We start from the raw sequence: 53,166 nt of genomic DNA, 5'->3' as shown, positions 1-53,166 counted from the left end.
CTCTGGCGGCCGGGCTGAAGCGGCTGGGGCTGCCCGACGACGTGCTCGCCCGGTGGTTGCTGACACCTGTCTCCGGTGGGGACGGCGTCGTCGGCGAGGTGCGTCCCGCAGCCGGCATCCTGTCCTGACCTGCCGGTTCACTGTGACTGGCTTCACGCCCGTCTGCTAGCAGCTCCGCTTGCAACAGCTAGCACCCCGGCCTAGGGTCGTAGCTGTGCAGAAGCCCGGTGACTTCGTCCGTGAGCAGGTGACCACGGTCCGCTCAAGAGTGGACCGGGTGGCCGGCAGCGTGGCGGACTCGGTCGCGGGGTCGGTCGGCGAGGCGCCCAGCGTCGCTGCCGTCAGCTCGCAGGTGGGCGACTTCATCCGTGAGCAGCGCAGTGCTGCCCGGGTGTCGCTGCGCGAGCTGGCTCGCACCGCGGGGGTCAGCAACCCGTACCTGTCCCAGGTGGAGCGGGGGCTCCGCAAGCCGTCAGCGGAGATCCTCGCGTCGATCGCCCGGGGCCTGAAGATCTCGGCCGAGACGCTCTACGAGCAGGCCGGGATCCTGGACCGACGCTCCGGCAGCCCGGACACGGTGGCGGCGATCCGGTCGGACGAGGCGCTGTCCGAGCGGCACAAGGCGGTTCTGCTCGAGCTGTACGAGACGTACGTGCGCGAGCACCGGGCCGCAGTCCAGACCCCGGCACCCCAGACCTCTTCCCAGCCCGCAGCAGTGACCCGAACCTCCAAGGAGTCAGCATGACCACCCAGCAGACCGTGAAGCAGTACGGCGAGTTCGCCGTGACCGCCGCCAAGCCCGCCGTCCTGGCCGCCATCGGCGCCGGTGACCTGGCCGTCGAGCGCGCCAAGACCGTGCTCGACCAGTTCCGCTCGAAGGCGGAAGCCCTGCCGGGCGAGGCGCAGGTCCAGGCCGACCTGGCCGTCAAGGAGGCCCGCACCCGGGCCACCGAGGCTGCCGGCAACGCCCGCACCACCGCTCAGCAGCTCGCCGTCGCCACCCGCCCGGAGGCGCTGCGCAGCACCGTCGCCGGCCTGGTCGAGACCGCCCGCACCCAGGCCCTCGCCACCGTCGAGAGCCTGGCCGAGCGGGGCGCCGAGGTCGTCGAGGAACTGCGTCAGCAGCCCGGCTTCCGTCGCGTCGTCCGTCGGGCCGAGCGCGCCGTCGACACCGTCGAGGACGCCCTCGAGGACGTCCTCGAGGACACCGCCGAGGCCGTGGTCGAGGCCTCCAACGAGGTGACCTCGGTGGCGCAGAAGACTGCCGCCAAGGCGACCAAGGTGGCCACCAAGGCCGAGGACAAGGTCGAGGACGCCGCCGAGAGCACCAAGGCGAGCGCCGAGAAGGCCGTCGAGGCCCCCGGCTCGGGTGCCGAGCCGGTCACGGCCAAGTCCACGACCGTGAAGGCCGCCCCGGCCAAGAAGAGCACCCCCGCGGCCCGCAAGGCCCCCGCCAAGGGGACCTCGGCGCGCGTGACCCGTGCCCGCACCGCCAAGCCGGCCGACCCGACCGCGGTGCCCGCCAAGAAGAGCTGACGTCCCCGACGTCGGACCACCGACCAGGGCCCCGGAGCTGCGACCGCGCTCCGGGGCCCTGTCGCGTCCGGGCCGAGTCGAGGCTGGAGCCCTTCGGGGTGACCCGGCCGCCGCTCGTGGCGGGATACCGGGCTTCCGGCGGGTACGCTCACCGGCATGGTGATGGTCCAGGGGCTGCTCCTGCTCGTGCTCTACCTGGGCGCGCAAGGCCTCACTCTGTGGGCGTTCGTCGATGCGCTGATCCGCCCCGCGGCCGGCTTCGTGGCGACCGGCAAGCTGACGAAGCCCGCCTGGGCCGCGATCACCGGTGTGTCGGCGCTGGTCATCTTCTGGTTGCAGAATCCGATGACGCTGTTCGGTCTGCCGGCCGTCATCGCTGCGATCGTCTACCTCGTCGACGTCCGCCCGGCCGTGCGCGGACTGCCGCGGGGAACACCTGGTGATCCGCTCCTCCTGAGCGCGTCCGTCCGTCAGTCGGCGGGGATGAACAGCCACAGCAGCAGGTAGGCGATGAACTGCGGGCCGGGGAGCACGCGGACAGCACGAACGCCAGGCGGAGGCCGTTGCGGGAGAGTCCGTAGCGGCGGGCGATGCCGGCGCACACGCCGCCGATCACCTTGTTGCGGCTGTCCCTGCGGAGGGCGTACGGGGTCGGCGCGGTCATGCCAGGAGACCCTACGGTCGTGCCCATGGATCTGCGGGCGGTGCGCGGTGACATCACCCGTGTCGATGTGGATGTGATCGTCAACGCGGCCAATCCCGGGCTGCTCGGCGGGGGCGGAGTGGACGGCGCCATCCACGCGGCCGGGGGCCGTCGATCCTCGCCGAGTGCCGCGCGATCGCCGCCCGGCTGCCCGGCGGTCGGTTGCCCCGTGGTCAGGCGGTGGCGACGACGGCCGGCCGGTTGCCGGCCCGGTGGGTCGTGCACACGGCGGGCCCGATCTGGTCCGCGACCCGGGACCACTCGGCGGTCCTCCGGTCCTGCTACGTGGAGAGCCTCCGGGTGGCCGACGGGCTGGGTGCGCGGACGGTCGCGTTCCCGGCGATCTCCGCGGGGATCTACGGATGGCCGACGGACGACGCGGCGCGGCAGGCGGTCGCGGGGGTGCGGTCGGCGGTGGTCGAGCACGTGCAGGAGGTGTGCTTCGTCCTGTTCGGGGACGAGGCCCTGGCGGCCTTCGAGGCCGCGCTGGCCGGCTGACGTCAGCGGCCGAAGACTCCGTCGGGAGGCTCGGGGAGGCGACGGCGGCCGCGTCGAGCACCGGGCGCGCGCTGCCGGCGAACCGGTGCAGGTCGTCGTCGTGGACGACGCGGGACGGCATGGGGTCGCGGGCGCAGCGGCGGGCGTAGTCCGCGATCGGTAGTTCGGCGTCGGAGGCGACCGCCACGAGGTTGCCGAACCGTCGGCCGCGCAGGATGCCCGGCTCGGCGAGGAGGCAGACGTTCCGGAAGACGGAGCGCAGCGTGGCGACCTGGGCGCGCGCGAACGCGAGCGGCGGACCGTCGGCCACGTTGGCGACGTGGATGCCTCCCGGGCGCAGGACCCGGGAGGCCTCGGCGGCGAACTCGGCGCTGGTGAGGTGGGCGGGGGTGCGCGCGCCGGCGAAGACGTCGCAGATGACGACGTCGGTGCTGGCGGTGTGCAAGGCGGCGAGACCGACGCGGGCGTCGTCCGCGCGGACCCGGATGCGGGCGCCGCGGGGAGCGGCAGGTGCTCGCGGACGAGGTCGGTGAGCGGCTGGTCCACCTCGACGACCCGCTGGCGTGAGCCCGGGCGGGTGACCGCGACGTATCGGGGAGGGTGAGTGCGCCGCCCCCGAGGTGGACGACGTCGAGCGGTGTTCCAGGTTCCGCCGCGAGGTCGAGGACGTGGCCCATCCGGCGGACGTACTCGAACTCGAGGTGCATCGGGTCGTCGAGGTCGACGTGGGACTGGGGGTGCCGTCCACCAGCAGCATCCAGGAGCCGTCGCGGTCGGCGTCGGCGAGGAGCTCGGCAGTGCCGCCTGCGACAGCGGTCGGCCCGGGTGGCGTGCGCATCGGCGGCGCGGGCATCCGGCGCTCGGGTGTCCTCATCGGCCGCGGAGGAGCGCTGCGGCGGCCGGATCGCCGTCCAAGGAGACGTTCGCGGGGCGGCCCCAGAGATGCAGCAGCAGCGCGTGTACGGGGGCTCGGAGGTGGGCGTCCTCGGCGCCGGTCAGGTCGGGCTCGACGGTGATGACGCCGCGGAGGACGCGGACCGACCAGGTGCGACCGGTGTCGGAGCCGGTGACGGCGACCGACGCCTCCGCGGTCGACAGCGGCTCGGTGTGCGCCCACCGGGGGACGACGACGGTGAGCAGCTCGTCGACGCCGTCCTCCGCCAGCGCGGTGTCGACGGTCGCGTGCGCGACGCCGGCGGCCGCCTCGAGGTCGCAGCGGTGGACGAGCAGTTCGTGCGCCTGCCGCCTCGCCCAGGCGGCGGCGACCTTCTCCGCGGCCGGGCTCATGTGCCAGGCGGGGGCGTCCGGCGGTGTGCTGCGCAGCGTCGTCACGAGGGCGGTCAGGCCGGCGGCGTACCACTCGAGGAGTCCCTCCGCCGGTGGCGGCGTGGCCGCGTCCGGCGACGGGCGTTCGGTGTGCCCGGCCTGCAGGATCGCGGTCGCCCAGCGGTGCACGGTGCCGAGGTGGCCGATCAGGTCGGCCGCCGTCCACGCGGGGATCCACGGCACGGGGACGTCCAGACCGCCGCGCGCCGGGGTCAGCCCGGCGGCGAGGTCGTGTGCCAGGACCCCGACCCGCTTCCCTCCTCGACGACGGCCTCGATGCATCGCAGCCGCAGCGCGTCGCCACCGAGCCCGGTCATGCCGTCATCGTGCCCGACGCCTCGACCAGCCCACGGACGGGCGGCCGCCTCAGTTCGGGGCCACCGCCGACCATCGCACCGTGACCTCGCCGTGCCGCCAACGCCGTGACGACCCGACCATCGGCCAGCCCTGCGCCGCCAGAGCCTCCACCGCAGCCACCCAGCGCTGGCGCGGACCGAAGGTCGTCAGCCCTGCGGCTGCGGCCCACGTCGCATCGAAGGCCCGGAGGAATTCGTGCACCGGCTGGCCGGGGACGTTGTGGTGGATCAGAGCCTTCGGCAGTCGTTCGGCCAGATCCGACGGCGTCGAGATGTCGGCGACTCGGGTGGAGAGCGTGAACGTGAGCGGGCCGTCGGCGTCCAGCGCCACCCATGCCGAGCGCCGTCCCCACTCGTCGCAGGTCCCCTCGACCAGCAGGCCACCGGGCCCGAGCGCGCCGCACATGGTCGTCCAGGCGCGCGCCGCGGACTCCTCGTCGTACTGCCGGAGAACGTTGAACGCCCGCACGAGCACCGGCTGCAATCCGGCGAGCTCGAAGCCGCCGACCCGGAAGTCCACGCGCGGTGGGTCCCGGTCGGCCGCCACGGCGGCGACGCGTGCCGGGTCGATCTCCAGGCCCACGACCTCCAGCCGATCCACCTCGGGGCTCAGCCGGTCGACCAGCTCCAACGTGGTGACCGCGGACGAGCCGTATCCGAGGTCGACCACCAGCGGCCGGGCGGAGTCGCGGATCCGGGGCAACTGGGTGGCGAGCAGCCAACGGTCCACTCTGCGCAGGCGGTTGGCGTTGGTGGTGCCGCGGGTCGGCAGGCCGAGTGCACGAGCTCGACCGGCAGCCAACCGGGGCGCCTTGCGCCGCGGCGACGGGGACAGCGATGCCCGCCGCTTGTGATCGCTCCCTGCCTCGCTCACCGGTCCGGAGGGTAGTCCCGGCTAGCGTGGTGTCGTGCAGGTTCGACGCGACGCCCGGCTCTCGGACCTCACCACCCTCGCCGTCGGCGGTCCGATCGATCGACTCGTCGAGGTCGGTACGTCCGCCGAACTGGTCGCGGCGGTCCAGGAGGCGGACGAGGCCGGCCGGCCGATGCTCGTGCTCGGTGGCGGCTCGAACGTCGTCGCGCCCGACGAGGGATGGCCCGGAGACGTCGTCCTGGTCCGCTCCCAGGGCATCGAACGCTCGGGGAGCGCGCTGACCGTCCAGGCCGGGCACGACTGGGACGAGCTGGTCGCCTTCACCGTCGAGAACCAGCTGGCCGGCGCCGAGGCGCTGTCCGGGATCCCAGGCTCGACCGGCGCCACGCCCATCCAGAACGTCGGCGCGTACGGCCAGGAGGTCGCGCAGACGATCACCGCCGTCCGTGTCTGGGACCGCGCGGAGAAGTCCGAACGGACGCTCGCGCCCGCCGACTGCGGCTTCGCCTACCGCGACAGCCGGCTCAAGCGGGAGCCCGGTCGCTTCGTCGTGCTCGAGGTGACCTTCGAGCTGCATCCGGGTGCCGAGTCCCGGCCGGTCACCTACGCCGAGCTCGCCCGCACGCTCGGCGTGGAGATCGGGGCGACGGCTCCGCTGTCGGACGTCCGCCGGGTGGTCCTGGAGCTGCGCCGCGGGAAGGGGATGGTCTGGGACCCGGCCGACCCCGACAGCCGCAGCGCCGGGTCGTTCTTCACCAATCCCATCGTCGCCGCCGACCGCGCCGTGGACGGCTGCCCGAACTGGCCGGCCGGCGACGGCCTGGTCAAGCTCAGCGCCGCCTGGCTCGTCCAGCACGCCGGCTTCGGCCGGGGGACCCGCGACGGCAACGTGGGTACGTCCTCGCGGCACAGCCTCGCCCTCACCACCGAGGACGGCGCCACGGCCGCGGAGCTGCTCGCGTTCGCCGACCGGATCGTCGCCACCGCGCGCGAGCAGTTCGGCGTCACCCTCGAGCGCGAACCCACCGCCGTCCGCCCGTAGCTCGGCCCCTCCCGGGTACCGCCCCGAGCGTGCGAGGGGTGGGGAGGAGAGGGTTCTTCTACTCCCGAGCGACCTTGTGGGCGGCGGCCTGGGCCAGCGGCCGCACGACCATCAGGTCGATGTTCACGTGGTGCGGCCGGGTGACCGCCCAGGTGATGCAGTCGGCGACGTCGTCGGCCACCAACGGTTCGCGCACCCCGCGGTAGACGGCGGCCGCCTGGTCCGTCGACCCCAGCCGGTTCAGCGAGAACTCCTCCGTGCGCACCATCCCCGGCGCGATCTCCAGCACCCGGACCGGCTCTCCGTTCAGCTCCAGCCGCAGCGTCTCGGCCAGGGTGTGCACCCCGTGCTTCGCCGCCGTGTACGACGCCCCGCCCTCGTAGGAGACGAGCGCCGCCGTCGAGCTCACGAACACGACGTCGCCGGCCCCCGAGGCGCGCAGCGCCGGCAGCAGCGCCTTGGTCAGCCGAACGGTCCCGAGCACGTTCACCTCGTACGTCCGCGCCCAGGAGTCCAGGTCGGCCTCGGCCACCGGGTTGGCGTCGAACGCGCCGCCGGCGTTGTTCACCAGCACGTCCACGCGGTCCAGCGCCCCCGCGAAGGCCTCGACCGACGAGGGATCGGTCACGTCCAGCGCCCGTGCGCGCCCGCCGATCGACGCGGCGAGCGGCTCGAGCCGGTCCAGTCGGCGAGCTCCCAGGACCACGTCGAAGCCTTCTGCGGCGAGCCGGGACGCGGTGGCCGCGCCGATCCCGCTCGACGCTCCCGTGACGACGGCGGTCCGGCCGGACCCGCGCAGGCGAGGGGCGGAGCGGACATCGGCGGAGTGGGACGACTCGGTACCGGGCATGAACACCATCCTGACGCTGTTGCAGGATGAACAGTCGACAGGGGGCGCCCGGAGCCTCCGCGAGGGACCGAGAGCGGGGAGGAACGTCCGTGCCCGCTCGCCGCTTCCCACGCTCCACCATGCCCCGGCGCGTGGCCACCCTGTCGGTCCACACGAGCCCGCTCGACCAGCCGGGCGCCGGCGACGCGGGCGGCATGAACGTCTACATCGTCGAGGCGTCCCGACGGCTGGCCGCCCGGGGCATCGAGGTGGACATCTTCACCCGCGCGACGTCGAGCGACCTCCCGCCCGTGGTCGAGATGAGCCCGGGCGTGACCGTCCGTCACGTCAGCGCCGGCCCGTTCGAGGGCCTGGGCAAGGAGGAGCTCCCCGGGCAGCTCTGCGCCTTCACCGCTGCCGTCCTGCGCGAGGAGGCCCAGCACGAGCCGGGCTACTACGACGTCGTCCACTCCCACTACTGGCTCTCGGGCCAGGTCGGCTGGCTCGCCCGCGACCGCTGGAGCGTGCCGCTGATCCACACCGCGCACACGCTCGCGAAGGTGAAGAACGAGGCGCTGGCCGACGGTGACCGCCCCGAGCCGCGCGCCCGCGTGATCGGCGAGGAGCAGGTGGTCGCCGAGGCCGACCGGCTGATCGCCAACACCGAGGAGGAGGCCCGGCAACTGGTCCGCCTGTACGGCGCCGACCCGGCCCGGACCCTCGTCGTCCCCCGGGCGTCGACCTCGAGCGCTTCTCCCCGGGTGACCGGACCTCGGCCCGCCGGGCGGTGGGCGCCCCGCGGACGCCGTGGTGCTCCTCTTCGTCGGACGCATCCAGCCGCTCAAGGCTCCTGACGTCCTCCTGCACGCGGCCGCCCGCCTGCTCGCCGACGAGCCGTCGCTCCGCAGCCGGCTCCGGGTCCACGTGGTCGGCGCCCCCAGCGGCTCCGGCCTGGAGGCCCCCGAGCAGCTGCACAAGCTGGTCGCAGCCCTCGGCATCGCCGACGTCGTCACCTTCTTCCTCCCGCAGCCGCCCGACCGCCTCGCCGAGCACTACCGGGCCGCCGACGTCACCGTGGTCCCGAGCCACAACGAGTCGTTCGGCCTCGTCGCGCTCGAGGCGCAGGCCTGCGGGACCCCGTCGTGGCCGCCGCCGTCGGCGGGCTGCGCACCGCCGTCCGGGACGGCGTCTCCGGTGTGCTGGTCGACGGGCACGACCCCGGGACTACGCCTCCGCCGTCCGGGCCGTCCTCGCCCGCCACGAGCTGCTGTCGGCCGGTGCGCGCAGGCATGCCGGGTTGTTCTCGTGGGACCGGACGGCCGACGCCCTGATCGAGGCCTACGCCGCCGCCGCAGAGGAGATGGGGCGGGCGCCGCAGCGGGTGCGGCCCGCCGTCGGACCACTCCGGGCGCTGCCCGGGGTGCAGGTGGCCCGATGACGCAGCAGAGCATCGCCGAGCTCGACGCCGTCATCGAGCAGACCCTGCGCGAGAGCGACCTGGTCCACGAGCACCCGGCGCCCGGGACGTGGCTGGTCGATCTGCCCGGCACCAAGAAGCTCAAGACCGTCTGCGGCCTCGTCGTCGGCGAGCACGCCCTCCGGGTGGAGGCCTTCGTCTGCCGCCAGCCCGACGAGAACCGTGAGCAGCTCTGGACCTACCTGCTGCAGCACAACGCCCGGATGTACGGCGTCAGCTACTCCATCGACGGCGTCGGTGACGTCTACCTGACCGGCCGCCTGCCGCACGCCGCCGTCACGTCCGAGGAACTCGACCGGATCCTCGGATCGGTGCTGAGCTACGCGGACGACCACTTCAACGCGATGCTCGAGATCGGCTTCGGCACCTCGATCCGCCGCGAGTGGGAGTGGCGCGTCAAGCGCGGGGAGTCCCTGCGGAACCTGGAGGCCTTCGCCGCGTTCGCGGACCCCACCCGCCGGTCTTGAGTTCTCCGGAGGAGCCGTCGCCCGGGTACGCCCGGCGCTGGTGGGTCCTGGCGACCATGACGGTCTGCCTCCTCGTGGTCATCATGGGGAACACCATCCTCAACGTCGCCCTGCCCACGCTGCAGCGGGACCTGGGCGCCACCCAGGCCGAGCTCCAGTGGGCCATCGACGGCTACATCCTGGTGTTCGCCGGCCTGCTGTTCACGTGGGGCGTCGTCGGCGACCGGATCGGCCGCCGCACGGTCCTGCTGATCGGACTCACGATCTTCGCCGTCGGGTCGGTCTTCGCCGCCTTCAGCAGCAGCCCGATCGAGCTGATCGCCTGGCGCGCGGTCATGGGCGTCGGCGGGGCCGCCGTCCAGCCGACGACGCTCGCCGTCCTCACCAACGTCTTCCCGCCGCAGGAGCGCGGCCGGGCCATCGGCATCTGGGCCGGCACCGCCGGCATCGCTGTCGCCGGCGGGCCGCTGGCCGGTGGCGCGGTCCTGCAGCACTTCTGGTGGGGCTCGGTGTTCCTCGTCGGCGTCCCGGTCGCACTGCTCGGCATCGTCGGCGTGCTCGCCGTCGTGCCCGAGTCGAAGGACCCGTCCCCGGACGCCTCGACGTGCCCGGCGTCCTGCTGTCGATCGCCGCCCTGGCCGGCCTCGTCTACGGGATCATCCACGGCGGCTCTGGGGCCGGATGGACGACGCCGGGTGTGCTCGTCCCGCTGCTCGGCGGGGTGGTTCTCCTGGCCCTGTTCGTGTGGCTGCAGCGGCGTTCGGCACACCCGGCGCTCGACGTCTCGCTGTTCCGCAACCCGGCCTTCTCCGCCGCGGCCGGCGCACTGGCGCTGAACTTCTTCGCCCTGCTCGGCGCGACCTTCTACCTCGTCTACTACCTGCAGGGCGTCCGCGACTACAGCCCGCTGCAGAGCGGCGCGGCGCTGATCCCCGTCGCCCTGGGCATGGCGCTCATGGCGCCGCGCAGCTCCGGGCTGGCCGAGCGGCACGGGGCCAAGGCGGTGTGCGCGACCGGCTTCCTGCTGATCGCGCTGTCCTTCCTCGGCATCCAGCTGCTCGACCTCACCTCTCCGGCGTGGCTGCTGGTCGTCGTCCTCTCCGTGCAGGGCCTCGGGATGGGCGCGGTCATGGCTCCGGCCACCGAGTCGATCATGTCGGTCGTGCCGCGGGAGAAGGCGGGCGCGGGGGCGGCGGTCAACAACTCCGTGCGCCAGATCGGCGGCGCCCTCGGGGTCGCCATCCTCGGCTCGGTCCTCGCCGCCTCGTACTCCGCCCACCTCGGCAGCACCGTCGACGCGCTGCCGGCCGGCGCCCGCGCCGAGGCAAGCCAGTCGATCGTCGCCACCCTGGAGGCGGTCCGGGACGTCCAGAGCGCCGACGACGCCGACGCCGCATCGGCCGTCGGCGACGTCATCGGCCCGGCCCGTGAGGCCTTCGTGTCGGCGATGCACGTCACGGCCGTGTTCACCGCCGTCGCCGCTCTCGTCGCGGCGGCCGTCGTCCTGCGCTGGCTGCCGGGCCGACGCGGCGGGATGACGTCGCCCACGGACTGAGCCGGATCCGGTCACGAAGTGACCCCAAGGTTGGACCCTCGGTTGACGACACGCCGTGCCGCCCCAGACGCTGGGAGCTGAGCAGCCGGGTCTCCCCGCGCGGTCAGGAGGGAGCCCGAGTGTCGGTGAGCAGCCACGCCCAGGGACGGCGCGACCCCTTCGCGCCGCTGCTGGAGAACCCGCTGGCCGCGATGCTGCGCGACCCCGACGGTCCCGGTCACGCCGCGCTCGCGGTGCCGACCGGTGGCGCCCCGCTGCCCGTCACCCGGTACGCCGACGGCCGCGAGCGGATCAACCTGGGCACCGGCAACTACCTGGGCCTGGCCGGGGACCCGCGGGTGATCGAGGCGGCCGCCGCGGCGCTGGCCCGGTACGGCACCAGCACGGCGGGCAGCCGGGTGCTCAACGGCACCACGGCCCTGCACCTGGCGCTCGAGGAGGAGCTGGCCGACCACTACGGCACCGAGGCGGCAGTGCTCACCTCGTCGGGCGTCAACGCCAACGTCGCCCTGCTGTCGACCATCTGCGGCCCCGACGACGTCCTGCTCGTCGACGGGCACGTCCACGCCAGCCTGCACGCCGCAGCCGCAGCCAGCCGCGGCACCGCCCTGCGCTGGCGGCACAACGACCTCGACAGCCTGGTGGAGCGGCTGGAGGCGATCGATCCGCGCGCCGGTGCCGTGGTCGTCGTCGACGGTGTCTACTCGATGACCGGCGAGGTCGCGCCGCTCGCCGAGATCACCGACCTCTGCGCCCGGTACGGGGCGCGACTGGTGGTCGACGAGGCGCACGGGCTCGGCGTCCTGGGCAAGGGCGGCCGTGGCGCGGCGGAGCAGCTCGGGGTGCTGTCCCGCGTCGACGCCGTGACCGTGGCCCTGAGCAAGGCCCTGGCGAGCATCGGCGGCGCGATCATGACCTCGCGGGCCGCCGCCGAGGGCATCCGGGCCTCGGCGATGCCGTACGTGTTCAGCGCCGGCAACGACCCGGCCTCCGTCGCCGCCGCGCTCGCCGCGCTGCGCATCCTGCGCAGCGAACCCGAGCGGGTGCTCCGCCTGCAGGACAACTGCGAGCTGCTGCGCCAGGTGCTCGCCGCCCACGGGGCGGCGCCCATCACCGGTGAGGGCGCGGTCATCGCCGTCCCCACCGGGCAGGACGAGGTCACCGGGCTCGCCTGGCGGTCGGCCTTCGAGGCCGGCGTCTACACCAACGCCGTCACCTACCCCGCCGTGCCCCGTGGCCGTGGCGTGCTCCGGCTGACGCTCATGGCCACCCACACCGAGGAGCAGCTCGTCCGCGCCGGCGAGATCATCGCCGAGGCGGTGCAGACCGCCCGGACCCAGGCGTCCGTCCACGCCTGACCGCCCCGACTCGCGCCCTGGCGACGGTCCGGCAGGATGGCGGGGTGACTTCTTCGGGAACGCTCGTGCTGCTCCGCCACGGTGAGAGCGAGTGGAACAAGGCCAACCTCTTCACCGGCTGGGTCGACGTCCCGCTGTCGGACAAGGGCCGGGAGGAGGCGGCCCGCGGAGGTCGGCTGCTCACCGAGCACGGCCTGCTCCCCGACGTCTCGCACACCTCGCTGCTCCGGCGCGCGATCATGACCGCCGAGCTGGCGCTGCACGAGGCCGACCGGCAGTGGATCCCCGTCAAGCGGTCCTGGCGACTCAACGAGCGCCACTACGGCGCGCTGCAGGGCAAGGACAAGGCCGCCACCCTCGCCGAGTTCGGCGAGGAACAGTTCATGACCTGGCGCCGGTCCTACGACACCCCGCCGCCGCCGATCGACCCCAGCAGCGAGTTCAGCCAGGACGGCGACGCGCGCTACTCGTTCCTGCCGCCGGAGGCGCGACCGACGACCGAGTGCCTGAAGGACGTCGTCGTCCGGATGCTGCCCTACTGGTACGACGCGATCGTCCCCGACCTGCGGCTCGGCCACACGGTGCTGGTCGCCGCGCACGGCAACAGCCTCCGGGCGCTGGTGAAGCACCTCGACGACATGGGCGACGACGAGGTCGTCGGGCTGAACATCCCGACCGGCGTCCCGCTGCGCTACGACCTCGACGACGACCTGCGGCCGACGAAGCCCGGGGGAGTACCTCGACCCCGACGCCGCGGCCGCCGCCATCGAGGCCGTCAAGAACCAAGGCAAGAAGTAGCCGAACGGCTCGTCCTGGCCGAATGCGACGAAGTGGTGGCCATCAGGCTGCGATGACCACCACTTCGTCGCATTCGATCGACGCGCGCCATTCACGTCAGGGCTGGCTGACCTCGGGCACGTGGCGCTCGCCGGTCACGAGGTAGACGACCCGGCGGGCGACGCCGACGGCGTGGTCGCCGAAGCGCTCGTAGTAGCGGCCGAGCAGCGTGATGTCGATAGCGGTCTCGACGCCGTAGGGCCACTTCTCCGACAGCAGCTCCCGGAACAGCTCGCGGTGGATGAGGTCCATCGCGTCGTCGTCGGTCTCCAGCTCGCGGGCGGCGTCGACGTCGCGGGTGGCGATGACGGTTCCCGCCTTCGCGACCAGCATCTCCGCCACGTGTCCGGCCTCGAGGAACGCCGGGCGCACCTCCTGCGGGACGGCTTGGTCGGGGAAGCGCATCCGCGCCACCTTCGCGATGTGCTCGGCGAGATCGCCCATCCGCTCCAGATCGCTGGCGATCCGGGTCGCGGTGACGATCGAGCGCAGGTCGGTGGCCACCGGCTGCTGCCGCGCCAGCAGGGTGAAGCAGCGCTGGTCGATGCTCTCGCGCTGGGCGTCCAGCTGCTCGTCGCCGGCGATGACCAGGTCGGCCAGGGCGACATCGGCGTCCAGCAGGGCCGTGGTGGCGGTGCTCATCTGCGAGCCGACCGTGTTGGCCATCTCGACCAGGCAGCTCCGGATGTCCTCGAGTTCCTCGACGTAGCTCTCGCGCATGTCTGTCGTCCTTCCGTTGAGCGTCGTGGTCGAGGGTAGGTCCGTCGCGGGGTCACTTCCGCGCTGCCCGGTGAACGGCGGCCCACCCCGAGGTGAACAGTGACCCGTACGAGGGGTGAACACCCGGCGAATCGGCTTCAGGGGCATGTTCGGACCTAGCATCGGGGCGTGAGTCCGCTGGTCGCCCTGGTGGTCGGCCTCGTCCTGGGCGGGGTCGCAGCCGCCACCGTCATCCTCAGTCGCCGTCGCGCGTTCGACGGCCCGACGGCCGACGACACCGTCGTCGGCCTGCCCGAGGCCGCCTTCGCCCGGCGCCTGCTCGACCTCATGGATCCCGCCGTCGTCCTGGTGGACGTCGACGACGCCATCCTGCTCGCCAATCCCTCCGCTCGCGCGCTGGGGATCGTGCGCGGGAGCCGGCTGCTGGTGCCCGACCTGCTCACGCTGGTCCAGACCGTGCGCAGCGGCGGGAGTCGCCGGGCCGACGTGCGCCTGCCCGGTGATCTCGCCGGCTCCGGCCCGCGCCTGATGGGCGTGCACGGGGTCCGGCTGCACAGCGGGACGGCGCCCCTCCCGGACCGGTCGCCCTGGTGCTGCAGGACATCACCGAGACGCGGCGCACCGAGGCGGTCCGGCGGGACTTCGTCGCCAACGTCGGGCACGAGCTGAAGACGCCGGTCGGCGCTCTCGCCCTGCTGGCGGAGGCGATCGAGCAGGCCGCCGACGACCCCGAGGCCGTGCAGCGCTTCGCCGGCCGCATCGCCCGCGAGTCCGACCGGCTGGCCCGGCTGGTGCGCGAGCTCATCGACCTCTCCCGGCTGCAGGGTGGTGAGCCGCTGCCCGACCTGGTGCCCGTCGAGGTCGACGACGTGATCGTCGAAGCCGTGGACCGGACGCGCACCGCGGCCAAGGCCAAGGACCTCGAGATCGCCGTCGGCGGGCACGCCGGCCTCGTCGTCCGCGGGGTCGAGAGCCAGCTGGTGACGGCCGTGACCAACCTGCTCGCCAACGCCGTGGCCTACAGCGAGGGCGCGAACCGCATCGCCGTCGCGGCCCGGGCGCGGTCCGGGTTCGCCGAGATCGCCGTGACCGACAGCGGCGTCGGGATCCCCGCAAGGACCGGCAGCGGGTCTTCGAGCGCTTCTACCGGGTCGACCAGTCCCGGGCCACCAGCACCGGAGGCACCGGCCTGGGCCTGGCGATCGTCAAGCACGTCGCGAGCAACCACGGCGGCTCGGTCGCCGTCTGGAGCGAGGAGGGGCTCGGGTCGACGTTCACCCTGCGCATCCCGCTGCTCGCCCGCACCCCCGCCGACAGCCAGGGCGAGCCCGTCGCCGCCGACGCATCGAAGGAACCTTCATGACCCGAGTACTCGTCGTCGAGGACGAGGAGTCCTTCTCCGACGCGCTGTCCTACATGCTGCGCCGCGAGGGCTACGACGCCGTCGTGGCCGCCAACGGCCCGGAAGCGCTGGCGGAGTTCGATCGGACGGGCGCCGACATCGTCCTCCTGGACCTGATGCTGCCCGGCCTGCCGGGCACCGAGGTCTGCCGGGCCCTGCGCAGCCGCAGCAACGTCCCGATCATCATGCTGACGGCCAAGGACGCCGAGATCGACAAGGTCGTGGGCCTCGAGCTCGGCGCCGACGACTACGTGACCAAGCCCTACTCGGCGCGCGAACTCGTCGCCCGCATCCGCGCCGTGCTGCGGCGGCGCGGGGAGGCGGCCGAGGCGCCGTCGACCGACGCCGTCCTCGAGGCCGGGCCGGTGCGCATGGACGTCGAGCGGCACGTGGTCGCGGTGGACGGCGAACCGGTCTCCCTGCCGCTCAAGGAGTTCGACCTGCTCGAGTACCTGCTGCGCAACGCCGGCCGCGTGCTCACCCGCGGCCAGCTCATCGACCGGGTGTGGGGCTCGGACTACGTGGGCGACACCAAGACCCTCGACGTCCACGTCAAGCGGTTGCGGGCCAAGGTCGAACCCGACCCGGCGAACCCCAAGTACCTCCTGACCGTGCGGGGTCTGGGCTACAAGCTGGAGGCGTGACGCTCAGCCGTCGCGCTTCAGCTCGTCGATCTTCTCCGACGCCTCCGCCTTGGTGAGGTCCTCGGGGACGTCCTCGTCCGACTGCCGGGCCAGGGTCTCCAGGTAGCTCTTCTGGGCGCCGGTGGCGGGCTCGTCGCCGGTCACCCAGTCGGCCGGGTCCTTCTCCGGCGAGGGGCCGGCTGGCTGGTGTCGTTGTCGCTCATGTGTTCGATCCTAGGCCGGGACGGGGACCCTTGCCTCCCGAGCGTGGGCGGCCGCGGCGGCGACCATCCGCCCGGTCCGGTAGACGTGCACGCGCCCGCAGGAGGGGCACTCCACGTGCAGCGCGATGTGCGTCGCATGGTTGGTGACCGACCGGATCCGCCGGTCGGCGACCAGCTCGTCGGCCCGGGTGGCGGGGCAGGTGATCAGCAGCATGAGGAGAAGCGTGGTGGGAACCGGCCCAGCGGACGAGTGGCAGGAGTGACCACCATCGCAGCTTTTCTGCCATGATGGTCGGCATGGCTCTCCCCGACCGCCCGCTCGTGGTCAGCGTCGTCGTCGCCGACGGGCTCGTCGGCAGCTTCGGCCTCGGCGTCTGCTGCGAGGTGTTCGGCTACGACCGCCGCAGCATGGGGTTGCCGCTGTTCGACTTCGGCCTGGTGACAGAGGTCCCCGGCGTGCTGCGCACCGACACCGGCATCCCCATCACCGTCGAGCACGGGCTCGAGCGGCTGGCGCGGTCCGACATCGTCTCGATCACCGCGTGGGAGCTCTTCGACCGCGTCCCCTCGCCCGCGCTGCTCGACGCGTTCCGCGAGGCGCACGCCCGTGGCGCCACGATCATCAGCCACTGCACCGGCGCCTTCGTGCTCGCGGCCGCAGGCCTGCTCGACGGCCAGCGCGTCACCACGCACTGGAAGTACGCCGGCGAGCTCGCTGCTCGCTTCCCGGCGGTGACGGTGGATCCGTCGGTCCTCTACGTCGACAACGGGCAGGTGATCACCGGCGCCGGGACGGCGGCCGGCGTGGACACCCTGCTGCACCTGGTGCGGCGCGAGTGGGGGCCGCCGCGGCCAACTCGCTCGCGCGCGAGATGGTCGTCCCGCCGCACCGCGACGGTGGCCAGGCCCAGTTCATCGACGCGCCCGTGCCGGCCTGCGAGGACGACCTGCTCGGTGCCGTGCTCGAGTGGGCCACCGGCCACCTTGCCGAGGACATCTCCGTCGAGGTGATGGCTCGCCGGGCGCTGATGAGCCCGCGCAGCTTCGCCCGCCGGTTCAAGGCGACGACGGGCACCACGCCGCACGCCTGGCTCCTCGGCCAGCGCCTGGCTGCCGCCGAGGCGCTGCTGGAGGAGAGCGACGCGCCCGTCGAGGAGATCGCCCGGCTGGTCGGGTTCGGTACCGCCGCCGGGCTGCGCGAGCAGTTCGCCCGCCGCCGCGGGGTGTCGCCCCGGGCGTATCGGCAGACCTTCCGGGCCGCGTCAGCTGCCGGGACGGCGCCGGTGCAGTTCGACGGGCACCGGCCGGGGCTGGCTGGGTGCGGCGCGACGAGACCGTGGTCGAGGCGGAGTTCGGTCAGCCGGCGTAGCTCGGCGAACGCCGCCTCGCCGAGCAGCTCGGTCAGCTCGGGGGCATAGGTCTCGACCAGCGGCTCGGGGAGACGTGCGCGAGCGGGGAGCCGGTGCACCACCAGTGCAGGTCGGCCCCGCCCGGTCCCCACCCCCGCCGGTCGAACTCCCCGATCGTCGAGACCAGCACCGTCGTGCCGTCGGGGCGTTCCACGTGCTCCTGCTCCCGGCGCACCGGCAGCTGCCAGCAGACGTCGGGCTTGGTGGTCAGCGGGTGGACGCCGGTCCGCAGTGCCATCCGGTGCAGCGCGCAGCCCTGGCCGCCGGCGAACCCAGGCCGGTTGAGGAAGACGCAGGCGCCGTCGACGACCCGGGTGCGCAGCGAGCCCTTGCCCTGTTCCCCGTCTGCGGGCCCGTCGTCTGCGCTGTCCTCCTCGGTCCACGCGGCCCGCCCGACCGGGGCCAGCTGCCAGTCCTCGTCGGTGAGGACGGCGACGGCCGCGGTGACCCGCGCCAGGTCGTCCTCGTCGGTGAAGAAGGCGCCGTGGCTGCAGCAGCCGTCGTCGGGCCGGCCCTCGACCACGCCCGCGCAGCCACGGCCGAAGATGCAGGTCCAGGCCGAGGTGAGCCAGGTCAGGTCGGCCCGGACGACATGACCGGGGTCGGCCGGGTCGGGGAACTCGACCCACTCGCGGGCGAAGTCGAGTGGGACCTCGGGAGGTGCGTCGTCCGGCACATCCCCAGCCTAAGTGGGCGTCGGCCCGGCAGACTGGGCCCATGCGACTCGGGGTGCTGGACGTCGGCTCGAACACGGTGCACCTGCTGGTGGTCGACGCCCACCGCGGCGGGCACCCCACGCCGATGCACGACGACCGCTGGCTGCTGCGTCTCGCCGAGCAGATCGGTGACGACGGCCTGCTGTCGAAGGCGGGGAGAAGGCGCTGCTGCACGCGGTGCAGGAGGCCTGCGACCAGGCGGAGAAGCAGGGCTGCGAGGAACTGCTGGCCATGGTGACGTCGGCCATCCGGGACGCGGGCAACGGGCTGGAGGTGCTCGACCGCATCCGCGAGCGGACCGGTGTCGACCTGCAGGTGCTCAGCGGTGAGGACGAGGCCCGGTTGACCTTCCTCGCCGTCCGCCGCTGGTTCGGGTGGAGCGCCGGGCGGCTGCTCATCCTCGACATCGGGGGCGGTTCCCTCGAGCTGGCCAGCGGCATCGACGAGGACCCGGACGTCGCGCTGTCCCTCCCGCTCGGCGCCGGCCGCATGACGCGGCAGTTCCTGCCCGAGGCCCGGAGAGGGGGACGACCGGACCTGGAGGCGCTGGACGAGCTCGAGGACTACGCGGCCGGGCTGATCGAGCCCGCCGCGAAGAAGCTGCGGGGCGCGGGCCGGCCGGATCTCGTGGCGGCCACCAGCAAGACCTTCCGCACCCTCGCCCGCCTCACCGGGGCCGCGCCGTACTCGGCCGGGCTGCAGGTGCCACGCGAGCTCACCGTGGAGGGACTCGGGCAGCTGGTGGGCTTCATCTCGCGGATCGAGAGCAATGCGCTGGCCGAGCTGCGCGGCGTCTCACCGGATCGGGCCCATCAGGTTCCGGCCGGTGCCGTGGTGGCTGCCGCCACTATGCGTGCGCTCGACGTACGGTGCGTGAGGATCTGTCCATGGGCGCTGCGGGAGGGTGTCATCCTGCGCAGGCTGGACTCGTTGGGAGGGTGTGATGGCCGAGCCGGACTGGAACCCGGACACGGGGGACGCTCACTCGCCGAGATCCTGCGCGAGGCGGGCATCGAGTCGGCCAACCGCGCCGCTCGCCGGCGCACGTGGGACGACCCGGAGGAGACCGGCATCCGGCAGCGGCGGGCCGAGGCCGCAGCGGCCGACGGCGCGGCCGGCCGGGCCGGATACGGGCGCCGCCGGAGCGACCTGGAGCCATCCCGCCCGGACTTCACGACGCCGCCCCCGGGGGTGGAGCGCCGGCAGAACCCCGAGCGGCGGCAGCCCCGGGTCCCCGTCGCCGGGCCGTCGACAGCCGCCATCCCGGGCCTGCGCCCCGACCGCAAGCCCGGCGTCCCGGCCGGTTCGCCGATGCCGAGCGCCCCGGTGCCCCACATCGCTGCGCCTCGGGCGCCGCTGCACAGCCAGCCGGTACCTACGCTCGACCGGCGCGCCGGACAGCCCATCCCGCAACGGGGCTCGTCCCGGCCGGGGCGCGAACCCGACCACCCCACCACCGGCCCCATCCCCGTGGTCCGGGCCGGACAGACCGACGCCGACCCGGACGACCTCGACGCGACCCCCAGGAGAGCGCCCTCGCGTGGCTGCGCTTCGCCGGCGAGCTCGTCATCGCCCTCGCCGCGGGCGTCGGTGTCTACTTCGCCGCCACCGTGCTCTGGGAGATCGTCCCGCACGTCGCCGTCCTGCTCGCCCCTTGGCGGTCACCGGCCTGGTCACCGGCGTCGGTGTCTGGCGCCACAAGCAGGGACGGGAGCCGGTCGGAGCCCGCCTGCTGGCGGTGCTGGTCTTCGCCGGCACCCTGCTGACCATCGCGCCGGCCGCCGGGCTGCTGGCCGCCGGGTCCTGAGCGGGCTCAGCCGGCCGGCTCCTCCTCGTCCTCACGGGCGAACTCCTCGACGATCGCGGCGCTGAACGCGTCCAGGTCGTCGGGGTTGCGGCTGGTGATCAGGTTCCCGTCGACGACGACCTCCTCGTCCACCCAGTCCGCGCCGGCATTGCGCAGGTCGGTCTGCAGCGACGGCCACGAGGTCATCCGCCGGCCCTTCACGACGCCGGCCTCGATGAGCACCCAGGGGCGTGGCAGATCGCCGCGACCGGCTTGCCGGCCTCGAAGAACGACGTCACGAAGGCCACGGCGTCGGAGTCGGCCCGTACGAAGTCGCCGTTGATCACGCCTCCGGGGAGGACCAGGGCGCCGTAGACGTCCGGGTCGGCCGAGCTGACCACCGCGTCGACCGTCCGGGTGCCGCCCTTGTCGATGTGGTCGTAGGCGGTGATCGTGCCGCCCTCGAGCGACACCAGCTCCGGTTCGGCGCCCGCCTCCTCCAGCGCCTGCCAGGGCCGGTCGAGCTCGACCTGCTCGACGCCGTCCGTGGCCAGCACCGCCACCTTCATCCCGTTCAGTTCTCCTGCCATGGGGCGGCCGCTACCCGGGGCCCGGACGGGGCACACACAGGCGCACTACGGTTCCCGGGGTGATCGTCCGCACGCCGGCCATGCTCCGGCGCCTGCTCGGGCGCCGGGCCGTGGCCGGGCGGGACCCGGTGGAGCTCGCGCGCGAGGCCGTGGTGGGGGCTGCCGGGTCGAGCTCGGGAGCGACGACGTCGCGCTCGTCGAGCGGATCGTGGACGCCGGCCTGGCGACCTCGGTCGAGTTGACCGTCCCGGTGGATCGGCTGGGCGTCGAGGCCGCCCGTCGGCTGTGCGCGCAGGCCTCCGACCTCGGGCTCGCGATCGCGCTGGCGGGCCCGGCCCCGGCGGTGGACGCCCTCGGGCTCCCCGGGGGCGGATCGTCGTCCCGGCGGAGGAGCCCGGTGCGGAGGACCGGTGCCGTGCCCTGGCGGGCCGGCGGGTCCGGCTGGTTGCCCGGCGGCGCGGCCTCCAGCTCTCCTTCGTCCGCTGCCTCAACGTCCTCATGGCCGGGGAGGGACAGCCGGGCATCGCGGTGTCCGACCCCGGCTGATCGCCATCGCCGGTGAACGCGCGGCCTGGAACGGCCGCGCGTCCGACAGCTGGGAGCTCGTCATGCCCTACGGAGAACTGGTGGCCGACCGACGGCGCCTCGTCGCGGCCGGCTCGGCCGTCCGGCTGAGCGTGGGCGGTCCCTCGTGAACCCGACCGGCCGCCGCGGGCTGGCCATCATCGGCGGCGGCAAGATCGGCGAGGCGCTCCTGTCAGGCCTCGTCCGCCGTGGCGGCCCCGACGGCATCCTGGTGTGCGAGCGCAGTGCCGAGCGGGCCGCACAGCTCGCCGAGCGCTACGGCGTCGGGACGGTGGACCTCGGCGAGGCCACCGTTCGGGCGCGGGTGCTGCTGCTGGCGGTGAAACCGCAGGACATCGATGTCCTGCTCGGCCGGCTGGCCGAGCACGTCGACCCTGGGCACCTGGTCGTGTCGGTGGCCGCGGGCGTGCCGACGACCCGACTCGAGTCGTCCCTCCCCGACGGCGTGCCGGTGGTCCGGGTCATGCCCAACACGCCGGCCCTCGTCGACGAGGGCATGAGCGTGCTCCGGCCGGCGCGCACGCGGGGAGGAGCACCTCGACGAGGCCGAGGCACTGCTGGCCGCGGTGGGCCAGGTGCGGCGGGTGCCGGAGAGCCAGCAGGACGCCGTCACCGCGCTGTCGGGGAGCGGGCCGGCGTACTTCTTCTACCTCGTCGAGGCGATGGTCGACGCCGGCATCCTGCTGGGGCGCCGCGGGCGCTGGCGGCCGATCTCGTGGTCCAGACGGCGCTCGGCGCCGCGGTGATGATGCGGGACTCGGGGAGCACCCGGTCCAGCTGCGCGAGGCCGTCTCCAGCCCGGGCGGCACGACGGTCGCCGCCATCCGGGAGCTCGAGCGGCACGGGGTCCGAGCGGCGCTCATGGCCGCCATCGAGGCCGCCCACGCGCGGTCGGTGGCACTCGGCGGCGGGGCGGGCCCGGATCACGCCCGGGACAGGACCTGACGCGCGAGGGCTGTGGGGTGAGAGCGACATGTGCGACGGCGAGCCGGGAACCGTAGCCCACATGTCGACACGACGCCAGCACTCTGCGTCATCGGTTCGTCACCGTGTTGCGAAACGCGGGCTGCAACAGTTCTGAGCGGTTGCACTGGTGTAGTTCTGCCGAGGACGGACCGGTCCGCCTGTTCGATTCAACCATCGCTCCAGTCACGTGAGCCCCTTACGCTCTGTACCAGCGCATGCGTGTTCAGTTGCCGGTGGGGAAGCCGGCGCCACGACGTGAGCTAGGTCCGGAGACGAAGACATGACCATGCCCCAGCGCACCGCCGCTCCCGCCATGACCCGTCCGGGCGTGCCCGGCCCCGGCCCATGGGCCGCCCGATGGCCGCCACGATGGCCCGCCCCGTCCCGGCCCAGCACCCGGCCGCGATGCCCCTCGGTCGCCCCAGCGTCCCGGCTCCCCGCGCCGCCGTCACGTTCCTGACCGTCGCCGAGGTCGCCGCGATGATGCGCGTCTCCAAGATGACCGTCTACCGCCTCGTGCACGCCGGCGAGCTCTCCGCCGTCCGCGTCGGCCGGTCCTTCCGCGTGCCGGAGCGCGCCGTGCAGGACTACCTGCGCGACGCCTACACCGACATCGCCTGAGCTGTGACACCGTCGCCCTCCGGGCGACACCGCGGCCAGTTGCCGTCCCCCGGTCGCTCTGAGCCGCTTCGTCCCGCCTGCGCGGACCCCTTCCGGGGCCCACTCGGCGCGACACCCATCGTCGTGATTCCGGCCGCCCCCGACAGCGCCGTCGGGGGCAGGGCCGGTACGCTCGGTCGCCGGGCGGCACGGGGAACGGTCCCACTGCCGCGTGCGAGCTGAAATCTCTCAAGACGACGTCGGGAGCACCACGTGGGTTCTGTCATCAAGAAGCGGCGCAAGCGGATGGCGAAGAAGAAGCACCGCAAGCTGCTGAAGAAGACGCGCGTCCAGCGACGCAACAAGAAGTGAGCTGACGCTCGTGCCGCCCGCGGTCGTCCTCGTCACAGGTGTGAGCCGGTGGCTGGGTGGTGCGCTGGCGGCCGAGCTCGCAGCGGATCCCTCGATCGGCCGGGTCATCGGCGTGGACACCGTCCCGCCGTCGCCGGAGATGCTCCGCCGGCTCGGGCGCACCGAGTTCGTGCGGGCCGACATCCGCAACCCGCTGATCGGCAAGGTCATCACGGCGGCCTCGGTCGACACCGTCGTGCACATGAACATCAGCTCCACCCCGGCCGGGTCCGGCGGGCGGGTGCCGATGAAGGAACTCAACGTCATCGGCACGATGCAGCTGCTGGCCGCGTGCCAGCGCGCGCCATCGGTGCGCCGGTTCGTGCTGAAGTCCACGAGCGCGGTCTACGGGGCCTCCTCGCGCGATCCCGCCGTCTTCACCGAGGCGATGCAGGCCCGGGCCGTCCCGGCCGGCGGGTTCGCCAAGGACAGCCTCGACATCGAAGGGTACGTCCGCGCCTTCTCGCGCCGGCGCCCCGACGTGGATGTCGCGATGCTCCGGTTCACCAATTTCATCGGTCCCCGGATCGACTCGCTGCTCACGGGGTTCTTCCGCATGCCCGTGGTGCCGACGGCCCTCGGCTACGACGCCCGCGTGCAGCTCCTCCACGAGGACGACGCGCTGGCCGTGCTGACCCGCGCGACGACGGGCTCGTTCACCGGGACCGTCAACGTCGGTGGCGACGGGACGCTGCTGCTCTCCCAGGCGATCCGGCGACTCGGGCGGGTGGAAGTGCCGATTCCCACTCCGGCGATGGGTTCAGTCGGACGGCTGTCGCGTCGATTCGGCTTCGTGGACTACTCACCGGAGCAGATGCGGTTCCTCAACTTCGGCCGGGTCGTCGACACCAGGGTCCTGCGCGAACGGTTCGGTTACACCCCGCGCTACACGACGGAGGCCGCGCTGGCCGACTACGCCCGCACGGTGCCGCCGGTGGTCTCACCGCGGCTCGTGCACTCGGTGACCTCGCGGGTCCGCTCGGTGCTCGAGCACGCCGGCGACACCGCCACCGCGGTCGGGGACCGGCTCCGCCCCGCACCTCCGGCACCCGGGCTTCGGGCGGTGCGCGATGCCTGAGGCGCGGGTGATCCCGCTCCGGCCCGACGACGACGAGCCCTACGTCCCGCCGGCGGCGCCGCCCGGCTGGGAGGAGCAGCTGGCCGGCGGGCTGGAGTTCCTGCGCCGCCGGATGACGGGGAGTACGAGACCGACGAGTTCGGGTTCGACCCCGACCTCACCGACCACCTGCTGCTGCCGCTGCTGCGGCCGTTGTACGAGAAGTGGTTCCGGGTCGAGAGCCAGGGGCTGGAGAACGTCCCGTCGGAGGGTGGCGCCCTCGTGGTGGCCAACCACTCCGGCACCATCCCGGCCGATGCGCTGATGACGACCGTGGCGCTGCGCGACGACCACCCGGCTCAGCGACGGCTGCGCCTGCTCGGTGCGGACCTCGTCTTCGAGCTGCCTTTCGTCGGGACGATGTCGCGCAAGATGGGCACCACGCTCGCCTGCAACGAGGACGCCGAGCGACTGCTCACCAACGGCGAGCTGGTGGGCGTGTTCCCCGAGGGCTTCAAGGGCATCGGCAAGCCCTTCCGCGAGCGGTACACCCTGCAGCGGTTCGGCCGGGGCGGTTTCGTCACGGCGGCTCTGCGGACCGGCGTCCCGATCATCCCGTGCGCGATCGTCGGCGCCGAGGAGATCTACCCGATGATCGGCAACGCCAAGACCGCGGCGCGCCTCCTGGGGTTGCCCTACCTGCCCATCACCCCGACGTTCCCGCTGCTGGGCCCGCTGGGACTGGTGCCGCTGCCGTCGAAGTGGTTGATCGCCTTCGGTGAGCCGATCGAGACCGCCTCCTACGGACCGGCCGCGGCCGAGGACCCGATGCTGGTCTTCAACCTGACCGACCAGGTGCGCGAGACCATCCAGCACTCGCTCTACCAGCTGCTCCTGCAACGGGAGAGCGTCTTCGGCTGAGCCGCGACGAGTGGAGGCCGGAGGCCTCCGCGAGGAGTGGCTCGGAGCCGCCCCAGGCGCGTGAGTTGCTCGGAAAGCGCGGATCCCACCGCGAGTCGCCCTGCGGGGTGTCGAGACGAGTGGGGGCCGGAGGCTCCCGCGAGGAGCGGCAGTAGCGGCTCCGCTCAGCTGGGGACGGCACGTGGCCGCGGTGCGGTCCGGAGGACCGCAGTGTCATAGCTCAGAAGGGGAGTTTGTCGCGCCTTCGCAGCGCTATCGCGCCGCCGACCACTCCGCCGGTGAGTGCTGCGGCGGCAACCGTCGGGACGCCGATCTTCGCGGCCTTCCGCCCGGTGCGGTAGTCACGGATGGTCCAGCCGCGCGCCCGCGCGATCGCCCGCAGCTCGGTGTCCGGGTTGACCGCGACGGCGGTGCCCACGAGGGACAGCATCGGCAGGTCGTTGGCGGAATCGCTGTAGGCGGTGCAGCGGTCCAGGTCGAGGCCCTCCCGCTCGGCGAGTGCCAGCACGGCCTCGGCCTTGGCCGGTCCGTGCATGAGCTCGCCGACCAGCCGCCCGGTGTACTTGCCGTCGACGATCTCGGAGACGGTGCCCAGCGCCCCGGTCAGGCCCAACCGGTGGGCGATGATCGAGGCCAGCTCGACCGGGGTGGCGGTCACCAGCCAGACGCGCTGGCCGGAGTCGAGGTGCTGCTGGGCCAGGGCCCGCGTGCCGGCCCAGATCCGGTCGGCCATGAGCTCGTCGTAGATCTCCTCGCTGGCCTCGACGATCTCCGTGACCGGCCGGCCGGCGACGAACGCCAGCGCGTTCTCCCGGATCGTGAGCATGTCGTCGGGATTGCCCTCGTTGCCGCCGATGCGGAACTTCGCCTGCTGCCAGACGAACCCGAGCATGTCCCGGCTGGAGAAGTACTTGCGGGCGGCCAGCCCCGGGCGAACCAGAACAGCGACGCGCCCATCATCATCGTGTTGTCCACGTCGAAGAACGCGGCTCCGGTGGGGTCGGGCTGCACCGCCGGTGGTGCCGCGACCTCGGCCGCCGCGGCAGCGGCCGCACCCGCGACGTGGGCGCGGGTCTCCTCGTCCGTCCGCGTCTCGGCGCTTCGGGACCCCGGCCGCGGAACGGCACTCGCGGCACGACAGACCTCCCACTGATGGACAGCCGACCCGGCTCGGGGCCCCGGTGCCCCGACCTAGCGGGATCGGAAGGGCAGGAGTCCGGGGGTCAGCAACCGATGGTCACCAGCGGGGCGCGCACACCTCGATCGGGCCCAGCGGCGGGAGCTTGACGATCGGCGGGGGTGTGGTCGTGGCGCCACCGCCACTGCCGCCGGGCAGCGGCAGCGGGGGAGCGGCAGGGACGGCGCCGGCAGCCGCGGGGACGTCTGCGTCGGAGCAGTCGGCGTCGGAGCGCCGCCGCCCGAGCCGGGAACGGGGGCGCGGGCACCGTCGGCAGCCCCGGGGTGGTCTCCTGCGGGGTGGTCACGGGGGCGCACCACTGGTTTTCGGGTCGGAGGTGCCGCTGTCCGGTGCGGCCGGAGGAACGGGCACGGGGGCGGGGCAGGGGCGGGCACCGGGCCGAGGGCGTCGGTTCCCGCGACGGCCGGACCGCCCGGGCACGCCAGCGCCGCCTGCAGGCCGGCGGTGCGCGCGCTGATCCCGGCCAGCAGCGTCAGGGACTGCGCTGCGGCGTCGGACGCCTCTGCGGGCATGCGGGACTGGAGGTCCGCCAGCTCCCCGGCCTGCCCCGTGGTCCACCGGGCCAGGTCCTCCAGCGGGCCGGTGCCGCCGGTCTCGACCGCGCGGTCGGTCAGCCAGGCGGCGCCGTCGGTCGTCTGCTCGTCCATCGTCTGCAGCGTCTCGACCACCAGGGAGGCGTCGCCGGCGGCCGCCGACACCGTCGCGCCGTCGTCGCCGGCGGGCGTGGCGGGCAGGGCGGTGCCACCCTCGCCGACCAGGGCCGCCACCTCGTCGAGCCGGGTGCTGGCGAAGTCGAGCAGCGTCCGTCCGCGCGAGTCACCGGCGAGGGCCAGCTGCGTCTGCTCGGTGCCGCGCTTGAGGTCGTAGAGGACGTCGCCGGGCCGGGCGCCGTCGGCGACGGCGACCAGGCCGGCCAGCGCGGTCACGGCCATCGCTGCGCCGGCCAGGCCGGCGGTGAGCCGGATGCGCCACCGCTTCGGCGCGCCGTGGGGGCACGGACGGCGAGGATCCGCTGGAGCCCGGATGCAGGGGCCGGCTCGGGTGCGCGGACGGCGGCCATGGCGACCAGACGGGCCCGGGTCCTCGCCTGGAAGGCCGGGTCGGGCTCGCCGTCGAGAGAGGGCGCGAGGGAGTGCAGCCGCGCGACCACGGCGTCCTCGCGGTCTCGCACGTTCATGCCCCGCCTCCGGTCCCCGTGTCCGCGGAGGAATCCATGGTCCTACCACCCCGCTGCACCCGACCCAACGAGGGGCGAGGGTATTCGGTTACGCCCCCGACGATTCGATTTCCGGTCATCGCAGACCGTCCGGCAGCAGACCCGCGAGACGGCGGACCGCCCGGTGCTGGAGCGCCTTGATGGCGCCGTCCTTCTTGCCCATGATCTCGGCGGTCTCCGACACCGACAGGCCGTGGATGAAGCGCAGCACGATGCACTCCTGCTGCTCGCTGCCGAGCTGCTGCACGCAGGCCAGGAGCTCGCGGTTCGTCAGGTGTTGCACCACCGCGTCCTCGGGGCCGTCCGTGGCGCGGTCGGCGTCGCGCATGTCCGCGGTGGTGACCTCCAGCCGGTACCGACTGCTCTTCACGTGGTCGAGGATGATGTTGCGGGCGATCGTGACCAGCCAGGCGCCCACGTCACGCCCCTGGAAGGACAGCGAGTCGATCCGCCGCAGCGCCCGGACGAAGGTCTCGCTGGTCACGTCCTCGGCCGTGGCGCGGTCGCCGACCCGGTAGTAGACGTACCGGTGGACCATCGACACGTAGTGGTCGTAGAGCCGGCCGAACGCCTCCGCGTCGCCGGCCTGGGCCTGGCTCACCAGCTCCCAGACGTCCACGCCGTCGGGGGCGGGCAGCAGTGCCACCCCCAGCGCCTGGGCCTCCGTCCCGGGGGCCTCCGCGCCGGCGGCCTCCCGCGCGGACCGGTCCTCGGCCACGTTCGGGGCGTCGAGCACCTCCGCGCTCGCACGCGGATAGGGCGTGGGCCTGGGCCGGGGGACGGTCGCGGGTGCGGCGACGGTCGCTGCGAGGCCGCGGGAGCAGCTGTCGGCGGCGAAGCGGCAGGGGACCGCTCAGCGTCGAGGGGCGGGGGCATGCGGGCGATCGACCTCCTGTACCGGCCCGCCTACCTGGACGTCTTCCCCAGCGCGCCCGGCGGGGAACGGGCGCGCGATGCTGCAGGGCTGGCCCCATGGTGACAACATCGCCCCAGCCCGTCCACGCCAGCTTGCCGGATCGCACACGGAAGTGCCTCCCGGTGGGCGGCGACAAGCACCAGCTCCAACGGAGGAGATGTGGAAGAGGCAGGCACGTCGCTCGCCGAGCTCGTACGGGCCGCCGCCCGGCGCCGACCCGAGGCTCCCGCGGTGGTGGCCGCCGAGCAGCGGCTGACCTGGGCCGAGCTCGACGCCACCGTCGACCGCGCCGCGGCCGGCTTCGCCGGACGGGGGCTGGCCCCGGCGACCGGGTGGCGATCCAGCTGCCCAACGGGCTCGCCTGGCTGCGCGCCGCCCTCGGCGCGCTGCGCGCCGGACTGGTCGTCGTGCCGGTGAACACCGCGTACACCGATCCGGAGCTCGAGTTCGTCCTCACCGACTCTGCAGCGGGTCTGCTCGTCGCGGCCACGGACCGGTCACCGGTGGCCGGCGTCCCGGTCTGCCCGGGCCCGCCGGATGCCGAGGGGCCCCGCCGGAGGTCGCTGCGGACCCGCAGGCGCCGTCCTTCCTGGCCTACACCAGCGGGACGACGGGCCGTCCCCGCGGCGCCATCCTCACCGCCGCGGCGCTGCGGGCCAACCAGGAGCAGTGCCTGGCCATGACCCCGCCGCCCGTCCGGGAGGACGACCGCGTGCTCCTGGTCCTGCCGCTCTTCCACGTCTACGGCCTCAACGCCGGCTTCGGTCTGGTGGCCGCCACCGGGGCCTGCGCGGTGCTGCAGGAGACGTTCGACCCGCGCGCGTCGCTGGCGCTGATGGCCGAGGAGCACGTGACGGCGGTGCCGGGTGCACCCCCGATGTACCAGGCCTGGCTGGCCCTCGCCGACGCGCTCGGCAGCGACGCCGAGCTGCGCCGCGGGTTCGCGGCGATGCGGATGGCCTCCTCCGGGGCGGCGCCGCTGCCGGAGGAGGTCTGGACGGCCATGCGGGACCGTGCTGCGGTGACCCTCTGGGAGGGCTACGGGCTCACCGAGGCCGCACCGGTCGTGGCCAGCACCCTGGCCACGGGGCGGGCCAAGCCCAACTGCATGGGTGGCGCCCTCCCCGGCGTGGAGCTCGAGCTGCGGGACACGGCCACGTCCGACGACGACGGCCGGGTCGACGACGCCGAGGACGACGAGCAGCTGGAGGGGCCGGGGAGATCTGGATCCGCGGGGCCAACCTGTTCGCCGGCTACTGGCCCGAGGGCGCCGACGGCCCGGACGCCGACGGGTGGCTGGGTACGGGGACCTCGCCTACCGGGACGCGGACGGCGACCTGCACCTGGTGGACCGGCGCAGCGACCTCGTCCTGGTCAGCGGCTTCAACGTCTACCCCGCCGAGGTGGAGCGCGTGCTGGACACCCATCCGGCGGTCGCGGAGAGCGCCGTCATCGGCGTCCCCGACCCGACCACGGGAGCTGCGGTCCGCGCCGTCGTCGTCGTCCGGCCGGGGAGCGGCTCACCTTCGAGGAGCTCCGGTCGCACGCGTCGGAGTCCCTGGCCCGCTACAAGGTGCCGACGTCGGTGCACTTCCTGTCGGCCCTGCCGCACTCCCTGACCGGGAAGGTCAGCCGTGCGCGGCTGCGGGAGCTCGGTCTCACCGGGGACGGCACGGGGAGGACGTCGTCGAGGAGGCCGGGGCGGTCGCCGATGCCTGACACGGCCGCGCGGCTGCAGCTGCTCACCCGGGCCGGCTGCCACCTCTGCGAGGTGGCCGCCGAGACCGTGACCCGCATCGGTGCCGAGGCCGGGCTGGTGCCGGAGGCCGTCGACGTCGACGCCGATCCGGACCTGCGGGCCGAGTACGGGGACCGGGTGCCGGTGGTCCTGCTCGACGGTCGCGAGCACTCCTACTTCACCGTCGACGTCGTCCGGCTGCGGCGGGATCTGGGAATCGCCTGACGCGAACCCAGGCATAGGTACCTATACCTGTGTTCTCGGTGCCCAGACGCATGGATAGGTACCTATGCCTGGGTGCGGGGCGGGGTGTGGGGTGCTGGGTGCGGGGTGCCTGGGAGGGGCCGTGGGGCGTCGCTTAGGGTGGTCTCCACCACAGCGCCACCCGTACGGGCCGGTCAGCGGGCTCCGCGGGGTTCGGCGACTTTGTTCCCGCGTTCACAAGCGGCTACCGTGGCGAACGCGGGCGATCCTGCGCCCGCGTTCCCGATCCCCGCGCCCTCGACCACTCGGGCGCGACCGCTGTGGAGAGCCCGTGATCCAGCCGCGGCCCCGGACGATCCCGGAGGCCACCGTCGCCCGCCTGGCCGTCTACCTCCGGTGCTGTCAGCTCTGGCCGACGGCGGTCGGAGCACCGTCTCCTCCGGTGAACTGGCCGCGGCGGCCGGCGTCAACCCGGCCGGGCTGCGCAAGGACCTCTCCCACCTCGGCCCCTGCGGCGTGCGGGGGTGGGTTACGAGGTCCGTGCCCTGCGCGACCGCGTGTCCCGCGTGCTGGGCGTCGAGCGCTCCCGTGCCTGCGTGCTGGTCGGCATGGGAAACCTCGGATCGGCTCTCGCCGACTACGCCGGCTTCGGCTCCCGCGGATTCGAGTTCGTCGGCCTGTTCGACGCCGCGCCCGCCCGGATCGGGCAGTCGATCGGCGGGCACACGGTGCGCGCGATGGACGAGCTCGAGGAGGTCGTCGCGGCGACGCAGGCCTCCATCGGCGTCATCACGACACCGGCCGAGGTGGCCCAATCGGTCTGCGACCGGCTGGCCACGGCCGGGGTGAGGAGCATCTTGAACTTCGCGCCGGTCACGCTGGCCGCACCCTCGGGGGTGGACGTCCGCAAGGTCGACCTCTCCGTGGAGCTGCAGGTACTGGCCTTCCTCGGCCAGCAGCGGATGGTGCCGGAGACGGCTGTCGAGGAGCCGGCGTGAACGAGCTCGCGAGTTCCGCCCTGGACAGAGCCAGTCTGCGAATGGGGCCGACGAGCGCCGGCGAGGAGGACTCATGAGCCTGCTCGCGGTGGGCGTGTCCCACCAGACCGCGCCGGTGGCCCTGCTGGAGCAGTTCGCCATGGGTGCCGACGACCGGATCAAGGCCCTCCACGAGCTCGTCGAGAGCACGCACGTCACCGAGGCGCTCGTGCTCGCGACGTGCAACCGGATCGAGGTCTTCGCGGAGGTCGAGAAGTTCCACGGCGGGGTGAGCGACGTGAGCCGGGTGCTCGCCCGCCAGGCCGGCGCCACCGTGGAGGAGCTCTCCCGTACGTGACCGTGCACTACGAGGACCAGGCCGTCGCGCACCTGTTCGCCGTGGCGTCCGGGCTGGACTCGATGGTGGTCGGCGAGACGCAGGTCCTCGGCCAGCTGCGCGCCGCCTACGCCCTCGCCCGCGAGCAGGGCACCGTCGGTCGCGCCCTGCACCCGGTGGCGCAGCGCGCCCTGCGGGTCGGGAAGCGGGTGCACACCGAGACCGGCATCGACCGGGCCGGCGCCTCCCTCGTCTCCGTCGCGCTCGACCGTGCCGAGGACTCCGTCGGCAGCCTCGACGGGCGCCGGGTCCTCGTGGTCGGCGCCGGCTCCATGGGGGCTCTCGCGGCGACCACGCTCGCCCGCCGCGGTGCCTCGGTCGTCGTCAGCACCCGCACGCGGGCGCACGCCGCCCGCCTGGCCACGGCCGTGGGCGGCCGCGCCGCCGACCTCGCCGACCTGCCCGTCGAGCTCGCCGCGGCCGACGCCCTCGTCACCTGCACGGGGGCGACCGGCCTCGTCGTCGGCACCGACGTCGTGACCGAGGCGATGACGGGCCGGGATGGCCGGCCCCTGGCCGTCGTCGACCTGGCCCTGCCGCGCGACGTCGATCCGGGCGTGGCCGCCCTGCCCGGCGTCCACGTCGTCGACCTCGCGCTCCTGCAGGGCGAGCGCGCCTCGACCCCGGGCCGGCCGACCGCCGGACCGGTCGCGGCCGACGACATCGCCGCCGCCCACGCGCTCGTGGAGGCCGAGACCGCCCTGCTCCGGGCCGAGCGGCAGGCCGCCGAGGTCGCCCCGACGGTGTCGGCCCTGCGCAGTCAGGCCGCCGACGTCGTCGAGGCCGAGCTGCTGCGGCTGTCCACCCGCCTGCCCGACCTCGACGCCCGTGCCCGGAGCGAGATCGCCCGCACCGTCCGTCGCGTGGTGGACAAGCTGCTGCACGAGCCGACCGTCCGGGTGAAGGAGCTGGCCGCCGCCCAGGGCGAGACCGACTACGCGGGCGCCCTGCGGGCGCTCTTCGGCCTCGGGATCGACTCGCCCGTCGAGGACCTCTCCGACGCGGTCACCGTGGATCCCGACCTCCGCACCGAGGAGGCGTCGTGACCACCTCCACCGCCACCACCACCCTGCGCCTGGGCACCCGGGGCAGCGAGCTGGCCACCACCCAGTCGCAGACAGTCGCCGACGCGATCACGGCGGCGACCGGGGTCCGCGTCGAGCTCGTGCCGATCGTCACCGAGGGCGACCGTTCGCGGGCCGCGATCCAGCAGCTGGGGGCACGGGCGTCTTCGTGGCCGCGCTGCGGGACGCGCTGCTGGCCGGCGAGGTGGATCTCGCCGTGCACAGCTACAAGGACCTGCCGACGGCGGCCGAGCCGGGGCTGACGATCGCCGCCGTGCCAGTCCGCGAGGACCCGCGCGACGCGCTGGTCGCCCGCGACGGGCTCACCCTCGGCGAGCTGCCGCCGGGCTCGACGGTCGGCACCGGGGCGCCGCGCCGGGTCGCCCAGCTGCGTGCGCTCGGCCTCGGGCTGGACGTCGTCCCGATCCGGGGAAACGTCGACACGCGGCTCGCCAGGGTGGGTGGGAACGGCAAGCAGGGCGATCTGGACGCCGTCGTCCTCGCGCGCGCCGGCCTCAGCCGCCTCGGTCGGCTGGCGACGATCACCGAGAACCTCGACCCGATCCAGGTGCTGCCGGCCCCGGCCCAGGGCGCGCTGGCGATCGAGTGCCGGACCGGTGACGCCCGCAGCCGCGAGCTGGCCGGCCGGCTCGAGGACGCCACGGCCCGCGCCTGCGTGGCGGCCGAGCGCACCGTGCTGGCCGCCCTCGAGGCCGGCTGCAGCGCCCCGGTGGCCGCCTACGCCGAGCTCGCCGAGGGCGAGCACGGCCCCGAACTGTTCCTCCGCGCCTCCGTGACCGCGATCGACGGCAGCGATGCCGTCCGTGGCTCGGTCAGCGGCTCCCTGCCGGACGCCGCCGCCCTCGGGCGGGCGCTGGCCGAGGAGCTCCTCGACCGCGGCGCGGCCGAGCTGATGGCGGTCAGCCGATGACCCGCCACCCCATGCAGACCCCCGAACAACAGGCCCTCCGGGCCGGGATCAGGAGCACGCGATGACGCGCTTCCGCAAGACCGCAGGCCACGCCGGCCGGGTCGTCTTCGTCGGAGCAGGACCGGGCGACCCCGGCATGCTCACCGCCCGGGCGACCGCGGCGCTCGCCGGGGCGGCACTCGTCCTCGTCGACCCCGACGTCTCCGTCGCGGTCCAGGACGCCGTCCGCGAGGAGCACCCCGGCACGGAGCTGAGCCCGGCGGTGGGCGAGCCGGCCGAGGTCGCCAAGGTCGCCGTCGAGGCGGCCAAGAAGGGCGCGGTCGTCGTCCGGCTGGTCGCCGGTGACCCGTACGCCACGGACGCCGTGGTGAAGGAGGCGCTGGCCGTCGGCCGCACCTCCATCCCCTTCGACGTCGTGCCGGGCGTGGCCACGTCCACCGCCGTCCCGGCGTACGCGGGCGTCGCCACCGGCGGCACCGCGGTCACCGCCGACCTGCGCAGCGGCGTGGACGTGAGCGCGCTGGCGGGCGCCGTGAGCTCCACCGGTGGCACGCTCGTCCTCCAGGGCACCGCCGAGGACCTCCCCGACGCCGCCGTCCGGCTGGTCGAGGGCGGCCTGTCCGGCAGCACGCCGGTCGTGGTCACCACCGGCGGATCCGGGACGGCGCAGAAGAGCGTGGTGGCCAAGCTGGCCGCCGTGGCCGAGAAGACCGCCGGCCTGGACTCGTTCAGCGGCCCGGTCGTGGCCACCGTCGGCACCGCCGTCGACAAGCGCGCCCGGCTGTCCTGGTGGGAGAGCCGGCCGCTGTTCGGCTGGCGCGTCCTGGTGCCGCGCACCAAGGACCAGGCCGGCGAGATGAGCGACCGGCTGCGCGCCTACGGCGCCGTGCCCGTCGAGGTGCCGACCATCGCCGTCGAGCCGCCGCGCAGCCCCGCCCAGATGGACCGCGCCATCAAGGGCCTGGTCACCGGTCGCTACGGCTGGATCGTGTTCACCTCCGTCAACGCGGTGAAGGCCGTCCGCGAGAAGTTCACCGAGCTCGGTCTCGACGCCCGCGCGTTCGCCGGCGTCAAGGTCGCCTGCGTCGGCGAGCAGACCGCCGAAGCCGTGCGCGCGTTCGGCATCCAGCCGGAGCTCGTGCCCGCCGGAGAGCAGTCCAGCCAGGGTCTGCTGGCCGACTTCCCGCCCTACGACGACGTCTTCGACCCGATCGACCGGGTGCTCCTGCCCCGAGCCGACATCGCGACCGAGACGCTGGCCGCCGGGCTGCAGGAGCGCGGCTGGGAGATCGACGACGTGACCGCGTACCGGACCGTCCGGGCGGCCCCGCCGGCAGCGAGTGTCCGCGAGGCGATCAAGGGCGGCGGCTTCGACGCCGTCTGCTTCACCTCCTCGAGCACGGTGCGCAACCTGGTCGGCATCGCCGGCAAGCCGCACGCGAAGACCGTCGTCGCGGTGATCGGCCCGGCCACGGCCGCCAGCGCCCAGGAGTTCGGGCTGCGGGTGGACGTGCAGCCGGAGACCGCCGCTGTCGGGCCGCTGGTCGACGCGCTCGCCGAGCACGCCCTGTCGCTGCGCGAGGGCGCGGAGGACGGGGCGGAGAAGTGAGTGACGGCTTCGCCCGCGGGCGCCGGCTCCGGTCGACGCCCGCGCTGCGGCGGCTCACCGCCCAGACGCGGCTGTCCCCGGCCGACTTCGTGCTGCCGGTCTTCGTCAAGCAGGGCATCGACGAGCCGGTCGCGATCAGCTCGATGCCCGGCGTCGTCCAGCACACTCTCGACTCGCTGCGGAAGGCCGCGCACGAGGCGGCCGAGGCCGGCATCGGCGGGCTGATGCTGTTCGGCATCCCCGGCGACAAGGACGCGGTGGGCTCGCAGGCCGACGCCGCCGACGGGATCGTCAACGTCGCGCTCCAGCAGCTGAAGGCCGACCTCGGCGACGAGCTCGTGCTCATGGCCGACCTCTGCCTGTGCGAGTACACCGACCACGGGCACTGCGGCGTGGTCACCCCTGCCGGCGTCGTCGACAACGACCCGACCCTGGACCGGTACGCGGCGGTGGCCATCGCGCAGGCCCAGGCCGGCGCCCACGTCATCGCGCCCAGCGGGATGATGGACGGCCAGGTCGCGGCCATCCGGACGGCCCTGGACGGCGCCGCGTACACCGAGACGCCGATCCTGGCGTACGCCGCCAAGTACGCGAGCGGCTTCTACGCACCGTTCCGCGAGGCGGCCGAGGGCGCCCCGCAGTTCGGCGACCGCTCGACGTACCAGATGGACCCGCCGAACGCCGACGAGGCGCTGCGCGAGGTGGCCCAGGACCTCGCCGAGGGCGCCGACGCCGTCATGGTGAAGCCGGCCCTGCCCTACCTGGACATCATCACGCGGGTCGCCGACGCGGTGCAGGTGCCGGTGAGCGCCTACCAGGTCAGCGGCGAGTACGCGATGGTCGAGGCGGCCGCCGCCCACGGCTGGGTCGACCGCGAGCGGGCGATCCTGGAGACGTTGACCGCCATCCGGCGCGCCGGCGCCGGCACCGTGCTCACCTACTGGGCCGTCGAAGCGGCACGCCTGCTGCGCTGATGGTCGGGCAGGTGGGGAGGACTTCGTCGAGCACGGCGGGTCGTGGCGGCCGCTCTGGATCGTGGCCGGGGCCTTCGCCGTGTTCCTCGGGCTGGACATCGTCCTGCCGGGTCCGGACATCGCTCCGCTCGTCTGGGTCCTGGTCCTCGTCGTCGTCCTCGGCGTCGTCGCGATCGGCTGCCTGTCGGCGCTCCGGGTGTGGACGGTCCGGGTGGGCGGGGCCGGCCTGTCGGTCGGGCGGGAGCTCGTCTCCTTCTCCGACATCGACGTCGACCACCTGCGGGCCGTGGACTCCGGGGTCGACGCCGGCGCCCCGGTGCTCGGCGGGGGCTGGTCGCTGCCCCGTGGGCGCACCGGGCTGCCGCTCCGGTTCACCGACGGGCGCACGGTGCTCGTGCCGACCCGCGACCCGGCCAGGCTGTACGAGGCGCTGATGGTCCGTGTGGCCGACACCTCCGACACCCGTGACAGCGCTCCAGGATCAGAGGGGACACTGGGGCCGTGACCTCGCTGGACAGCCCCGCCCATCCCTACGAGGCCCCGGTCTCGGCCGGTCTCTTCGCCCGCGGACGGCAGATCATCCCGGGCGGGGTGAACAGCCCGGTCCGCGCCTTCCAGGCCGTGGGCGGCACGCCCCGGTTCATGGTCGAGGGGCCGGCCCCTGGATCACCGACGCCGACGGGCGCCGCTACGTCGACCTGGTCAGCTCCTGGGGTCCGCTGCTGCTGGGGCACGCGCACCCTGCCGTCGTCGAGGCCGTCGCCGCCGCGGCGCGGAGGGGCTGTCCTTCGGCGCCCCGACCGAGGGCGAGCTCGACCTGGCCGAGGAGATCCGCGACCGGGTGGCGCCGGTGGAGAAGGTCCGGCTGGTCAACTCCGGCACCGAGGCCGTGCTCTCGGCGATCCGCCTGGCGCGGGGTGCCACGGGCCGGCCGCTGGTCGTGAAGTTCGCCGGCAACTACCACGGCCACGTCGACGCGCTGCTGGCCTCGGCCGGCTCCGGCGTCGCGACCCTGGGCCTCCCCGACACCCCCGGCGTCACCACCGGCGCGGCCGCGGACACCGTCGTCCTGCCCTACAACGACGTCGCCGCGGTCGAGGCCGTGTTCACCGAGCGGGGCAGCGAGATCGCCTGCGTGATCAGCGAGGCCGCCGCGGGCAACATGGGCGTCGTCCCCCGCTGGACGGCTTCAACGCCGAGCTGCGCCGGATCACCGCGGCGCACGGCGCGCTGCTCGTCCTCGACGAGGTCATGACCGGCTTCCGCGTCTCGCGCTCGGGCTGGTACGGCCTGGACCCGGTCGATGCCGACCTGTTCACCTTCGGGAAGGTCATGGGCGGCGGGCTGCCGGCCGCGGCCTTCGGCGGCCGCGCGGACCTCATGGACCAGCTGGCGCCGATCGGGCCGGTCTACCAGGCCGGGACGCTGTCCGGGAACCCGGTGGCCGTCGCCGCCGGTCTGACCACGCTGCGGCACTGCACGGACGAGGTCTACGCCCACTGCGACGAGGTTGCGGCCGTCCTGCGCGGTGCCGCCAGCGCCGCGCTGTTCTCGGCCGGGGTGCCGCACCGCGTGCAGCAGGCGGGCAGCATGTTCTCGATCTTCTTCGTGCCCGACGAGCGCCAGGTTCGCGACTACGACGACGCGAGGACCCAGGACGTCGCCCGGTACACCGCGTTCTTCCACGCGCTGCTGGCCCGCGGGGTCTACCTGCCCCGTCGGCCTTCGAGGCGTGGTTCGTCAACGCGGCGCTGTCGGGTGAGGCCCTCGACCGGGTGCTCGAGGCCCTTCCAGCGGCCGCGCGTGCGGCGGCCGAGGTCGGCACGCACCGCAGCGGTGAGCTGCCGAGCGAGAGGTCCACATGAGCGACACGACCGTCGTCCACCTCCTGCGGCACGGCGAGGTGCACAACCCCGCCAAGGTGCTCTACGGCCGGCTCCCGGGCTACCGGCTCTCCGACGCAGGCGTGGAGATGGCGAAGCAGGCCGCGGACTGGTTCGCGGACAAGGACGTCGTCCACCTGGTGTGCAGCCCCATGGAGCGCACCCGGCAGACCGCGCAGCCCCTGGCCGACGCCCGCGGCCTCGAGATCCACGTGGACGAGCGGATCATCGAGGCCGGCAACGCGTTCGAGGGCCAGACCGTCGAAGGGGGCAACGGCGTCTGGCGGGCGCCCCGGCACTGGTGGAAGCTGCGCAACCCCATGCGTCCGTCGTGGGGCGAGCCCTACGTCGAGATCGCCGCCCGCATGATCGCCGCGGTGGAGGCAGCCCGGGACGAGGCGCGCGGTCACCACGCCGTGCTCGTCAGCCACCAGCTGCCGATCTGGACGGTGCGGCTGCACGTGGAGGGACGCCGGTTCGCCCACGACCCGCGCCGCCGGGAGTGCAGCCTGGCCAGCGTCACCTCCCTCACCTATGACGGTGACCGGCTCGACGGGGTGTCCTACGCCGAGCCGGCCGGGGCGACGCCGCCCGACGCGGTGCCCGGCGCATGAGGCGCCTCCTCGCCGGCATGGCCGCCGCCGTCCTGCTCGCCGGGTGCACGTCCGGGTCCGACGCGGTCGACGTCAACTCCGGCGGCGAGTTCCGCTTCGTGGAGGCGACGCCGTCGGGCGAGGTCATCCCGCCCGACGAACGGGCCAGCGCGCCGGAGTTCTCCGGCACCCTGCTCGGCGGCGGCGAGTTCTCCTCCGCGGAGCTCTCCGGCGACGTGGCCGTCCTCAACTTCTGGGGCTCCTGGTGCCCGCCCTGCCGGGTGGAGACGCCGCAGTTCCAGGAGGTCTACGCCGACGTCCGGGACGACGGGGTGCAGTTCCTGGGCCTCAACGTGAAGGAGACCGACGAGCAGTTCGCCCTGAACTTCGTCGACCGGTTCGGCATCGAGTTCCCCTCGCTCCACGACCCGCGCGGGGAGGTGGCGCTGGCGTTCAGGGACTACCCGGCGAACGCCATCCCCTCCACCATCGTCCTCGACCGGGAGGACCGCGTCGCCGCCGTCTACACCGGGGAGATCTCGCAGGACGATCTCCGTCGCGTGCTCGACCTGGTGCTCGGGGAGGCCTGACGTGGGGAGACCTTCGCCGGGCTCGTCACCGACGGGCCGCTGCTCGTCGCCGCCGCCGTGGCCGCGCTCGTGGGGCTGATCAGCTTCGCCTCGCCCTGCGTGCTCCCGCTGGTGCCCGGCTACCTCTCCTACGTCACCGGGCTGGTCGGGTCCGGCGCGGCGCCGGCCGCTCCGTCCGGATCGGGCGGGACGGCGACGGCGACGGCGACGGCGGTGCGGACCGACGTCCCACCGCGCGCCCGCATGGTGCTCGGCGCCTCGCTCTTCGTGCTGGGTTTCACCGCGGTGTTCGTCGCCTTCGGAGCCGCGTTCGGCGGGCTGGGCCGGCTGATGCTCGAGCACGCCGACCTGCTCAACCGGGTGTTCGGCGTCATCACGATCGTCGTCGGCCTGGCCTTCCTGGGCTGGCTGCCCGTGCTCCAGGGGACCAGGCGGATCACCGCCCGCCCGGTGGCCGGCCTCGCCGGGGCGCCGCTGCTCGGCATCGTGTTCGGCCTCGGCTGGACCCCTGCCTGGGGCCGACCCTGTCGGCGGTCTACTCACTGGCGTTCTCCGAGGCGACGGCGACCCGCGGCGCGCTGCTCAGCGTGGCCTACTGCATCGGGCTCGGGGTGCCGTTCGTGCTCGTCGCGCTGGGCGCACGGTGGGCGGTCGGGGCCACGTCGTTCCTGCGCAGGCACGCCCGCTCGGTCACCCGGTTCGGGGGCGCGGTGCTGGTGCTCGTCGGGCTGCTCCTGCTCACCGGCGCGTGGACCGAGATGATGGGGTGGCTGCGCTCCTGGCTGGCCGCCACCGGGTTCGCGGAGACGGCCCTGTGAGCACGATCGCCCCACCCCGGCCCCCGGCCGCGCCGTCGCCGTCGGCCCCGCGACGGGGGCGGGCCTGCTCCTGCGGTGGTGGCGGCGGCTCACCGCGATGCGGACGGCGATCGTGCTGCTGTTCCTCCTCGCGCTCGCCGCCGTGCCCGGGTCGTTGCTGCCGCAGCGGTCGTTGTCGCAGAACGCCGTCAACCAGTACTTCGTCGACCACCCGACGCTCGCGCCCGTGCTCGACGACCTGTTTCTGTTCGACGTCTTCAGCTCGCCCTGGTTCGCGGCCGTCTACCTGCTGCTGTTCGTCTCGCTGATCGGCTGCGTCCTCCCACGCGGGCTCGAGCACTACCGCGCGATGCGGGCGGCGCCGCCGGCCGCACCGCGCAACCTCCTGCGGCTGCCCGACGCCGGTGAGCTGCCCACCACCCTGCCCACCGAGCAGGCGCTCGACGTCGTCGAGGAGGAGCTGCGGGTCCGCCGCTTCCGCGTCGTCCGCCGGCAGGGGAGCTGTCGGCCGAGAAGGGGTACCTCAAGGAGACCGGCAACCTGCTGTTCCACCTCTCGCTGGTGGCGCTGCTGCTCGGCCTCGCCGGCGGCAAGCTGTGGGGCTACGAGGGCAGCATCCTGGTGACCGAGGGCCAGGGGTTCTGCAACTCCTTCCAGCAGTACGACACGTACTCGGCGGGACCGCTGGTCGGCAGCGGCGACCTCAGCCCGCTGTGCGTCGACCTCGAGGACTTCCGGGCCGAGTACGAGGACAACCTCACCGCGGCCTCCTTCACGGCCGACATCGGGTACGGCGGCCCAGGGAGGAGCCGCGGACGACGACCATCGGGGTCAACGACCCGCTGCGCCTCGACGGCGACCGCGTCTACACCACCGGGCACGGCTTCAGCCCCACGTTCACCGTCACGCGGCCCGACGGCACCTCGCTGGACGACGTCTCCGTACCGTTCCTGCCGTCGGACCAGGCGACGATGGCCAGCCAGGGCGCGCTCAAGGTCCCCGACCTGGGCGCCGACGGCGAGGACCAGCTCGCGGTGGAGGGGTTCTTCGCCCCCACGGGCCTGGTGCAGGGTGGCGTCCTCACGTCGGTGGACCCGCGTCCGCTCGCGCCGCAGGTGGCGCTCGTGGCGTACCAGGGATACCTGGGGCTGGACTCCGGCGTCCCGCAGTCGGTGTACTCGCTGGACTCCTCGCAGATCGACCGGGGCAGCCTCACCGAGGTGGGGTCGGCGAACCTCTCGGTGGGCGAGTCGATGACGCTGCCCGACGGCACGACCATCGCCTTCACCGGCTTCCGGCAGTTCGCCGCCTTCCAGTACTCCCACGATCCCGGTCAGCTGTGGGTGCTGGGCTCGTCGATCGCCCTGCTCACCGGCCTGCTGGGCATGCTGCTGCTGCGCCGCGAGCGCGTGTTCGTCCGAGCCGCCGCGGCGTCGGGCGGCGGCGGTACCGTGCTCACGCTGGCCTCGATCACCCGGGGAGCGGTGAGAACGCTCCCCGGTTCGCCGCTCTGACCGACGACTTGACCGACGCACTCGTCGCGCGCTCACCCGCACCTCGCTCACCTCACCACGGACCGGAGGACCCCCGCGTGTCTCCTGACGAGCTGGCCTCGCTGTCGGACAACCTCTTCTCGATCAGCATCGCCCTGTACTCGCTGGCCGTCGTCGCGTTCAGCGCGCAGCTGGCCTTCGGTCGCCGGGCGACGCGGACCCGGGAGCTGGTCTCTGCCGGCGGTGCGGCCCCGGAGGTGCCGGCCGAGGTCTCGGCGCCCGTGGAGGACGGCCGCGGACGGCGCTGGGGCATGATCGCCATGGTCCTGGTGGCGCTCGGGGCCGTGGCCCACGGCGGGGTGCTGCTCGCGCGGGGGCTGGCCACCGACCGGTTGCCGTGGGGCAACATGTACGAGTTCTCCACGGCCACCGTCTTCGTGGCCGTCGTCGCCTACCTGGTCTTCGCCGTGCGGGCGCCGGGCCTGCGGCACATCGGGTTGTTCGTCCTGGCCCCCGTCGTGCTGTCGATGGTGCTGATCGGGCTGTTCCTGTACGCCGAGGCCGGCCCGCTGGTCGCTGCCCTGCGGTCGTACTGGCTGGCCATCCACGTCAGCACGGCCGTCATCGGCTTCGGCGTCTTCTTCGTCAGCGGCATCGCCAGCGTGATCTACCTGGTGCGGACCCGGCACGAGGAGCGGGTCGCCGCGGGGAGGAGCCCGGGGGCCTGCTCGCCCGGCTGCCCGGAGCGGCCGCGCTGGACCGCGTCGCCCACCGCACCGCCGTCTTCGGCTTCCCGATCTGGACCTTCACGGTCATCGCCGGCGCCATCTGGGCCGAGGCGGCGTGGGGCCGGTTCTGGGGCTGGGACCCCAAGGAGACCTGGGCCTTCATCGCCTGGGTCGTCTACGCCGCCTACCTGCACGCCCGCACGACCGCGGGCTGGCGCGGGAAGCCCGCGGCGTGGGTGAACGTCGTGGGCCTCGGCGTCATGATCTTCAACCTGACGTTCGTGAACATGGTGTCCACCGGCCTGCACAGCTATGCCGGCGTGAACTGAGCGCTCTCGCGGTCACGCTGGGTGATCGCGAACGGGCCCCGTCCGGGATCCGGCGGTCAGCGTGCGCAGGGCGGGGAGCACGGAGATCTTCTCTGATCCTGCGCTCTCGTGCTTCCATGCCTCGAGAACGACCGCTGGTCGAAGTCACATGGGAGTCACCGTGGGTAAGCATGCAGCGCCGGACGGAGCGTCGGAGGACCCGATCGTCGCCGACGCCCTCGCACACCGGCCCGAGGGGCCGTGCACCACGCGGCCGCGGAGGGTCCCGTCGGCTGGCCCGGCGACCCGGCGCCCGAGGGCGGCCGGGTGGGCTGGCCGGGTGACCTCACCGGGCCTGCCGCGCCGTCGGCCGACGCCGCGCCCGTGGTCCGCCGCGCCTGGCGACGGTTGTTCGGGCTGAGCCGGGTGGCCTAGGAGGAGGACCCGCCCGCACGCTCGCGGCGGCGCTCCGGCCAGGGCCGCAGGGGCACTACGCGGGGAGCCGTCGTCCCGTCGGGTGCGGCGATCGAGCTCGCGCAGGAACTCCGGGTCGTCGTCCGGTGCGAGCGGCCGGGGCGGCCGCTGCGGACGCGGGCCACGTGGCGCACGGGGCGCGCGCAGACCCCTCCGCCCGGCCGTCCGGGGGCACCAGCCGCCCGCATCACCAGCACGACGACCGCCACTGCGATCACGAGCACCACCAGGAACACCACGGTTGAACCCCTCGTCGGCACCCAGCGTACGTCCGCGGCGATACTCGGTGCCGGACGAACGTCGTCAGCAGGGCCGAACCCGGGACGGAGAGCCACCATCGACGCCGTGGACCAGCAGCTGATCGACCTGCTGCGCGCCAGCGGCCGCGCCAGCTACGCCGAGCTCGCCCGGCAGGTCGGGCTGTCCTCCCCAGCGGTCCACGAACGCGTGGGCAAGCTGGAGACCGCGGGCGTCATCACCGGCTACCGGGCCGTCGTGGACCCCGGATCCGTGGGCCTGGACGTCACCGCACTGGTCAGCGTCATCGAGAGCGACATGGTCGACGACACGGGCGTCGAGGCGGCCATGCGTGAGGTCCCCGGCATCGAGGACTGCTGGCGGGTGGCCGGCAGCGAGGGCTACGTGCTCAAGGTCCGCGTGACCGACATCCCGGCACTCGAGGCCACCATCGACGCGTTGAACCGGATCAGGGGTGTGGCCCGCACCCGCACGACCGTCGTGCTCTCGACCAAGTGGGAAGGCCGCCATGCCTGACAGCAGCTCCGTTCCGTCCGGCCCCGCCGGGGCCCGGCGACGCCACCGAAGATCCTGCCCTGGTTGCTGGTGTACACCGTCGGCCGGCTGGCCATCGCCGCTGCGCTGGTGCTGATCCTCTGGATGGTGGGTCTCGACTTCTGGACGGGCCTGCTCTTCGGCCTGCTGCTGTCGATGCCGGCGTCCTACTTCCTCCTGCGCCCCTCGCGGGAGCGGCTGAACGAGGGTCTCGTGGCGCGCAGCACCATGCGCCGGGCGGCCAAGGAGGACCTGCGCACGCGGCTCAGCGGCAGCACGGACTGACCACGCCGACAGTGGGCGCGGATGCCCAGTTCGCGGCTGGAGAACTGCGCATCCGCGCACCCTGCCGCTGCCGGGACCGGCGGAGTGGCCGGCGGGCGCCTCCCCCGCGCTCAGCCGCTGAGCGCGAGCCCCGCGCCCAGCAGCACGCCCGTGGCGAGGGTGACCTGCCCCGCGCCCTGCAGTGCCGCGATCAGCGCCTGGCCACGGCCGCCGGAGAGCACGATGCGGACGGGGGTGAGGGCCAGGGGCGCGGCGAGCAGCCCGAGCAACGCCCACGGCCGTTCGATGCCGACGACGACGATCACCGCGAAGACGACGACGTACAGACCGGCGAAGGTCAGCTGCGTGGCCCGTCCGCCGAGGAGGACTGCCAGCGTGCGCTTGCCGACGGCCGCGTCCCCGTCGATGTCGCGGAGGTTGTTGACCACCAGGATGGCCACGATCAGCAGGCCCACCGGCACCGACATCGCGAAGGCCAGGCCGGGCAGCGTGCCGGTCTGCACGTACGTGGTGCCCACGACGGCGACCGGACCGAAGAACACGAACACGAAGACCTCACCCAGCGCGCGGTAGCCGTAGGGCACCGGCCCGCCGGTGTAGGTCCAGGCCGCGACGATGCACACGGCGCCGACGGCGACCAGCCACCAGCTCGACAGCGCCGCGAGCGCCAGCCCGGCCACGGCGGCGACGCCGAACGCGAGGGCGGTGGCGACCAGCACCTGGCGGGGGCCGCCGCCCCGAGCCGACGAGCCGCATCGGGCCCACGCGGTCGGCGTCGGTACCGCGCACGCCGTCGGAGTAGTCGTTGGCGTAGTTGACCGCCACCTGCAGCGACAGGGCGACCAGCAGGGCGAGCAGTGCGGGGCCCAGGTCGAAACCGTCGAGGGCGGCGGCCACCCCGCTGCCCACGAGCACGGGGGCCAGCGCGGCCGGGAGGGTCCGCGGCCGGGCGCCGGCCAACCACTGGGCGGGGGTGGCCATCAGACCTCCGGGGTCAGCGCCGCGACCGCGCGGCGGTCGGGCTTGCCGGTGTGCAGGAGCGGCAGGGCGTCGACGACCTGCAACTGCCGGGGCGCCGCCGGGCCGCCGAGGCGGGCGGAGACCCACGCACGCAGCGTCGGCAGGTCGGGCGTGGCCCCGGCCGCCGGGACGACGGCGGCGACGACGCGCTGCCCCCAGGTGGGATCGGGCCGGCCGAAGACGACCGCGTCCACCACGGACGGGTGCTCGCGCAGCGCCGCCTCCACCGAGGCCGGGGCGACGTTGACCCCGCCGGAGATCACCACGTCGTCGAGCCGTCCGACCACGGTCAGCCGGCCGTCCGCGTCGAGCGCTCCGGCGTCGCGGGTGCGGAACCAGCCGCCGGCGAAGGCGGTCTCCGTGCCGGCGGGGTCCAGCCGGTACCCCAGCGCGAGGGTCGGTCCGGCCAGCTCGATGCCCCCACCGGTCACCCGGACGCGGACGCCGTCCAGCGGCTGCCCGTCGTACACGCAGCCGCCGGCCGTCTCGGTCATCCCGTAGGTGGTCACGACGGCGATGCCCTCCGCGCGCGCCCGGTCGAGCAGGGCCGGGTCGGTGGCCGCCCCACCGACGAGGATCGCGTCGAACGAGCGCAGCGCGTCGGGTTCCTCGTCGAGGTGGCGGCGCAGCTGGGTGGGCACCAGCGAGGTGTACCGGCGTCCGGCCGGCATGCGGCGCACGGCGGCGGTGAGCGGCTCACTCTTTCCCAGCAGGGTGGGAGGGATGCCCGCCAGCACGCTGCGGCAGAGCACCTGCAGCCCCGCGATCGCCGACGCCGGGAGCGTGAGCAGCCAGCTGCCGGGGCCGCCCAGCCGCTCGGAGGTCGCAGTCGCGGAGGCGAGCACGGCATCGGCCGGCAGCAGCACCCCCGGCCGGTCCCGGTCGATCCCGAGGTGACGACGACGACGTCGGCGCCGGTCTCCAGCGGCTCCTCCGGCCGGAGCGCGGCACGGGCGGCCGCGACGACCGCGGGAGGACCGTCCGGCAGGACGGCGAGCGGGGTGGTGCCGTCGAGCGCGGCGCGCACGTCGGCCGGGGAGAGGTCGGCCGCAGGCACGAGGGCGAGGTGCCTGGACACGAGGGAACAGCCTACGTCCGCGCCCGAACTACGCTCCTCCCGTGATCACCGCCGTGTACCGGGTGCCGCTGCGTGCCCGCTTCCGCGGCATCGACGTCCGCGACGGGCTGCTCGTGCAGGGGCCCGCGGGCTGGGGCGAGTTCTCCCTTTCTGGGACTACGACGTCGCCGAGAGCCGGCGGTGGTGGGCCGCGGCGGTGGAGGCGGCCGTCGAGGGCTGGCCGGCGTCGGTGCGCTCCTCGGTGCCCGTGAACGTCACCGTGCCGGCGGTCGACGCCGACCGCGCGCACGCGATCGTGGTCGCGTCGGGCTGCGGCACGGCCAAGGTGAAGGTGGCCGAGCCGGGGCAGTCGGAGGCCGACGAGCTGGCCCGCGTCGAGGCGGTCCGGGACGCCCTGGGTCCGGCCGGCGCGATCCGCGTCGACGCGAACGCCGCCTGGGACGTCGACACCGCGGTCAGCCGCATCGCCGGGCTGGACCGCCGGGTGGGACTGGAGTACGTCGAGCAGCCGTGCGCCACGCTCGAGGAGCTGATCGCGCTGCGCCGGCGGATCGACGTGCGCATCGCCGCGGACGAGGTGGTCCGCCGCTCCGCCGATCCGCTGCGCGTCGACCTGCGCGAGGCCTGCGACGTCGTCGTCCTCAAGGTGCAGCCGCTGGGTGGGGTCCGGGCGGCCCTGCGCGTGGCCGAGGCACACGGCCTGCCGTGCGTGGTGTCGTCGGCGCTGGAGAGCTCGGTCGGCATCGCCGCCGGGGTCGCGCTGGCGGCCGCGCTGCCGGAGCTGCCGTTCGCCTGCGGGCTGGCCACCGTCGCGCTGTTCACCGACGACGTCACGTCGTCCCCTCTGCTGCCGGTCGGCGGCGAACTGCCGGTCGTGCGTCCCGAGCCGGACCGGCTGGCCGCCGTCGCGGCCGACCCGGACACCGACGCCCGCTGGCGGGCGCGGCTCGAGGCGGTGACCGCCGCGTGAACCCGGCCACCGCCTTCGCCCGCGTGCTGGTCGACGAGCTGGTGCGGGGCGGTGTCACCGACGCCGTCCTGGCGCCGGGCTCCCGTTCGGCGCCGGTGGCCCTGGCGCTCGCGGCCGCGGAACGCGACGGCCGGCTGCGGCTGCACGTGCGCATCGACGAACGGACGGCGGCGTTCCTGGCGCTCGGCCTGGGCAAGGCCTCCGGCCGGCCGGTGCCCGTGCTCACGACCTCGGGTACCGCCGCGGCCCACCTGCACGCGGCCGTCCTGGAGGCCGACGCGAGCGGTGTACCGCTCCTGGCGCTCACCGCCGACCGCCCGCCGGAGCTGCGGGCGACCGGTGCCAACCAGACGATCGAGCAGGCCGGTCTCTACGGCGGGGCCGTCCGGTGGGCCGCCGACGTCGGGGTCCCGGAGGCGGGCCGGGAGGCGGCGCAGAACCGGTACTGGCGGTCGCTGGTCGCGAAGGCGCTGCTCACCGCGACCGGCGCGCTGTCGGCCGACGCCGGTCCGGTGCACCTGAACCTGGCGTTCCGCGAGCCGCTGCTGCCCGACGACGAGGACGACGAGCTCACCGGTGCCTGGGCCGGGCGGCCGGACGGAGCGCCGTGGACGGTCGCGCAGTCCTGGTCGCCGGCCACCTCCGGCGGGACGGGCCGGCGGCAGCGGACGCTCGTCGTGCTCGGTGACGGCCCGCCGTTCCGGGGTCGGATCGCCGGGGGCACGCCGCATCCGCCGGCTGGCCGGTGATCGCCGAGCCGTCGAGCGGGGTCTGGGGAGGGGCAGGACTGCGCGGCGGCGCGCTGCTGCTGGGCGCGCCGGAGTGGCTCGACGCCCACCGCCCCGACCGGGTCGTCGTCGTCGGCCGGCCGACCCTGTCCCGGCCGGTCTCGGCGCTGCTCGCCGACCCGCGGGTGCAGGTGGAGACCACGACGGCCGGTCCGCGGTGGCCGGACGCCGTCCGTTCCAGTTCCGCGGTCGGCCTGGGGTTCGACGGCGGACCGGGGAGGGCGGGACCATCGACGGCTCGTGGGCCCGGGAGTGGGCCGTCGCCGCTGATCGGGTGGGCGCCGCCGTCGACGCCGCCCTCGACGCCTCGCCGGCCCTGACCGCCGCCAGGCTCGCCCGCGACGTCGTGGCGGCGCTGCCGTCCGGGGCGCTGCTGGTGCTCGGTTCCTCGACGCCCGTGCGGGACGTCGACCGGCTCGCCGTGCCGCGCGGCGACCTCACCGTGCTCGCCAACCGCGGTGTGGCCGGCATCGACGGCACGATCTCGACGGCGACCGGTGCGGCGACGGTGCACGGTGGCGCGGCCTTCGCGCTGATGGGCGACCTGACGTTCCTGCACGACCTGACCGGGCTGCTGATCGGCGACGGCGAACCGGCGCCGGATCTCACGGTCGTCGTGCCCGACAACGACGGCGGCGGCATCTTCGCCCAGCTGGAGCCGGGGAGGACCGGCACGCCCGCGACTACCGGCGGGTGTTCGGCACCCCGCACGGGCGGAACCTGGTCGCGGTCGCGGAGGCGCTCGGCTGGCGCGCGAGCCGGTTGACGTCGACGGACGAGCTGCCCGGCGTCCTGGCGCTCGGCGGACCGCGCGTCGTCGTCGTCCGCACCGACCAGCGTGCCGAGGCGGCCCTGGCGTTCGAGCTGCGCGCAGCGGCGGCCGCCGCCCTGCGCTAACCCTCGAGCGCGGCCTGGAAGGCGGCGAACTTCGACTGGGTCTCGGCGAGCTCGGCGGACGGGTCGGACCCGGCGACGATGCCGCAGCCGGCGAACAGCCGGGCGCTGTCGTCACCGACCAGCTCCGCGCAGCGCAGGGCCAGCCCGAACTCGCCGTCGCCCCGGGCATCGAGCCAGCCGACCGGACCGGCGTAGCGGCCGCGGTCCATGCCCTCGAGCTCGGCGATCACGGCCGCGGCGCCCGGCGTCGGGGTGCCGCACACGGCGGCCGTGGGGTGCACCGCGCCGACGAGCTCGAGCAGCCCCGCCCGGCTCCTGGCCCCGGTGCGGCGCTGCGTGCCGGTCACGTCGCTGGCCAGGTGCCGGACGTTGGCGAGGGTGAGCAGGTCGGGCTCCTCGGGAGCATCCAGCGTCGCGCAGAACGGCTCGAGGGCGCGCACCAGCGAGTCCACGGCGAGGGCGTGCTCGGACCGGTCCTTGGCCGAGCCGATGAGCGCCGCGGCCAGCCGCTCGTCGTCGGCACCCGCCCCGCGCGGCGCGGTACCGGCCAGCACCCGGGCGGAGAGCTGCCGCCCGGTGCGGCGCAGGAGGAGTTCCGGGGTCGCGCCGAGCAGGCCGTCGACGGCGAACGTCCAGCAGTCCGGGAAGCGGGCCGCGAGCCGGCGCAGCAGCCGCCGCGGGTCGAGGGGGACGTCGGCGGAGACGAGCAGGTCGCGGGCGAGCACCACCTTCTCCAGCTCACCGGCGTCGATCCGGGTCACCGCCTCGGCGACCGCGGCGCACCAGGTGGCCGGGTCGAGGGCGCCGTCGGCGTACCGCAGACGGGGTGCGGGGCCGTCGTCGGACTGGGCGGGGAGGAGGACGTCGCGCGGGTCGACGTCGCCGACCGTCGTCAGCCAGGCCACGCCGTCACGCCGGCCCAGGACGACATCGGGGACGACGAAGACCGACGTCCCGGCGCGGGGGTCGAACGCGATGCTCGCGAAGAGGACCGGTCCGGAGCCGGCGACGCCGAGCTCGTCGTCGGTGTCGAGACCGCCGGTGAAGTCCGACCACCAGGCGGCGGCCTCCTCGAGCGCGCGGGGCCCCGAGACCTCGAGCCGCGCCGCCTCGCCCCAGCCGACCAGGCCCTCGCCACGGCGGACCCAGGACAGCGCGCCGTCGGCGGGGAGCCGGTCGAGCAGCCCACCGGCGGCCCCGGTGCGGACGGTCGTCACGGTGCGCGCAGCGGCCTCCGACGAGGTCAGGGCAGCCGCTGTCACGTGTCCAGAGTAGGAGGCCCGGTAGCGTCGGTGCCGTGGGAGACCGGCGAGACAGCGCACACACCGCCGGCCTGCGGGCCGGACTGGACAAGCAGCCGGCCGACGTCGCGGCGATGTTCGACCGGGTCGCGAAGCGCTACGACATCACCAACACCGTGCTCTCCGCGGGGCTCGACGCCTCCTGGCGGCGGGCCACCCGGGAGGCGCTGGGGGCACGCCCCGGCCAGACCGTGCTCGACGTCGCGGCCGGGACGGCGGTCTCCACGGTGGAGCTGGCCGCGGGCGGGGTCACCGCGATCGCGTGTGACTTCTCCCAGGGCATGCTGCGCGCCGGTGCCGCGCGGCCGGTGCCCAAGGTCGCCGGCGACGCGATGGCGCTGCCCCTGGCCGACGAGAGCGTCGACGGCGTCGTCATCTCCTTCGGCCTGCGCAACGTGGCCGATCCCGACGCCGCGCTGCGCGAGTTCCGACGGGTGACGCGGCCCGGCGGCACGCTCGTGATCTGCGAGTTCTCCTCGCCGACCTGGGCACCGTTCCGCACCGTCTACACCGAGTACCTGATGAAGGCCCTGCCGCGGATCGCCCGCGCGGTCTCGAGCAACCCCGAGGCCTACGTCTACCTCGCCGAATCGATCCGCGCGTGGCCCGACCAGGCGGCCCTCGCCCGCCGGGTGCAGGAGGCCGGCTGGGGTGAGGTCGCCTGGCACGACCTCACCGGCGGGATCGTCGCGCTCCACCGCGCCCGCCGCGTCTGACGATCTCCTCCCGGCCTTGCTCCCGGCAGCCCCGCCCGGCCCGGCCCTGTAGGCCGGGACTCCCAGAACTGTCGTACCCCGTACGTATGTTCGATCCGTGCCCACCGCCGAGCTCCGTCGCAGCCCCGTGGAGGGTGCGCTGATCGGGTGGCTGCTGGCGCGGCCGCCGGCGGTGCCGCGGCTGCCTGCGAGCGCGCTGTCCGCCGAGGAGAAGGCCGAGGAGCTGCAGCGGCTCCAGGCCCGGAAGGCGATGGAGGCCGCCTACGAGGCCGAGCTGATGGTGGCCCTGGCCGCCGACCGGCCCGACACCGACGACCCGCCCCGGGCCATCCCGGTGCGCGACGGCGCGGTGCGGGGTCGCCGGTGCCCGGGACGAGCGAGTTCCTGCCGGACGAGCTGGCTCTCGTGCTCAACTGCTCCCGCCCGTTCGCCGCGGATCTGCTGACCGACGCCTGGGTGCTGACCGAGCGGATGCCTGCCGTGCACGAGGCCTGCGCAGCCGGCGACCTCGACTGGTTCCGGGCGCGGGTGTTCGCCGACGTGCTCGGCAGCGCCTCCGACGAGGTGGTCGAGGAGGTCGTGCCGGCGCTCCTCCCCGTAGCGGCAGGCCTGTCGTCGGGTCGGCTGCGGCGCCGGTTGATCGCGGCGGCCATGGCGGCGGACGAGGAGTTCGCCGAACGGCGCCGCATCGAGGCCGAGCGGCGGGCAGACGTGCGCACCCGGCCCACCGGTGACGGGATGTCCGCCCTGTCCACCGAGCTGCCCTCGGCTCTCGCGGCGGCGATGTGGTCGACGATCGACCAGGCCGCGCAACTGGCCAGGACCACCGGCGATGACCGGCCCATCGGCGTTCTCCGGGCCGAGGCCCACGCGGCGATGGTGCTGCGTCCGGGCGGCGGTCCGGGCCCGGGCTTCACCGGGCACGTCACCGTGCTGGCTCCACTGGCCGCCCTGCACCCGGGAGGCGTCGGCACCGTCGGCGGAAACCTCGGCCCCACCGTCGACGGCACCCCGATCACAGCCGGGCACCTGCGCGAGCTGCTCGCCGAACTCGATGCCCTCGGGGTCCGGGCACCCCGGGGTGGCAGCCTCGAGGTCGCCCTGACCGACGAGCGCGGCGCCCTGCTCGCCTGTGTGACCGCCGGCGAGCTGGCGCGGCTCGCCGCCCGTGGCTGCCCGGCGCACGGACGGGACGCGACCTGCCGCTGTCCCGTGCTCACCGCGCCGGCCGCGGTCGACGGGTACCGGCCGTCCGCCGCGCAGGACCGGTTCCTGAGGCTGCGCGACCGGACCTGCCGGCATCCGGGCTGCTCGCGGCCCGCCGGGCTGACCGATGCCGACCACGTGGTCGCCTACGACTGCGGCGGGCGCACCGGTTGCGAGAACCTCTGCTGCCTGTGCCGCGGCCACCACCGGCTGAAGACCTTCGCCCGGAACTGGCGCTTCGAGCTGTTGCCCGACGGGACCTTGCGGGTCACCACGCCGAGCGGGATCACCCGCACCACCCGGCCACCGGGTCTTCGCGACGGCATGGAGCAATGGGCCTTGCCCGCGCCACCACCCCCGCCGGTGGAACAGCCGCCGTTCTGACCACCGACGGCCGGCCACCGTCGACTAGCCTCCGCTGCCCCGGGTCGATCGGGGTCGATCGGGGTTCCCGTCGTGCCCCGCCGGTTCTAGCGTCGGCCCATGACGACCCCGCCGCCCGCGCCGCAGCCGCCGGGTCCCTCGCCGTCCCCGACGGACCCGATCCCGCCACCCGTACCGGCCCCGTACCCGACGCCGGATCCCACGGATCCGACGGCGCCGCCGCCGGCACCGACGCCCGAGCCGCTCTAGAGGCTCGTCGTGGACGGCCGGCGCTTCGCGGACCGCCGGGCTGCCGGGCGGACACTGGGGAACACCTCGCCCGACGGGAACCGACCGATCCGCTCGTGCTCGGTCTCCCACGGGGAGGCGTGGTCGTCGCGGCCGAGGTGGCCGCGGCCCTGTGCGCCCCCTGGACGTCCTCGTCGTCCGGAAGTTGGGGCTGCCCGGGCAGCCCGAGCTGGCCATGGGCGCGATCGCGGCCGTCGGGGACGCCGTCGAGACCGTGCGGGTGGACTCCGTCCTCGCAGCCGCCGGCGTGGAGCCCGCCGTGTTCGAGGAGGTCGGGCGGCGGGAGCTGGTGGAGCTGCGCCGCCGCGAGGCGGCCTACCGCGAGGGTCGGCCCCCGTTCCGGTGGCGGGCCGGACCGTCGTCCTCGTCGACGACGGGCTGGCCACGGGCGCCACCATGCACGCGGCCGTCGTCGCCGTCCGCGCCGGAGGGCCGGCGTCGGTCACCGTCGCCGTTCCCGTG

General features: G+C 74.3%; 66 protein-coding genes and 15 pseudogenes (3 of these 81 running past the window's edge). 62 read left to right on the top strand and 19 right to left on the bottom strand.

The genetic code is table 11. From position 1 onward, the window contains the following. A protein-coding gene (locus U6N30_RS26045) for an asparaginase (protein ID WP_324274545.1) crosses the window boundary here: on the top strand, positions 1-18 show its final stretch. 777 nt of this gene lie to the left of the window's left edge; 18 of the gene's 795 nt are visible here — the last part of the coding sequence; its start codon lies beyond the left edge, outside the window; the stop codon is at positions 16-18. After that, positions 1-128, top strand: the 3' portion of a protein-coding gene (locus tag U6N30_RS26040; protein ID WP_324278617.1) for a hypothetical protein. The gene continues 46 nt to the left of window position 1, outside the view; the window shows 128 of its 174 coding nt (coding positions 47-174); its start codon lies beyond the left edge, outside the window; the stop codon is at positions 126-128. Before U6N30_RS26045 ends, U6N30_RS26040 begins: the two co-directional genes overlap by 64 nt. Before the next feature lie 86 nt (positions 129-214). Further along, positions 215-745, top strand: a complete 531-nt coding sequence (locus U6N30_RS26035) for a helix-turn-helix domain-containing protein (protein WP_324274544.1) — start codon at positions 215-217, stop codon at positions 743-745. Further along, positions 742-1,536, top strand: coding sequence for a hypothetical protein (locus U6N30_RS26030; protein ID WP_324274543.1), 795 nt, complete (start codon positions 742-744; stop codon positions 1,534-1,536). The genes U6N30_RS26035 and U6N30_RS26030 overlap by 4 nt, the downstream gene beginning before the upstream one ends. A 156-nt stretch (positions 1,537-1,692) precedes the next feature. Further along, positions 1,693-1,956, top strand: a pseudogene (locus U6N30_RS26025) (DUF2516 family protein); the annotation flags it as partial. On the opposite strand, the gene U6N30_RS26020 reads toward U6N30_RS26025, so the two are convergent. Next, positions 1,907-2,200, bottom strand: a complete 294-nt coding sequence (locus U6N30_RS26020) for a PspC domain-containing protein (protein WP_324274542.1) — start codon at positions 2,198-2,200, stop codon at positions 1,907-1,909. The pseudogene U6N30_RS26025 and the gene U6N30_RS26020 sit on opposite strands and share 50 nt — an antisense overlap. Here U6N30_RS26020 and U6N30_RS34630 point away from each other — a divergent pair. After that, a pseudogene (locus U6N30_RS34630) lies at positions 2,127-2,737 on the top strand (O-acetyl-ADP-ribose deacetylase). The gene U6N30_RS26020 and the pseudogene U6N30_RS34630 overlap by 74 nt on opposite strands. Before the next feature lie 217 nt (positions 2,738-2,954). Here the strand turns inward: U6N30_RS34630 and U6N30_RS26010 are convergent. The 3 genes and pseudogenes from U6N30_RS26010 to U6N30_RS26000 all read right to left on the bottom strand — a co-directional run. Then, positions 2,955-3,494, bottom strand: a pseudogene (locus tag U6N30_RS26010) (spermidine synthase); the annotation flags it as partial. 113 nt (positions 3,495-3,607) lie between these two features. Further along, a complete protein-coding gene (locus tag U6N30_RS26005) occupies positions 3,608-4,246 on the bottom strand; it encodes a maleylpyruvate isomerase N-terminal domain-containing protein (RefSeq protein WP_324274540.1) in 639 nt (212 codons plus the stop codon). A gap of 183 nt (positions 4,247-4,429) precedes the next feature. Continuing rightward, positions 4,430-5,293: a class I SAM-dependent methyltransferase gene (locus tag U6N30_RS26000; RefSeq protein WP_324274539.1), complete on the bottom strand. Its 864-nt coding sequence runs from the start codon at positions 5,291-5,293 to the stop codon at positions 4,430-4,432. Between the two features lie 34 nt (positions 5,294-5,327). On the opposite strand from U6N30_RS26000, the gene U6N30_RS25995 reads away from it, so the two are divergent. Further along, a complete protein-coding gene (locus U6N30_RS25995) occupies positions 5,328-6,335 on the top strand; it encodes a UDP-N-acetylmuramate dehydrogenase (RefSeq protein WP_324274538.1) in 1,008 nt (335 codons plus the stop codon). Between the two features lie 58 nt (positions 6,336-6,393). Here U6N30_RS25995 and U6N30_RS25990 read toward each other — a convergent pair whose 3' ends face one another. Continuing rightward, on the bottom strand, positions 6,394-7,185 hold the full coding sequence (locus U6N30_RS25990; RefSeq protein WP_324274537.1) for an SDR family oxidoreductase: 792 nt from the start codon (positions 7,183-7,185) through the stop codon (positions 6,394-6,396). Positions 7,186-7,274: 89 nt separating this feature from the next. On the opposite strand from U6N30_RS25990, the gene U6N30_RS25985 reads away from it, so the two are divergent. From U6N30_RS25985 to U6N30_RS25960, 6 genes are all read left to right on the top strand, one after another. After that, complete coding sequence (locus U6N30_RS25985) at positions 7,275-8,018, top strand: glycosyltransferase (RefSeq protein WP_324274536.1); 744 nt, start codon at positions 7,275-7,277, stop codon at positions 8,016-8,018. Beyond that, on the top strand, positions 7,972-9,108 hold the full coding sequence (locus U6N30_RS25980) for a glycosyltransferase (RefSeq protein ID WP_324274535.1): 1,137 nt from the start codon (positions 7,972-7,974) through the stop codon (positions 9,106-9,108). The genes U6N30_RS25985 and U6N30_RS25980 overlap by 47 nt, the downstream gene beginning before the upstream one ends. After that, the gene (locus tag U6N30_RS34625) at positions 9,105-9,944 is read left to right on the top strand and encodes an MFS transporter (RefSeq protein WP_422677981.1); all 840 of its coding nucleotides are present in this window, start codon (positions 9,105-9,107) and stop codon (positions 9,942-9,944) included. The genes U6N30_RS25980 and U6N30_RS34625 overlap by 4 nt, the downstream gene beginning before the upstream one ends. Then, on the top strand, positions 9,830-10,663 hold the full coding sequence (locus U6N30_RS25970) for an MFS transporter (protein ID WP_422678145.1): 834 nt from the start codon (positions 9,830-9,832) through the stop codon (positions 10,661-10,663). Before U6N30_RS34625 ends, U6N30_RS25970 begins: the two co-directional genes overlap by 115 nt. A gap of 125 nt (positions 10,664-10,788) precedes the next feature. After that, positions 10,789-12,021, top strand: a complete 1,233-nt coding sequence (locus U6N30_RS25965) for an aminotransferase class I/II-fold pyridoxal phosphate-dependent enzyme (protein WP_324274533.1) — start codon at positions 10,789-10,791, stop codon at positions 12,019-12,021. A 44-nt stretch (positions 12,022-12,065) separates the two neighbouring features. Continuing rightward, the gene (locus tag U6N30_RS25960) at positions 12,066-12,875 is read left to right on the top strand and encodes a phosphoglyceromutase (RefSeq protein ID WP_324274532.1); all 810 of its coding nucleotides are present in this window, start codon (positions 12,066-12,068) and stop codon (positions 12,873-12,875) included. 40 nt (positions 12,876-12,915) lie between these two features. On the opposite strand, the gene phoU is transcribed toward U6N30_RS25960, so the two are convergent. Further along, positions 12,916-13,578, bottom strand: coding sequence for a phosphate signaling complex protein PhoU (gene phoU / locus U6N30_RS25955; RefSeq protein ID WP_324274531.1), 663 nt, complete (start codon positions 13,576-13,578; stop codon positions 12,916-12,918). 168 nt (positions 13,579-13,746) lie between these two features. Between phoU and U6N30_RS25950 the strand changes: the two genes are divergently transcribed. The 3 genes and pseudogenes from U6N30_RS25950 (at position 13,747) to U6N30_RS25930 (ending at position 15,624) form a co-directional block, all read left to right on the top strand. Continuing rightward, a complete protein-coding gene (locus U6N30_RS25950) occupies positions 13,747-14,247 on the top strand; it encodes a nitrogen regulation protein NR(II) (RefSeq protein ID WP_324274530.1) in 501 nt (166 codons plus the stop codon). After that, a pseudogene (locus U6N30_RS34620) lies at positions 14,169-14,941 on the top strand (sensor histidine kinase). Before U6N30_RS25950 ends, U6N30_RS34620 begins: the two are co-directional and overlap by 79 nt. Continuing rightward, positions 14,938-15,624, top strand: coding sequence for a response regulator transcription factor (locus U6N30_RS25930; protein WP_324274528.1), 687 nt, complete (start codon positions 14,938-14,940; stop codon positions 15,622-15,624). Before U6N30_RS34620 ends, U6N30_RS25930 begins: the two are co-directional and overlap by 4 nt. Positions 15,625-15,627: 3 nt before the next feature. On the opposite strand, the pseudogene U6N30_RS25925 reads toward U6N30_RS25930, so the two are convergent. Together U6N30_RS25925 and U6N30_RS25920 are read right to left on the bottom strand one after the other, a co-directional pair. Further along, positions 15,628-15,777 (bottom strand): annotated as a pseudogene (locus U6N30_RS25925) (DUF3072 domain-containing protein); the annotation flags it as partial. A gap of 60 nt (positions 15,778-15,837) precedes the next feature. Beyond that, the gene (locus U6N30_RS25920) at positions 15,838-16,041 is read right to left on the bottom strand and encodes a hypothetical protein (protein WP_324274527.1); all 204 of its coding nucleotides are present in this window, start codon (positions 16,039-16,041) and stop codon (positions 15,838-15,840) included. An 83-nt stretch (positions 16,042-16,124) separates the two neighbouring features. On the opposite strand from U6N30_RS25920, the gene U6N30_RS25915 reads away from it, so the two are divergent. Continuing rightward, positions 16,125-16,838 carry a DJ-1/PfpI family protein gene (locus U6N30_RS25915; RefSeq protein WP_324274526.1) on the top strand — a complete coding sequence of 238 codons (714 nt, stop codon included), beginning with the start codon at positions 16,125-16,127 and terminating at the stop codon, positions 16,836-16,838. Beyond that, positions 16,787-17,245 (top strand): helix-turn-helix domain-containing protein, encoded by a 459-nt coding sequence (locus U6N30_RS25910; protein ID WP_324274525.1) that lies wholly within the window; start codon positions 16,787-16,789, stop codon positions 17,243-17,245. The genes U6N30_RS25915 and U6N30_RS25910 overlap by 52 nt, the downstream gene beginning before the upstream one ends. On the opposite strand, the gene U6N30_RS25905 is transcribed toward U6N30_RS25910, so the two are convergent. Further along, entirely contained in the window at positions 17,229-17,912 is a 684-nt protein-coding gene (locus tag U6N30_RS25905) for a DUF3109 family protein (RefSeq protein WP_324274524.1), read from the bottom strand. The two genes, U6N30_RS25910 and U6N30_RS25905, sit on opposite strands and share 17 nt — an antisense overlap. A 41-nt stretch (positions 17,913-17,953) precedes the next feature. Here U6N30_RS25905 and U6N30_RS25900 point away from each other — a divergent pair, with 41 nt between their 5' ends. Together U6N30_RS25900 and U6N30_RS25895 are read left to right on the top strand one after the other, a co-directional pair. Further along, positions 17,954-18,190, top strand: coding sequence for a hypothetical protein (locus U6N30_RS25900; RefSeq protein ID WP_324274523.1), 237 nt, complete (start codon positions 17,954-17,956; stop codon positions 18,188-18,190). Then, positions 18,130-19,824 (top strand): Ppx/GppA family phosphatase, encoded by a 1,695-nt coding sequence (locus U6N30_RS25895; RefSeq protein ID WP_324274522.1) that lies wholly within the window; start codon positions 18,130-18,132, stop codon positions 19,822-19,824. The genes U6N30_RS25900 and U6N30_RS25895 overlap by 61 nt, the downstream gene beginning before the upstream one ends. Here the strand turns inward: U6N30_RS25895 and U6N30_RS25890 are convergent. Further along, a pseudogene (locus U6N30_RS25890) lies at positions 19,766-20,307 on the bottom strand (type 1 glutamine amidotransferase domain-containing protein). The gene U6N30_RS25895 and the pseudogene U6N30_RS25890 overlap by 59 nt on opposite strands. Positions 20,308-20,387: 80 nt before the next feature. Here U6N30_RS25890 and U6N30_RS25885 point away from each other — a divergent pair. From U6N30_RS25885 to U6N30_RS25840, 10 genes and pseudogenes are all read left to right on the top strand, one after another. Beyond that, positions 20,388-20,570 carry a hypothetical protein gene (locus tag U6N30_RS25885; RefSeq protein WP_324274521.1) on the top strand — a complete coding sequence of 61 codons (183 nt, stop codon included), beginning with the start codon at positions 20,388-20,390 and terminating at the stop codon, positions 20,568-20,570. Next, on the top strand, positions 20,537-20,890 hold the full coding sequence (locus U6N30_RS25880) for a hypothetical protein (RefSeq protein ID WP_324274520.1): 354 nt from the start codon (positions 20,537-20,539) through the stop codon (positions 20,888-20,890). The genes U6N30_RS25885 and U6N30_RS25880 overlap by 34 nt, the downstream gene beginning before the upstream one ends. Before the next feature lie 129 nt (positions 20,891-21,019). Beyond that, a pseudogene (locus U6N30_RS25875) lies at positions 21,020-21,259 on the top strand (pyrroline-5-carboxylate reductase family protein); the annotation flags it as partial. 220 nt (positions 21,260-21,479) lie between these two features. Continuing rightward, positions 21,480-21,659 carry a pyrroline-5-carboxylate reductase family protein gene (locus tag U6N30_RS25870; RefSeq protein WP_324278616.1) on the top strand — a complete coding sequence of 60 codons (180 nt, stop codon included), beginning with the start codon at positions 21,480-21,482 and terminating at the stop codon, positions 21,657-21,659. A gap of 31 nt (positions 21,660-21,690) precedes the next feature. Beyond that, positions 21,691-21,858 (top strand): pyrroline-5-carboxylate reductase dimerization domain-containing protein, encoded by a 168-nt coding sequence (locus U6N30_RS25865; RefSeq protein WP_324278471.1) that lies wholly within the window; start codon positions 21,691-21,693, stop codon positions 21,856-21,858. Between the two features lie 378 nt (positions 21,859-22,236). Then, positions 22,237-22,500, top strand: coding sequence for a helix-turn-helix domain-containing protein (locus U6N30_RS25860; protein WP_324274519.1), 264 nt, complete (start codon positions 22,237-22,239; stop codon positions 22,498-22,500). Positions 22,501-22,752: 252 nt separating this feature from the next. Beyond that, entirely contained in the window at positions 22,753-22,851 is a 99-nt protein-coding gene (locus tag U6N30_RS25855) for a 30S ribosomal protein bS22 (RefSeq protein ID WP_012854759.1), read from the top strand. Positions 22,852-22,861: 10 nt separating this feature from the next. Continuing rightward, positions 22,862-23,968 carry an NAD-dependent epimerase/dehydratase family protein gene (locus U6N30_RS25850; protein ID WP_324274518.1) on the top strand — a complete coding sequence of 369 codons (1,107 nt, stop codon included), beginning with the start codon at positions 22,862-22,864 and terminating at the stop codon, positions 23,966-23,968. After that, on the top strand, positions 23,961-24,272 hold the full coding sequence (locus tag U6N30_RS25845; protein ID WP_324274517.1) for a hypothetical protein: 312 nt from the start codon (positions 23,961-23,963) through the stop codon (positions 24,270-24,272). Before U6N30_RS25850 ends, U6N30_RS25845 begins: the two co-directional genes overlap by 8 nt. Continuing rightward, complete coding sequence (locus tag U6N30_RS25840) at positions 24,233-24,868, top strand: lysophospholipid acyltransferase family protein (RefSeq protein ID WP_324274516.1); 636 nt, start codon at positions 24,233-24,235, stop codon at positions 24,866-24,868. The genes U6N30_RS25845 and U6N30_RS25840 overlap by 40 nt, the downstream gene beginning before the upstream one ends. 220 nt (positions 24,869-25,088) lie before the next feature. Here U6N30_RS25840 and U6N30_RS25835 read toward each other — a convergent pair whose 3' ends face one another. From U6N30_RS25835 to U6N30_RS25820, 4 genes are all read right to left on the bottom strand, one after another. After that, positions 25,089-25,760, bottom strand: a complete 672-nt coding sequence (locus U6N30_RS25835; RefSeq protein WP_324274515.1) for an HAD family hydrolase — start codon at positions 25,758-25,760, stop codon at positions 25,089-25,091. Positions 25,761-26,059: 299 nt separating this feature from the next. Continuing rightward, on the bottom strand, positions 26,060-26,998 hold the full coding sequence (locus tag U6N30_RS25830) for a DUF5667 domain-containing protein (RefSeq protein ID WP_324274514.1): 939 nt from the start codon (positions 26,996-26,998) through the stop codon (positions 26,060-26,062). Further along, positions 26,989-27,243 carry a hypothetical protein gene (locus tag U6N30_RS25825; protein ID WP_324274513.1) on the bottom strand — a complete coding sequence of 85 codons (255 nt, stop codon included), beginning with the start codon at positions 27,241-27,243 and terminating at the stop codon, positions 26,989-26,991. The genes U6N30_RS25830 and U6N30_RS25825 overlap by 10 nt, the downstream gene beginning before the upstream one ends. Positions 27,244-27,358: 115 nt before the next feature. Continuing rightward, entirely contained in the window at positions 27,359-28,018 is a 660-nt protein-coding gene (locus U6N30_RS25820) for a sigma-70 family RNA polymerase sigma factor (RefSeq protein ID WP_324274512.1), read from the bottom strand. 339 nt (positions 28,019-28,357) lie between these two features. On the opposite strand from U6N30_RS25820, the gene U6N30_RS25815 reads away from it, so the two are divergent. From U6N30_RS25815 to U6N30_RS25765, 12 genes and pseudogenes are all read left to right on the top strand, one after another. Next, complete coding sequence (locus U6N30_RS25815) at positions 28,358-28,615, top strand: hypothetical protein (protein WP_324274511.1); 258 nt, start codon at positions 28,358-28,360, stop codon at positions 28,613-28,615. Beyond that, a complete protein-coding gene (locus U6N30_RS25810) occupies positions 28,531-28,881 on the top strand; it encodes an AMP-binding protein (protein WP_324274510.1) in 351 nt (116 codons plus the stop codon). Before U6N30_RS25815 ends, U6N30_RS25810 begins: the two co-directional genes overlap by 85 nt. Further along, positions 28,788-29,297, top strand: a pseudogene (locus U6N30_RS34615) (AMP-binding protein); the annotation flags it as partial. The gene U6N30_RS25810 and the pseudogene U6N30_RS34615, both read left to right, overlap by 94 nt. Positions 29,298-29,310: 13 nt before the next feature. Further along, positions 29,311-29,817 carry an AMP-binding enzyme gene (locus U6N30_RS34610; RefSeq protein ID WP_422677980.1) on the top strand — a complete coding sequence of 169 codons (507 nt, stop codon included), beginning with the start codon at positions 29,311-29,313 and terminating at the stop codon, positions 29,815-29,817. 92 nt (positions 29,818-29,909) lie between these two features. Then, a complete protein-coding gene (locus U6N30_RS34605) occupies positions 29,910-30,161 on the top strand; it encodes a glutaredoxin family protein (RefSeq protein ID WP_422678144.1) in 252 nt (83 codons plus the stop codon). A 72-nt stretch (positions 30,162-30,233) separates the two neighbouring features. Then, positions 30,234-30,590: pseudogene (locus U6N30_RS25800) on the top strand (hypothetical protein); the annotation flags it as partial. A 74-nt stretch (positions 30,591-30,664) separates the two neighbouring features. After that, positions 30,665-31,138, top strand: coding sequence for a redox-sensing transcriptional repressor Rex (locus U6N30_RS25795; RefSeq protein ID WP_324274509.1), 474 nt, complete (start codon positions 30,665-30,667; stop codon positions 31,136-31,138). Positions 31,139-31,211: 73 nt separating this feature from the next. Then, a pseudogene (locus U6N30_RS25790) lies at positions 31,212-32,560 on the top strand (glutamyl-tRNA reductase). Beyond that, positions 32,557-33,509 (top strand): annotated as a pseudogene (hemC, locus tag U6N30_RS25780) (hydroxymethylbilane synthase). The pseudogenes U6N30_RS25790 and hemC overlap by 4 nt, the downstream one beginning before the upstream one ends. 61 nt (positions 33,510-33,570) lie before the next feature. Beyond that, on the top strand, positions 33,571-35,118 hold the full coding sequence (locus U6N30_RS25775) for a bifunctional uroporphyrinogen-III C-methyltransferase/uroporphyrinogen-III synthase (protein ID WP_324274506.1): 1,548 nt from the start codon (positions 33,571-33,573) through the stop codon (positions 35,116-35,118). Next, on the top strand, positions 35,115-36,092 hold the full coding sequence (hemB, locus tag U6N30_RS25770) for a porphobilinogen synthase (RefSeq protein ID WP_324274505.1): 978 nt from the start codon (positions 35,115-35,117) through the stop codon (positions 36,090-36,092). Before U6N30_RS25775 ends, hemB begins: the two co-directional genes overlap by 4 nt. Before the next feature lie 61 nt (positions 36,093-36,153). Next, positions 36,154-36,597, top strand: coding sequence for a hypothetical protein (locus U6N30_RS25765; protein ID WP_324274504.1), 444 nt, complete (start codon positions 36,154-36,156; stop codon positions 36,595-36,597). 25 nt (positions 36,598-36,622) lie between these two features. On the opposite strand, the gene U6N30_RS25760 is transcribed toward U6N30_RS25765, so the two are convergent. Continuing rightward, on the bottom strand, positions 36,623-36,832 hold the full coding sequence (locus U6N30_RS25760; RefSeq protein ID WP_324278615.1) for a hypothetical protein: 210 nt from the start codon (positions 36,830-36,832) through the stop codon (positions 36,623-36,625). On the opposite strand from U6N30_RS25760, the gene U6N30_RS25755 reads away from it, so the two are divergent. From U6N30_RS25755 to U6N30_RS25695, 10 genes and pseudogenes are all read left to right on the top strand, one after another. Continuing rightward, complete coding sequence (locus U6N30_RS25755) at positions 36,758-37,036, top strand: aminotransferase class III-fold pyridoxal phosphate-dependent enzyme (RefSeq protein WP_324278469.1); 279 nt, start codon at positions 36,758-36,760, stop codon at positions 37,034-37,036. The genes U6N30_RS25760 and U6N30_RS25755 overlap by 75 nt on opposite strands. Then, positions 36,934-37,745, top strand: a pseudogene (locus tag U6N30_RS34600) (aminotransferase class III-fold pyridoxal phosphate-dependent enzyme); the annotation flags it as partial. The gene U6N30_RS25755 and the pseudogene U6N30_RS34600, both read left to right, overlap by 103 nt. Positions 37,746-37,953: 208 nt before the next feature. Then, positions 37,954-38,589, top strand: coding sequence for a histidine phosphatase family protein (locus U6N30_RS25740; protein WP_324274502.1), 636 nt, complete (start codon positions 37,954-37,956; stop codon positions 38,587-38,589). Beyond that, positions 38,586-39,158 (top strand): TlpA family protein disulfide reductase, encoded by a 573-nt coding sequence (locus U6N30_RS25735; protein ID WP_324274501.1) that lies wholly within the window; start codon positions 38,586-38,588, stop codon positions 39,156-39,158. The genes U6N30_RS25740 and U6N30_RS25735 overlap by 4 nt, the downstream gene beginning before the upstream one ends. 57 nt (positions 39,159-39,215) lie before the next feature. Beyond that, the gene (locus U6N30_RS25725) at positions 39,216-39,920 is read left to right on the top strand and encodes a cytochrome c biogenesis CcdA family protein (protein WP_479690557.1); all 705 of its coding nucleotides are present in this window, start codon (positions 39,216-39,218) and stop codon (positions 39,918-39,920) included. A gap of 153 nt (positions 39,921-40,073) precedes the next feature. After that, positions 40,074-40,711 (top strand): annotated as a pseudogene (locus tag U6N30_RS25720) (cytochrome c biogenesis ResB family protein); the annotation flags it as partial. Continuing rightward, positions 40,690-41,490: a cytochrome c biogenesis ResB family protein gene (locus U6N30_RS25710; protein ID WP_324274499.1), complete on the top strand. Its 801-nt coding sequence runs from the start codon at positions 40,690-40,692 to the stop codon at positions 41,488-41,490. The pseudogene U6N30_RS25720 and the gene U6N30_RS25710, both read left to right, overlap by 22 nt. 290 nt (positions 41,491-41,780) lie before the next feature. Next, positions 41,781-42,098, top strand: a pseudogene (locus tag U6N30_RS25705) (c-type cytochrome biogenesis protein CcsB); the annotation flags it as partial. Then, the gene (gene ccsA / locus U6N30_RS25700; RefSeq protein ID WP_324278467.1) at positions 42,062-42,526 is read left to right on the top strand and encodes a cytochrome c biogenesis protein CcsA; all 465 of its coding nucleotides are present in this window, start codon (positions 42,062-42,064) and stop codon (positions 42,524-42,526) included. The pseudogene U6N30_RS25705 and the gene ccsA, both read left to right, overlap by 37 nt. A 240-nt stretch (positions 42,527-42,766) precedes the next feature. Next, the gene (locus U6N30_RS25695; RefSeq protein WP_324274498.1) at positions 42,767-42,940 is read left to right on the top strand and encodes a hypothetical protein; all 174 of its coding nucleotides are present in this window, start codon (positions 42,767-42,769) and stop codon (positions 42,938-42,940) included. Here the strand turns inward: U6N30_RS25695 and U6N30_RS25690 are convergent. Next, positions 42,937-43,206, bottom strand: coding sequence for a hypothetical protein (locus U6N30_RS25690; protein WP_324274497.1), 270 nt, complete (start codon positions 43,204-43,206; stop codon positions 42,937-42,939). The two genes, U6N30_RS25695 and U6N30_RS25690, sit on opposite strands and share 4 nt — an antisense overlap. A gap of 118 nt (positions 43,207-43,324) precedes the next feature. Between U6N30_RS25690 and U6N30_RS25685 the strand changes: the two genes are divergently transcribed. Both U6N30_RS25685 and U6N30_RS25680 read left to right on the top strand, forming a co-directional pair. Further along, a complete protein-coding gene (locus U6N30_RS25685; RefSeq protein ID WP_324274496.1) occupies positions 43,325-43,753 on the top strand; it encodes an Lrp/AsnC family transcriptional regulator in 429 nt (142 codons plus the stop codon). Positions 43,754-43,822: 69 nt separating this feature from the next. Beyond that, positions 43,823-44,056: a DUF4229 domain-containing protein gene (locus U6N30_RS25680; RefSeq protein ID WP_324278466.1), complete on the top strand. Its 234-nt coding sequence runs from the start codon at positions 43,823-43,825 to the stop codon at positions 44,054-44,056. 110 nt (positions 44,057-44,166) lie between these two features. Here the strand turns inward: U6N30_RS25680 and menA are convergent, their stop codons facing one another. Both menA and U6N30_RS25670 read right to left on the bottom strand, forming a co-directional pair. Continuing rightward, entirely contained in the window at positions 44,167-44,775 is a 609-nt protein-coding gene (gene menA / locus U6N30_RS25675) for a 1,4-dihydroxy-2-naphthoate octaprenyltransferase (RefSeq protein WP_324274495.1), read from the bottom strand. A gap of 261 nt (positions 44,776-45,036) precedes the next feature. Beyond that, positions 45,037-45,942, bottom strand: coding sequence for an AMP-binding enzyme (locus U6N30_RS25670; RefSeq protein ID WP_324274494.1), 906 nt, complete (start codon positions 45,940-45,942; stop codon positions 45,037-45,039). Between the two features lie 253 nt (positions 45,943-46,195). Here U6N30_RS25670 and U6N30_RS25665 point away from each other — a divergent pair. The 5 genes and pseudogenes from U6N30_RS25665 to U6N30_RS25645 all read left to right on the top strand — a co-directional run bounded on the left by U6N30_RS25665 (position 46,196) and on the right by U6N30_RS25645 (position 48,809). Then, positions 46,196-47,124, top strand: a pseudogene (locus tag U6N30_RS25665) (o-succinylbenzoate synthase). Continuing rightward, positions 47,121-47,873, top strand: a complete 753-nt coding sequence (menD, locus tag U6N30_RS25660; RefSeq protein WP_324274492.1) for a 2-succinyl-5-enolpyruvyl-6-hydroxy-3-cyclohexene-1-carboxylic-acid synthase — start codon at positions 47,121-47,123, stop codon at positions 47,871-47,873. Before U6N30_RS25665 ends, menD begins: the two are co-directional and overlap by 4 nt. After that, complete coding sequence (locus tag U6N30_RS25655) at positions 47,870-48,232, top strand: hypothetical protein (protein ID WP_324274491.1); 363 nt, start codon at positions 47,870-47,872, stop codon at positions 48,230-48,232. The genes menD and U6N30_RS25655 overlap by 4 nt, the downstream gene beginning before the upstream one ends. Further along, positions 48,187-48,678 (top strand): hypothetical protein, encoded by a 492-nt coding sequence (locus U6N30_RS25650; RefSeq protein WP_324274490.1) that lies wholly within the window; start codon positions 48,187-48,189, stop codon positions 48,676-48,678. The genes U6N30_RS25655 and U6N30_RS25650 overlap by 46 nt, the downstream gene beginning before the upstream one ends. After that, the gene (locus tag U6N30_RS25645) at positions 48,675-48,809 is read left to right on the top strand and encodes a hypothetical protein (protein WP_324274489.1); all 135 of its coding nucleotides are present in this window, start codon (positions 48,675-48,677) and stop codon (positions 48,807-48,809) included. Before U6N30_RS25650 ends, U6N30_RS25645 begins: the two co-directional genes overlap by 4 nt. Here U6N30_RS25645 and U6N30_RS25640 read toward each other — a convergent pair. After that, positions 48,806-50,071 (bottom strand): isochorismate synthase, encoded by a 1,266-nt coding sequence (locus U6N30_RS25640; protein WP_324274488.1) that lies wholly within the window; start codon positions 50,069-50,071, stop codon positions 48,806-48,808. The two genes, U6N30_RS25645 and U6N30_RS25640, sit on opposite strands and share 4 nt — an antisense overlap. A 35-nt stretch (positions 50,072-50,106) precedes the next feature. On the opposite strand from U6N30_RS25640, the gene U6N30_RS25635 reads away from it, so the two are divergent. The 3 genes from U6N30_RS25635 to U6N30_RS25625 form a co-directional block, all read left to right on the top strand. Next, positions 50,107-50,826 (top strand): demethylmenaquinone methyltransferase, encoded by a 720-nt coding sequence (locus tag U6N30_RS25635; RefSeq protein WP_324274487.1) that lies wholly within the window; start codon positions 50,107-50,109, stop codon positions 50,824-50,826. Positions 50,827-50,973: 147 nt separating this feature from the next. After that, complete coding sequence (locus U6N30_RS25630) at positions 50,974-52,416, top strand: HNH endonuclease signature motif containing protein (protein WP_324274486.1); 1,443 nt, start codon at positions 50,974-50,976, stop codon at positions 52,414-52,416. 630 nt (positions 52,417-53,046) lie between these two features. Next, positions 53,047-53,166, top strand: partial view of a phosphoribosyltransferase family protein gene (locus tag U6N30_RS25625; RefSeq protein ID WP_324274485.1) — the 5' end (the start) only. 153 nt of this gene lie beyond the right edge of the window; only the first 120 of its 273 coding nucleotides appear in the window; the start codon lies at positions 53,047-53,049; the stop codon falls past the right edge of the window.

Origin of the sequence: Blastococcus brunescens (assembly GCF_035320885.1) — a bacterium.
GTDB lineage: Bacteria > Actinomycetota > Actinomycetes > Mycobacteriales > Geodermatophilaceae > Blastococcus_B > Blastococcus_B brunescens.
This window is presented reverse-complemented; position numbering and strand designations above follow the sequence as displayed.

Excerpts from the sequence above, each read along its gene's own strand:
- U6N30_RS26030 (WP_324274543.1), top strand. The coding sequence starts at position 742 with ATGACCACCCAGCAGACCGTGAAGCAGTACGGCGAGTTCGCCGTGACC.
- U6N30_RS26020 (WP_324274542.1), bottom strand. The coding sequence starts at position 2,200 with ATGACCGCGCCGACCCCGTACGCCCTCCGCAGGGACAGCCGCAACAAG.
- U6N30_RS25990 (WP_324274537.1), bottom strand. The coding sequence starts at position 7,185 with ATGCCCGGTACCGAGTCGTCCCACTCCGCCGATGTCCGCTCCGCCCCT.
- phoU (WP_324274531.1), bottom strand. The coding sequence starts at position 13,578 with ATGCGCGAGAGCTACGTCGAGGAACTCGAGGACATCCGGAGCTGCCTG.
- U6N30_RS25930 (WP_324274528.1), top strand. The coding sequence starts at position 14,938 with ATGACCCGAGTACTCGTCGTCGAGGACGAGGAGTCCTTCTCCGACGCG.
- U6N30_RS25920 (WP_324274527.1), bottom strand. The coding sequence starts at position 16,041 with ATGCTGCTGATCACCTGCCCCGCCACCCGGGCCGACGAGCTGGTCGCC.
- U6N30_RS25915 (WP_324274526.1), top strand. The coding sequence starts at position 16,125 with ATGGCTCTCCCCGACCGCCCGCTCGTGGTCAGCGTCGTCGTCGCCGAC.
- U6N30_RS25900 (WP_324274523.1), top strand. The coding sequence starts at position 17,954 with ATGCGACTCGGGGTGCTGGACGTCGGCTCGAACACGGTGCACCTGCTG.
- U6N30_RS25860 (WP_324274519.1), top strand. The coding sequence starts at position 22,237 with ATGGCCGCCACGATGGCCCGCCCCGTCCCGGCCCAGCACCCGGCCGCG.
- U6N30_RS25845 (WP_324274517.1), top strand. The coding sequence starts at position 23,961 with ATGCCTGAGGCGCGGGTGATCCCGCTCCGGCCCGACGACGACGAGCCC.
- U6N30_RS25835 (WP_324274515.1), bottom strand. The coding sequence starts at position 25,760 with ATGCTCGGGTTCGTCTGGCAGCAGGCGAAGTTCCGCATCGGCGGCAAC.
- U6N30_RS25830 (WP_324274514.1), bottom strand. The coding sequence starts at position 26,998 with ATGGCCGTGACCGCGCTGGCCGGCCTGGTCGCCGTCGCCGACGGCGCC.
- U6N30_RS25825 (WP_324274513.1), bottom strand. The coding sequence starts at position 27,243 with ATGAACGTGCGAGACCGCGAGGACGCCGTGGTCGCGCGGCTGCACTCC.
- U6N30_RS34605 (WP_422678144.1), top strand. The coding sequence starts at position 29,910 with ATGCCTGACACGGCCGCGCGGCTGCAGCTGCTCACCCGGGCCGGCTGC.
- U6N30_RS25775 (WP_324274506.1), top strand. The coding sequence starts at position 33,571 with ATGACGCGCTTCCGCAAGACCGCAGGCCACGCCGGCCGGGTCGTCTTC.
- U6N30_RS25740 (WP_324274502.1), top strand. The coding sequence starts at position 37,954 with ATGAGCGACACGACCGTCGTCCACCTCCTGCGGCACGGCGAGGTGCAC.
- U6N30_RS25735 (WP_324274501.1), top strand. The coding sequence starts at position 38,586 with ATGAGGCGCCTCCTCGCCGGCATGGCCGCCGCCGTCCTGCTCGCCGGG.